The organism is Methanolobus bombayensis, assembly GCF_017873415.1.
GTDB classification, from domain to species: Archaea; Halobacteriota; Methanosarcinia; order Methanosarcinales; family Methanosarcinaceae; genus Methanolobus; species Methanolobus bombayensis.
Map to the genome: position 1 here is coordinate 57,672 of NZ_JAGGKD010000005.1, position 56,075 is coordinate 113,746.

Annotated in this window: 68 protein-coding genes and 4 tRNA genes; 60 read left to right on the forward strand and 12 right to left on the reverse strand. The window is 42.2% G+C overall.

Features of this window, described 5'->3' with window-relative positions:
* Positions 1–212 precede the first annotated feature (212 nt).
* From J2746_RS07330 to J2746_RS07365, 8 genes are all read left to right on the forward strand, one after another.
* Complete coding sequence (locus J2746_RS07330) at positions 213–680, forward strand: CBS domain-containing protein (RefSeq protein WP_209618509.1); 468 nt, start codon at positions 213–215, stop codon at positions 678–680.
* Positions 681–780: 100 nt separating this feature from the next.
* Positions 781–1,965 carry a bifunctional ornithine acetyltransferase/N-acetylglutamate synthase gene (gene argJ, locus J2746_RS07335; RefSeq protein WP_209618512.1) on the forward strand — a complete coding sequence of 395 codons (1,185 nt, stop codon included), beginning with the start codon at positions 781–783 and terminating at the stop codon, positions 1,963–1,965.
* A 74-nt stretch (positions 1,966–2,039) separates the two neighbouring features.
* Positions 2,040–2,981, forward strand: a complete 942-nt coding sequence (gene argC, locus J2746_RS07340; RefSeq protein WP_209618515.1) for an N-acetyl-gamma-glutamyl-phosphate reductase — start codon at positions 2,040–2,042, stop codon at positions 2,979–2,981.
* A 156-nt stretch (positions 2,982–3,137) separates the two neighbouring features.
* Positions 3,138–3,338: a hypothetical protein gene (locus J2746_RS07345; protein ID WP_209618518.1), complete on the forward strand. Its 201-nt coding sequence runs from the start codon at positions 3,138–3,140 to the stop codon at positions 3,336–3,338.
* Positions 3,339–3,361: 23 nt separating this feature from the next.
* Complete coding sequence (locus J2746_RS07350) at positions 3,362–3,694, forward strand: hypothetical protein (RefSeq protein WP_209618521.1); 333 nt, start codon at positions 3,362–3,364, stop codon at positions 3,692–3,694.
* A gap of 78 nt (positions 3,695–3,772) precedes the next feature.
* Positions 3,773–5,260 (forward strand): ADP-specific phosphofructokinase, encoded by a 1,488-nt coding sequence (gene pfkC, locus J2746_RS07355; RefSeq protein WP_209618524.1) that lies wholly within the window; start codon positions 3,773–3,775, stop codon positions 5,258–5,260.
* A gap of 3 nt (positions 5,261–5,263) precedes the next feature.
* Positions 5,264–6,673: an ADP-dependent glucokinase/phosphofructokinase gene (locus tag J2746_RS07360; protein ID WP_209618527.1), complete on the forward strand. Its 1,410-nt coding sequence runs from the start codon at positions 5,264–5,266 to the stop codon at positions 6,671–6,673.
* Positions 6,657–7,511, forward strand: coding sequence for a DNA-3-methyladenine glycosylase family protein (locus J2746_RS07365; protein ID WP_342451814.1), 855 nt, complete (start codon positions 6,657–6,659; stop codon positions 7,509–7,511). Before J2746_RS07360 ends, J2746_RS07365 begins: the two co-directional genes overlap by 17 nt.
* A 39-nt stretch (positions 7,512–7,550) precedes the next feature.
* Here the strand turns inward: J2746_RS07365 and cca are convergent, their stop codons facing one another.
* From cca to J2746_RS07380, 3 genes are all read right to left on the reverse strand, one after another.
* Complete coding sequence (gene cca, locus J2746_RS07370; protein ID WP_209618530.1) at positions 7,551–8,897, reverse strand: CCA tRNA nucleotidyltransferase; 1,347 nt, start codon at positions 8,895–8,897, stop codon at positions 7,551–7,553.
* 106 nt (positions 8,898–9,003) lie between these two features.
* On the reverse strand, positions 9,004–10,128 hold the full coding sequence (gene proB, locus J2746_RS07375) for a glutamate 5-kinase (protein ID WP_209618533.1): 1,125 nt from the start codon (positions 10,126–10,128) through the stop codon (positions 9,004–9,006).
* A gap of 36 nt (positions 10,129–10,164) precedes the next feature.
* Entirely contained in the window at positions 10,165–11,520 is a 1,356-nt protein-coding gene (locus J2746_RS07380; protein WP_209618536.1) for a glutamate-5-semialdehyde dehydrogenase, read from the reverse strand.
* A 229-nt stretch (positions 11,521–11,749) separates the two neighbouring features.
* On the opposite strand from J2746_RS07380, the gene iorA reads away from it, so the two are divergent.
* The 7 genes from iorA (at position 11,750) to J2746_RS07415 (ending at position 18,262) form a co-directional block, all read left to right on the forward strand.
* A complete protein-coding gene (gene iorA, locus J2746_RS07385; protein ID WP_209618538.1) occupies positions 11,750–13,579 on the forward strand; it encodes an indolepyruvate ferredoxin oxidoreductase subunit alpha in 1,830 nt (609 codons plus the stop codon).
* Positions 13,576–14,172 carry an indolepyruvate oxidoreductase subunit beta gene (locus tag J2746_RS07390; protein WP_209618541.1) on the forward strand — a complete coding sequence of 199 codons (597 nt, stop codon included), beginning with the start codon at positions 13,576–13,578 and terminating at the stop codon, positions 14,170–14,172. Before iorA ends, J2746_RS07390 begins: the two co-directional genes overlap by 4 nt.
* Before the next feature lie 337 nt (positions 14,173–14,509).
* Entirely contained in the window at positions 14,510–15,613 is a 1,104-nt protein-coding gene (locus J2746_RS07395) for a VWA domain-containing protein (protein WP_209618545.1), read from the forward strand.
* A 217-nt stretch (positions 15,614–15,830) separates the two neighbouring features.
* Positions 15,831–16,445, forward strand: coding sequence for a hypothetical protein (locus tag J2746_RS07400; RefSeq protein ID WP_209618548.1), 615 nt, complete (start codon positions 15,831–15,833; stop codon positions 16,443–16,445).
* 71 nt (positions 16,446–16,516) lie between these two features.
* Positions 16,517–16,924: a hypothetical protein gene (locus tag J2746_RS07405; protein WP_209618551.1), complete on the forward strand. Its 408-nt coding sequence runs from the start codon at positions 16,517–16,519 to the stop codon at positions 16,922–16,924.
* 16 nt (positions 16,925–16,940) lie between these two features.
* A complete protein-coding gene (locus tag J2746_RS07410; RefSeq protein WP_209618553.1) occupies positions 16,941–18,011 on the forward strand; it encodes a PASTA domain-containing protein in 1,071 nt (356 codons plus the stop codon).
* Positions 18,012–18,016: 5 nt separating this feature from the next.
* A complete protein-coding gene (locus tag J2746_RS07415; protein WP_209618556.1) occupies positions 18,017–18,262 on the forward strand; it encodes a hypothetical protein in 246 nt (81 codons plus the stop codon).
* Positions 18,263–18,303: 41 nt separating this feature from the next.
* On the opposite strand, the gene galU is transcribed toward J2746_RS07415, so the two are convergent.
* Positions 18,304–19,167: a UTP--glucose-1-phosphate uridylyltransferase GalU gene (galU, locus tag J2746_RS07420; protein ID WP_342451815.1), complete on the reverse strand. Its 864-nt coding sequence runs from the start codon at positions 19,165–19,167 to the stop codon at positions 18,304–18,306.
* A gap of 661 nt (positions 19,168–19,828) precedes the next feature.
* On the opposite strand from galU, the gene rpl3p reads away from it, so the two are divergent.
* The 36 genes from rpl3p to J2746_RS07600 all read left to right on the forward strand — a co-directional run bounded on the left by rpl3p (position 19,829) and on the right by J2746_RS07600 (position 39,069).
* Entirely contained in the window at positions 19,829–20,842 is a 1,014-nt protein-coding gene (rpl3p, locus tag J2746_RS07425; RefSeq protein WP_209618561.1) for a 50S ribosomal protein L3, read from the forward strand.
* Positions 20,843–20,847: 5 nt separating this feature from the next.
* Positions 20,848–21,609, forward strand: coding sequence for a 50S ribosomal protein L4 (gene rpl4p, locus J2746_RS07430; RefSeq protein WP_209618564.1), 762 nt, complete (start codon positions 20,848–20,850; stop codon positions 21,607–21,609).
* Entirely contained in the window at positions 21,606–21,854 is a 249-nt protein-coding gene (locus J2746_RS07435) for a 50S ribosomal protein L23 (protein ID WP_209618567.1), read from the forward strand. Before rpl4p ends, J2746_RS07435 begins: the two co-directional genes overlap by 4 nt.
* Before the next feature lie 11 nt (positions 21,855–21,865).
* Complete coding sequence (locus J2746_RS07440; RefSeq protein ID WP_209618570.1) at positions 21,866–22,579, forward strand: 50S ribosomal protein L2; 714 nt, start codon at positions 21,866–21,868, stop codon at positions 22,577–22,579.
* 14 nt (positions 22,580–22,593) lie between these two features.
* Entirely contained in the window at positions 22,594–23,007 is a 414-nt protein-coding gene (locus tag J2746_RS07445) for a 30S ribosomal protein S19 (RefSeq protein ID WP_209618573.1), read from the forward strand.
* Between the two features lie 10 nt (positions 23,008–23,017).
* Entirely contained in the window at positions 23,018–23,473 is a 456-nt protein-coding gene (locus tag J2746_RS07450; protein WP_209618576.1) for a 50S ribosomal protein L22, read from the forward strand.
* Positions 23,473–24,396 carry a 30S ribosomal protein S3 gene (locus J2746_RS07455; RefSeq protein ID WP_209618580.1) on the forward strand — a complete coding sequence of 308 codons (924 nt, stop codon included), beginning with the start codon at positions 23,473–23,475 and terminating at the stop codon, positions 24,394–24,396. The genes J2746_RS07450 and J2746_RS07455 overlap by 1 nt, the downstream gene beginning before the upstream one ends.
* Positions 24,396–24,599 carry a 50S ribosomal protein L29 gene (gene rpmC / locus J2746_RS07460; RefSeq protein ID WP_209618583.1) on the forward strand — a complete coding sequence of 68 codons (204 nt, stop codon included), beginning with the start codon at positions 24,396–24,398 and terminating at the stop codon, positions 24,597–24,599. The genes J2746_RS07455 and rpmC overlap by 1 nt, the downstream gene beginning before the upstream one ends.
* A gap of 1 nt (position 24,600) precedes the next feature.
* Positions 24,601–24,912: a ribonuclease P protein component 1 gene (rnp1, locus tag J2746_RS07465; protein ID WP_209618585.1), complete on the forward strand. Its 312-nt coding sequence runs from the start codon at positions 24,601–24,603 to the stop codon at positions 24,910–24,912.
* A gap of 5 nt (positions 24,913–24,917) precedes the next feature.
* Positions 24,918–25,247: a 30S ribosomal protein S17 gene (locus tag J2746_RS07470; protein WP_209618588.1), complete on the forward strand. Its 330-nt coding sequence runs from the start codon at positions 24,918–24,920 to the stop codon at positions 25,245–25,247.
* Positions 25,244–25,642: a 50S ribosomal protein L14 gene (locus J2746_RS07475; RefSeq protein ID WP_209618591.1), complete on the forward strand. Its 399-nt coding sequence runs from the start codon at positions 25,244–25,246 to the stop codon at positions 25,640–25,642. Before J2746_RS07470 ends, J2746_RS07475 begins: the two co-directional genes overlap by 4 nt.
* Positions 25,643–25,653: 11 nt before the next feature.
* Positions 25,654–26,007, forward strand: a complete 354-nt coding sequence (rplX, locus tag J2746_RS07480) for a 50S ribosomal protein L24 (protein WP_209618594.1) — start codon at positions 25,654–25,656, stop codon at positions 26,005–26,007.
* A gap of 4 nt (positions 26,008–26,011) precedes the next feature.
* Complete coding sequence (locus tag J2746_RS07485) at positions 26,012–26,722, forward strand: 30S ribosomal protein S4e (protein ID WP_209618597.1); 711 nt, start codon at positions 26,012–26,014, stop codon at positions 26,720–26,722.
* Positions 26,723–26,726: 4 nt separating this feature from the next.
* Complete coding sequence (locus tag J2746_RS07490; protein ID WP_209619057.1) at positions 26,727–27,224, forward strand: 50S ribosomal protein L5; 498 nt, start codon at positions 26,727–26,729, stop codon at positions 27,222–27,224.
* On the forward strand, positions 27,225–27,377 hold the full coding sequence (locus J2746_RS07495) for a 30S ribosomal protein S14 (protein ID WP_209618600.1): 153 nt from the start codon (positions 27,225–27,227) through the stop codon (positions 27,375–27,377). It abuts the gene before it with no gap.
* A gap of 10 nt (positions 27,378–27,387) precedes the next feature.
* A complete protein-coding gene (locus J2746_RS07500) occupies positions 27,388–27,780 on the forward strand; it encodes a 30S ribosomal protein S8 (RefSeq protein WP_209618604.1) in 393 nt (130 codons plus the stop codon).
* 15 nt (positions 27,781–27,795) lie between these two features.
* Positions 27,796–28,329 carry a 50S ribosomal protein L6 gene (locus J2746_RS07505; protein ID WP_209618607.1) on the forward strand — a complete coding sequence of 178 codons (534 nt, stop codon included), beginning with the start codon at positions 27,796–27,798 and terminating at the stop codon, positions 28,327–28,329.
* A gap of 9 nt (positions 28,330–28,338) precedes the next feature.
* Complete coding sequence (locus tag J2746_RS07510) at positions 28,339–28,737, forward strand: 50S ribosomal protein L32e (RefSeq protein WP_209618610.1); 399 nt, start codon at positions 28,339–28,341, stop codon at positions 28,735–28,737.
* Positions 28,730–29,188 (forward strand): 50S ribosomal protein L19e, encoded by a 459-nt coding sequence (locus J2746_RS07515; protein WP_209618614.1) that lies wholly within the window; start codon positions 28,730–28,732, stop codon positions 29,186–29,188. The genes J2746_RS07510 and J2746_RS07515 overlap by 8 nt, the downstream gene beginning before the upstream one ends.
* Before the next feature lie 2 nt (positions 29,189–29,190).
* On the forward strand, positions 29,191–29,712 hold the full coding sequence (locus J2746_RS07520; protein ID WP_209618616.1) for a 50S ribosomal protein L18: 522 nt from the start codon (positions 29,191–29,193) through the stop codon (positions 29,710–29,712).
* Between the two features lie 8 nt (positions 29,713–29,720).
* Entirely contained in the window at positions 29,721–30,356 is a 636-nt protein-coding gene (locus J2746_RS07525) for a 30S ribosomal protein S5 (protein WP_209618619.1), read from the forward strand.
* Between the two features lies 1 nt (position 30,357).
* The gene (locus J2746_RS07530) at positions 30,358–30,819 is read left to right on the forward strand and encodes a 50S ribosomal protein L30 (protein WP_209618623.1); all 462 of its coding nucleotides are present in this window, start codon (positions 30,358–30,360) and stop codon (positions 30,817–30,819) included.
* Between the two features lie 4 nt (positions 30,820–30,823).
* A complete protein-coding gene (locus J2746_RS07535; protein ID WP_209618626.1) occupies positions 30,824–31,267 on the forward strand; it encodes an uL15m family ribosomal protein in 444 nt (147 codons plus the stop codon).
* A gap of 131 nt (positions 31,268–31,398) precedes the next feature.
* The gene (secY, locus tag J2746_RS07540; RefSeq protein ID WP_209618629.1) at positions 31,399–32,880 is read left to right on the forward strand and encodes a preprotein translocase subunit SecY; all 1,482 of its coding nucleotides are present in this window, start codon (positions 31,399–31,401) and stop codon (positions 32,878–32,880) included.
* Positions 32,881–32,895: 15 nt separating this feature from the next.
* On the forward strand, positions 32,896–33,543 hold the full coding sequence (locus J2746_RS07545) for an adenylate kinase (RefSeq protein ID WP_209618632.1): 648 nt from the start codon (positions 32,896–32,898) through the stop codon (positions 33,541–33,543).
* Between the two features lie 22 nt (positions 33,544–33,565).
* Positions 33,566–34,186, forward strand: a complete 621-nt coding sequence (locus J2746_RS07550) for a DUF106 domain-containing protein (protein WP_209618635.1) — start codon at positions 33,566–33,568, stop codon at positions 34,184–34,186.
* A 1-nt stretch (position 34,187) separates the two neighbouring features.
* The gene (gene cmk, locus J2746_RS07555; protein WP_209618638.1) at positions 34,188–34,721 is read left to right on the forward strand and encodes a (d)CMP kinase; all 534 of its coding nucleotides are present in this window, start codon (positions 34,188–34,190) and stop codon (positions 34,719–34,721) included.
* A gap of 18 nt (positions 34,722–34,739) precedes the next feature.
* The gene (locus J2746_RS07560) at positions 34,740–35,750 is read left to right on the forward strand and encodes an RNA-guided pseudouridylation complex pseudouridine synthase subunit Cbf5 (RefSeq protein ID WP_209618640.1); all 1,011 of its coding nucleotides are present in this window, start codon (positions 34,740–34,742) and stop codon (positions 35,748–35,750) included.
* Between the two features lie 9 nt (positions 35,751–35,759).
* Positions 35,760–35,846: transfer RNA gene (locus J2746_RS07565), tRNA-Ser, on the forward strand.
* Between the two features lie 122 nt (positions 35,847–35,968).
* On the forward strand, positions 35,969–36,256 hold the full coding sequence (locus J2746_RS07570) for a hypothetical protein (RefSeq protein ID WP_209618644.1): 288 nt from the start codon (positions 35,969–35,971) through the stop codon (positions 36,254–36,256).
* 257 nt (positions 36,257–36,513) lie between these two features.
* Positions 36,514–36,960: a 30S ribosomal protein S13 gene (locus J2746_RS07575; protein WP_209618647.1), complete on the forward strand. Its 447-nt coding sequence runs from the start codon at positions 36,514–36,516 to the stop codon at positions 36,958–36,960.
* Between the two features lie 13 nt (positions 36,961–36,973).
* Positions 36,974–37,543 carry a 30S ribosomal protein S4 gene (locus J2746_RS07580; protein ID WP_209618649.1) on the forward strand — a complete coding sequence of 190 codons (570 nt, stop codon included), beginning with the start codon at positions 36,974–36,976 and terminating at the stop codon, positions 37,541–37,543.
* A 4-nt stretch (positions 37,544–37,547) separates the two neighbouring features.
* Positions 37,548–37,928, forward strand: coding sequence for a 30S ribosomal protein S11 (locus J2746_RS07585; protein WP_209618651.1), 381 nt, complete (start codon positions 37,548–37,550; stop codon positions 37,926–37,928).
* Positions 37,929–37,955: 27 nt separating this feature from the next.
* Positions 37,956–38,753: a DNA-directed RNA polymerase subunit D gene (locus J2746_RS07590; protein WP_209618653.1), complete on the forward strand. Its 798-nt coding sequence runs from the start codon at positions 37,956–37,958 to the stop codon at positions 38,751–38,753.
* Between the two features lie 62 nt (positions 38,754–38,815).
* Positions 38,816–38,903 (forward strand) — tRNA-Leu (locus J2746_RS07595).
* Positions 38,904–38,981: 78 nt separating this feature from the next.
* Positions 38,982–39,069: transfer RNA gene (locus J2746_RS07600), tRNA-Leu, on the forward strand.
* Positions 39,070–39,201: 132 nt separating this feature from the next.
* Here the strand turns inward: J2746_RS07600 and uppS are convergent.
* The 3 genes from uppS to J2746_RS07615 form a co-directional block, all read right to left on the reverse strand.
* Positions 39,202–40,083, reverse strand: a complete 882-nt coding sequence (gene uppS / locus J2746_RS07605; protein ID WP_342451816.1) for a polyprenyl diphosphate synthase — start codon at positions 40,081–40,083, stop codon at positions 39,202–39,204.
* A gap of 74 nt (positions 40,084–40,157) precedes the next feature.
* Positions 40,158–40,481, reverse strand: coding sequence for a DUF2551 domain-containing protein (locus tag J2746_RS07610; RefSeq protein ID WP_245250040.1), 324 nt, complete (start codon positions 40,479–40,481; stop codon positions 40,158–40,160).
* 107 nt (positions 40,482–40,588) lie between these two features.
* Complete coding sequence (locus J2746_RS07615) at positions 40,589–41,641, reverse strand: radical SAM protein (protein ID WP_209618656.1); 1,053 nt, start codon at positions 41,639–41,641, stop codon at positions 40,589–40,591.
* 87 nt (positions 41,642–41,728) lie between these two features.
* On the opposite strand from J2746_RS07615, the gene J2746_RS07620 reads away from it, so the two are divergent.
* Positions 41,729–41,914: a 4Fe-4S binding protein gene (locus tag J2746_RS07620; protein WP_209618658.1), complete on the forward strand. Its 186-nt coding sequence runs from the start codon at positions 41,729–41,731 to the stop codon at positions 41,912–41,914.
* Positions 41,915–41,950: 36 nt separating this feature from the next.
* Here J2746_RS07620 and J2746_RS07625 read toward each other — a convergent pair whose 3' ends face one another.
* From J2746_RS07625 to J2746_RS07635, 3 genes are all read right to left on the reverse strand, one after another.
* Positions 41,951–42,523 (reverse strand): flavin reductase family protein, encoded by a 573-nt coding sequence (locus J2746_RS07625; RefSeq protein ID WP_209618660.1) that lies wholly within the window; start codon positions 42,521–42,523, stop codon positions 41,951–41,953.
* 81 nt (positions 42,524–42,604) lie between these two features.
* Positions 42,605–44,470, reverse strand: coding sequence for a hypothetical protein (locus J2746_RS07630; protein ID WP_245250041.1), 1,866 nt, complete (start codon positions 44,468–44,470; stop codon positions 42,605–42,607).
* Between the two features lie 61 nt (positions 44,471–44,531).
* A complete protein-coding gene (locus J2746_RS07635; RefSeq protein ID WP_342451817.1) occupies positions 44,532–47,195 on the reverse strand; it encodes an ATPase, T2SS/T4P/T4SS family in 2,664 nt (887 codons plus the stop codon).
* Positions 47,196–47,416: 221 nt separating this feature from the next.
* On the opposite strand from J2746_RS07635, the gene xseA reads away from it, so the two are divergent.
* From xseA to J2746_RS07650, 3 genes are read left to right on the forward strand one after another with little or no spacing between them, the layout of a single operon-like run.
* The gene (gene xseA / locus J2746_RS07640) at positions 47,417–48,640 is read left to right on the forward strand and encodes an exodeoxyribonuclease VII large subunit (RefSeq protein WP_209618665.1); all 1,224 of its coding nucleotides are present in this window, start codon (positions 47,417–47,419) and stop codon (positions 48,638–48,640) included.
* Positions 48,641–48,645: 5 nt separating this feature from the next.
* Positions 48,646–48,951, forward strand: a complete 306-nt coding sequence (locus tag J2746_RS07645; protein WP_245250042.1) for an exodeoxyribonuclease VII small subunit — start codon at positions 48,646–48,648, stop codon at positions 48,949–48,951.
* Positions 48,952–48,978: 27 nt separating this feature from the next.
* A complete protein-coding gene (locus tag J2746_RS07650) occupies positions 48,979–49,758 on the forward strand; it encodes a methyltransferase domain-containing protein (RefSeq protein WP_209618669.1) in 780 nt (259 codons plus the stop codon).
* Positions 49,759–49,817: 59 nt separating this feature from the next.
* Here J2746_RS07650 and ccsA read toward each other — a convergent pair whose 3' ends face one another.
* Positions 49,818–50,879 (reverse strand): cytochrome c biogenesis protein CcsA, encoded by a 1,062-nt coding sequence (gene ccsA / locus J2746_RS07655; RefSeq protein ID WP_209618672.1) that lies wholly within the window; start codon positions 50,877–50,879, stop codon positions 49,818–49,820.
* A gap of 4 nt (positions 50,880–50,883) precedes the next feature.
* Positions 50,884–51,942: a cytochrome c-type biogenesis CcmF C-terminal domain-containing protein gene (locus J2746_RS07660; protein ID WP_209618675.1), complete on the reverse strand. Its 1,059-nt coding sequence runs from the start codon at positions 51,940–51,942 to the stop codon at positions 50,884–50,886.
* Positions 51,943–52,079: 137 nt separating this feature from the next.
* Between J2746_RS07660 and J2746_RS07665 the strand changes: the two genes are divergently transcribed.
* The 5 genes from J2746_RS07665 to J2746_RS07685 all read left to right on the forward strand — a co-directional run bounded on the left by J2746_RS07665 (position 52,080) and on the right by J2746_RS07685 (position 55,832).
* A complete protein-coding gene (locus tag J2746_RS07665; RefSeq protein ID WP_342451824.1) occupies positions 52,080–52,628 on the forward strand; it encodes a CDP-2,3-bis-(O-geranylgeranyl)-sn-glycerol synthase in 549 nt (182 codons plus the stop codon).
* Between the two features lie 58 nt (positions 52,629–52,686).
* On the forward strand, positions 52,687–53,220 hold the full coding sequence (gene pyrE / locus J2746_RS07670; protein WP_209618678.1) for an orotate phosphoribosyltransferase: 534 nt from the start codon (positions 52,687–52,689) through the stop codon (positions 53,218–53,220).
* A 199-nt stretch (positions 53,221–53,419) separates the two neighbouring features.
* Positions 53,420–54,724: a phosphoribosylamine--glycine ligase gene (purD, locus tag J2746_RS07675; protein WP_209618680.1), complete on the forward strand. Its 1,305-nt coding sequence runs from the start codon at positions 53,420–53,422 to the stop codon at positions 54,722–54,724.
* A 31-nt stretch (positions 54,725–54,755) separates the two neighbouring features.
* A complete protein-coding gene (gene argF, locus J2746_RS07680; protein WP_209618682.1) occupies positions 54,756–55,661 on the forward strand; it encodes an ornithine carbamoyltransferase in 906 nt (301 codons plus the stop codon).
* An 83-nt stretch (positions 55,662–55,744) separates the two neighbouring features.
* A tRNA-Leu gene (locus tag J2746_RS07685) sits at positions 55,745–55,832 on the forward strand.
* Positions 55,833–56,075 lie beyond the last annotated feature (243 nt).

The following is a 56,075-nucleotide window of genomic DNA, read 5'->3' on the forward strand; positions in this document are numbered from 1 at the left end:
ACATATGTAAAAACCTTAAATCTTCCTATAAATGACTTCCTTTATAATGGGAAATCTGAAAACACATATCCATTTTAATCTCAATAAAGCGCAACCATTATACCCCAACAACCACTTTTTCACCTTATATTCAAAAAAGCATGGACTATGTGGAACTCTGCACTCACTTGAGGTGCAAATCCTGAAATATCATAGTAAAGTAAGGTATAATCATGGACGTAAAAGATGTAATGAACACTGAAGTTGTTACCTGCTCCCCGGACACTCCTATCAGGCAGGTAGCACAACTCCTGAAGCAGGAAAAGGTCAGTGGTCTTCCGGTAGTGGATGACGGTAAGGTAGTTGGCATAGTTTCAGAGGGAGATATCCTCGCACTGCTTGAGGTTCCTGAACATGGCGGTCTATGGCTTCCAAGTCCTTTTGAGGTCATCGAAGTACCAATCCGCGAGTTACTCAACTGGGAAGAGACCAAGGATATGCTTGAGGACTTTGGTTCAAAACCCATCAGAGAAATAATGACCAAAGGTGTTTACGCAATAGGTCCGGATTCCTCGATCGAGGATGCTTCCACGATCCTTAGCAAACACAAAATAAACCGCCTTCCTGTGGTAAACGAGGACGGCACACTTGTGGGTATTGTAACACGTGGTGACATCATCGCCGGACTTGGACAATTATAAGTTCGCCCAAATCCAAAAATGAAATCTGAAACCAATCTTAAAATTAAACTCTGACAATTACAAAGTCAAAATCATATTCAAATCAAGTAGAAGGCATATCATGAAATTCATTGAAGGCGGTATCTGTGCTGTAAAAGGTGTGCGTGCCGGTGGAATCAAACATGGAAAGATGGGACTTGCAATCATCCGGGCAGAAGGCAACGCTGCCGGAGTCTACACCAGGAATAAGGTCATAGCAGCTCCTCTGGTAGTAACAAGAGAGCATATCTCAAAGACCGGAAGACTCTCAGGTGTAATCGTGAACAGCGGCAATGCCAATGCTTTCACAGGTGTGCAGGGTCTTGCTGATGCAAGGATCATGGCATCTGCCCTCGGATCAAAACTCGATGTCAGCGAAGAGCTTATCGGTGTGGCTTCCACAGGTGTTGTAGGCCACAAACTTGACACCGGCTGGATTACTGCCCATCTCGCTGAAGTTCTGGAATCACTTGGTGAAGACGCCGATGCAAGTATGAGTGCAGCACGCTCCATCATGACAACCGACACAGTCTCGAAGGAAATTGCAATCGAAATGGACTGTGGCATCCGCATAGCCGGCATTGCCAAGGGTTCAGGTATGATCGAGCCGAACATGGGTACAATGCTCGCTTTCGTTTACACCGATGCGGAAGTTCACCCTGATGTCTTACAGTCATGCCTGAAAGTTGCCGTTGACAAGAGTTTCAACATGATAGTAGTGGATGGTGACACAAGCACCAACGACATGGTTCTTGTAACAGCCACAGGTCAATCCGGTATCACTCCTGAGATAGACGACCTTCAGGCAGGTCTTGATCTAGTTCTCACTGAACTTGCAAAGATGATCGCTGTTGACGGAGAAGGTGCAACAAAAATCATTGAATCCAAGGTAACAGGTGCAGCAACAGAAGAGGATGCCCGTCTTGTAACCAAAGCAATTGTGCGCTCCCCACTTGTAAAATCCGCAATATTTGGTCAGGATCCTAACTGGGGACGTATCGTAGTAGCAGCAGGATATTCCGGTGCAGATATCATCCCTGAAAAGATCTCTCTTTCATTCTCAGCAGGAACTGATGTTGTGGAGCTTGTAAAGGATGGCGAGGTCGTCAAAAATGATGAGGAATCCCTTTCCAGATTAAAAAATATCATGGCAGAGGATGAGATCTACATCATCACCGATCTTGGTATGGGTGATAAGAGTGCAACAGCATGGGGCTGTGACCTGACGTATGATTATGTCAGGATCAATGCTGAGTACACAACCTGATAATTCGACCTGATTACCAATCCAAATATTAATTCCATTAATTCAACTGATAATTATTGATTTCGAGGAAAATAATGTACAAGATATATGTGGACGGTCAACACGGAACGACCGGCTTACTGGTAAACGAGCGTCTGGCAAAGCATCCTGAAGTAGAGATTCTTGAGATTCCATATGAAGAACGTCATAACAGGGAACTGAGAACAAAGCTGCTCAACGAGGCAGACCTGGTATTCCTGTGCCTGCCGGATGAAGCTGTAGCGGATACCGTAAGTCTGGTGACAAATCCTGAAACAAGGATCATTGATGCATCCACAGCCAACCGTACCAATGATTCATGGGCTTATGGATTACCCGAGCTCTCTACCAGACACAGGGAGAACGTAGCCGGAGCAAGCAGGGTTTCAAATCCCGGTTGTCATGCTTCAGCAGCTGTAGTTGCACTTTATCCTCTTGTGGAAGAAGGAATAGTTTCCAGAGAAACTGCTGTTCCGTTGTTCTCCATCACCGGATATACCGGTGGTGGAAAAAAAATGATCGAAACATACGAGACCACAGAAGAACGAGCTTACAAAGCCCCAAGACAGTATGCTCTTGGTCTGACTCACAAGCATGTTCCTGAGGTAAGGGTACGTTCCGGTCTGAATGTAAATCCTATTCTCATGCCTGTTGTTTCCAATTTCCCAAGGGGACTTGCAGTTACATTACCTCTGTCAGTTAAGGAACTGGAGAAAACAGTGACAAAACAGGATCTGTATGAGATCTACCAGAAGTATTTCGGTGATTCAATATTCATCCGTGTTCACGAAGTTGACGAGGCTGATGACCTTGTGGACAATGCTTTCGATGTTCAGGGAAGCAACGACACCAATTATTCTGACATCTATATCTACGGCAACGATGAACAGATACAGGTGATCTCACGTCTGGACAACCTTGGAAAAGGTGCATCTGGTGCAGCTATACAGAACATGAACATCATGCTTGGCATGGATGAAACGACCGGTCTCATTTGAGATTTTGTTGTTGAAATACTTATTCTAACTAGTTGGCAGTTCATCTGCTAACATTCTTTCTTTTTGAAGTCAATTCGAATTTTATCATAACAAAAGCAAAATTATATCTTTACCATCCTCTATTTTTGATATGTCAATGGGGTTGGTTTGGCTTACATGTCTAAAATAGAGAATATCATTTTGGTAATCGCACTCTTGTGGCTGTCATTTGGGATTATAGATCACTTTTATGCTGACACAGAAATAGACTACACATCCTATGATGGATTCATCAGTTCTACAGAAGATCTTGCAAGTTCCATTATTGAAAAAATGATCTTGAATATAGTTCATCTGACAAGATTCCTTATTGGATAAGTGGAGTTTCATCAAATGATAATGTGTGGATAAAAGTACCACCATTACCTGCATCCACAACATGCGAATTGTGGATTTTAAAGAATGATGGATATCATCCTGATCTTGATAAAGTAATGGGATATGATGATTCGTCTGCATATTCAAATGCTTATCTTGCTGAAGCTGAACTACGCAAGATGTTTCTATCAGACAGAATAACAGTTTCTGTTGAAGTTATTTGTATGGAGCTGGGTTCATACAGAGTTCATATTACAAACAATGGTGACAAGAAATTTACAGGTCATCAGGTGCCTATACCTGTAAGAGAATTGGATATCACTTACGTAGATGAAAGTCTGGTAGTTCTCGAATAAGGATATAATTTGGATTTATCTCACATCCATCGTTTATAAATACTCTCTAAACATAATTAATATCAATTGGGTGAAATAATGGAGATTGAGGAATGGGAGAAACGCTACGTTGAAGCCGTTTCCAACGTAAAGGGTGAGCTTGCGAACGTGCAAGGTGTCTTTGTGGCTTATAACAGCAATGTTGATGCCATGAAACATATTCGGGAAGAGAATATTAAAAGTCTGATCAGGATTGTAGGAATTGAAAAAATAAGGGAAAAAATACTTTCATATCCTCGTGAGATCAATGAACCGGCTGATTTTCTGGCAAGACTTATAATTGCAATGCGAGACGGTAAAGCCGCCGAGGTTCCTACTTATACATCTGACCTGCACGAATGGCTCATGGACAACATGGTCTTTGATTCAGCACGCATGGGAGGTCAGGCAGGAATTATTTCAAACTTACTTGCAAACCTTGGGGTGAAGAATGTAATCACATATGTTCCCTGGCTTTCAAAAGATCAGGCTGATTATTTTGTAGATTCTCCCAACCTGAAACATCCTTTAATAGAGAACGGTAAGCTGTATCTAAAACACCCAAAGGAAGCATACAATCCAGATCAAAAGTCCAAAATAAACTGGATACTTGAATTCTCCAAAGGTGTACGTTTCAGATGCTCAGGCGAAGAATTCATAGTTCCAAGGGACAATCGCCTTATCGTTTCATCAAGACCTAATTGGTTGCGCATCGACATGAGTCCTGAAATGTATGAGCAGCTTTCTGACATAAGGGAGGATATCGATGGAGCTATACTTTCAGGTTACCAGATGATCAAGGAAGAATATGATGACGGCACCACATACAAGGATTATGTGCAGCGTGCTGTCAATGTAATAGAACGCCTGAAGGGCTGTAATCCTCAGATGCGCCTTCACGTAGAATTCACATCCATACAGAACAAGGTAATTCGCAAAGCATTGCTCTCAGAGATCGTGAAAAAGCATGTTACATCCCTTGGTCTTGATACCGTGGAAGTTGCAAACGCTCTCAATGTTCTTGGTTATGAGGAACTTGCATATTCCGTTATCAACAAAGGTGAGAACAGCATTGTTTCTCTTTATGAAGGTGCTGTGATGTTACTCAAAGAACTGGAGCTTCAGAGAGTGCATATTCACTCACTTGGATTCTACATATGCGTGGTCTCAAAGAACCACCCTCTTGACGCGGATGCACATCGTCAGGCACTACTTTTCGCATCAGCCGTGGCGGCTACACAGGCAGCAACAGGAAATATTACAGGTATCGACGACATAGATATCGGTCTTGGGGTCCCGGTGTATGATCAGGGTTACATGGATCTGATTGAACTTGAAAAACACCTTGTCAGGAACAACATATGCTCTGCTGAAGATTTCGAGGATGGTTGCATAAGTGCGCTGGACCATAATTTAATTATCGTTCCTTCTAAGGTTGTAAAAGACCCGGTTGCAACAGTAGGAATTGGTGATGCTATCTCGGCAGGTGCTTTCGTTGCTTTACTGGCAAAAATGCCGAAAATAAATATATGCAAAATAACGGAGTAATAAATGAATATTCTCTGTGCCTACAATGCCAATATTGATTCTATTTACCATATTGGTGGCAGTGAATTATCTCAAATGCTCGAAGAACTAGAAGCTGAAGATCCTGCATTTGCAGACGAGTTCAATAAGAAAATAATCTCACCACCTGGTTCAATTTCTTCAAAATCTGATTTCCTGGCAGGACTTATCGCCTGTATGCGTGAAGGCACAGGTGCAGAGTGGCTGATCAGTGATTCAAGTGTATTGGACTGGATAAAGGAGACATTCATTGATGGTTCTTTTATGCGAATGGGCGGCAACATGGGAATAATGTCCAACGTCCTTTCAGAACTTGGAGCTTCAAAGGTTGTGCCCAATGTAGCAAGTTTATCAAAGTTGCAGCTTTCTTTTTTTTCTAATAAATCAATTTATCATCCATTTGAAGGAAGGCTCTATAAAAGCTCTGAACTGGAAAAAATACTTCCGGAACATGATAGCAATAATAAACCAGAACTCATACATTTTGTTTTTGATTTTAGAAAAGGCGATGTAGTATCTATTTCAGGACAGGAATTCACAGTTCCAAGAGAGAACAGGTTCATAGCAACCTATGATCCGCTAAATTTTGAACTTCATATGGATGCAGAATTCAGAAAATATTCAATGAATCATGTCTCGGAGATGGATGGAGCTATAATTTCCGGTTATCATATGCTTCAGGAGAATAAAAATGACTTGTCTCAGAATAATTCAGCCAATGCTTCTCCAGGGTATAAGGAAAAACTGGATACATCCTTGAAGCAACTTCAAAGCTGGAAAGATATCCGTAGGGACTTGCACATCCATGTTGAATTCGGTCACTTTTCATCTAATGATATTGCTTTGTACGCATTCTCTAAGCTTTCACCAATTGTGGATAGAATAGGGATGAACGAGGACGAACTTTCCATGCTTGCAAGTTTAAACGGCATTGACCCAAAGCCAATCCTTGAAATGGATTCATTCGCAATTGCAGATGCCGCAATTTCACTATGTAACGATTCAGGCCTTTGCAGGATGATCGTACATACCAGGGAATTTGTTGTTTCGGTATCATGCATGAAGAATGATGACCCTGAGGTCATAATCGAGGCAATGAACTTCGGAGCCGGGTGCGCTGCAGCTTTTGCATGTTCCGGTAAACTTGCTGACAGGGATGCATTGCTTGGAATTGCATCTGATATTCCGGAAAGTGAATTTGGTAAAAAGGAATGTTCAAGGCTCTCACAGCATATTGAGGATAAATGGAAATGCAGTACCGTATGCGGAATACATGACTCATATCAGGTAACCATTGTTCCGACACGTATATGTGATGATCCCATTTCAACCGTAGGACTTGGGGACACCATATCAGCCGCTATTTTTTTAAGGGAGCTTGAACTCACTTCCTGACATGTATACTCTTTTCTCAGAGAATTTCAATCTTGATTATACTCTTGATTGCGGTCAGGTCTTCCGCTGGGACCTGATAGATGGCTGGTGGACCGGGGTTGTGAATGGCCATGTTGCAAGGTTGCAGCAGGACAGGGAAAGTGGTGAGGTTCTGGTAGAATGCTCTCTGCCTAAAAGTTTCTTTGAGAATTACTTCCGTTTTGACGATGATCTGGATTCCATTCTTCAGGAAGTGAATAAGGATGAGTTCATGGATGAAGCCATAAACAAGTACATGGGACTCCGTCTTATCAGACAGGACCCCTGGGAGTGTCTGATATCCTACATGCTTGCAACAGCATGGAGTATCCCTAACATCAAGCGTGCGATTTCAATGATGTGCAAGAACTACGGAAAAGAGATTGAGGATGGTTACTACCGTTTTCCTGAACCTGATGAACTTGTTCATGCATGTGATGATGACCTGAGAGCATGCAAGCTTGGTTTCAGGGGTGGCCGTGTTATTAAGGCTGCAAGACATGTTGAAGATGGTACTCTGATTCTTGATGATATTTTCAAGGTGGATTATGAGGAAGCCAAGCAGAGATTGATGTTCCTTGAAGGCATCGGTGAGAAGGTCGCGGATTGTATTCTACTTTTTGCATTTGAGAAGATGGAAGCATTTCCTGTAGATACTCATGTTGAAAAGGTTGTGAAAACCGTATATGGGAATCATGAATATTTCAATGGGAATGCAACCAAAAGCAAAATCGGTAATTGGGGAAGAATGTATTTTGGGCACTACTGTGGCTATGCGCAGCAGTATTTCTTCTATCAAAAAAGACTTGAAGGACTTTGAGTCTTACAGGTGCGGGTCTGGCTGTAATACGATGGTTAGTTACTTTCCCTGTTCCCATTTTCTAAGGAATTTTCTGAAATCGGAATCATTTACCTTGGCGATGTCTGTGTTCTCAAGTATGGTAAAACCTGACTCTACTGTTTTACCAAGATGTTTTCCCAGAGAACAGTGTTGTATCCTCTCCTCAAGCAGTTCTTTTGCTGTGGTGAACTTGCGCCTGATATCAGCAATATAGAATCCATCCTCAATGTAGAGAGAGAAAAGCTCATCTGAACCTTTGTATTTGTCTTTGAAACCTTTTGCATGTTCACGTGACCAGACAGGTGGACCTCTATGTTTTTTGACAAATGGGAGCTGGGATGTGGTAAGCTCTATCAAAACTATCGCTTCTTCGTTTGCCCAGTATCCTGAATTGAGTACATGAAAATCGTACTTTTCAAAGAAGGCACAGATGGATTGTTCCATTTTGTCCAGTTGCGGATATAATATATCGTCAACAACGTCAGGAGTATTAAAAGAAATGGCAACAAAGGAGCTCCTTCTTGAGGTTATCATTTCGATGACCTCATCATCTGACATAGGTTCCCTGGGTTTTGGAAAAAAGAATTCTTCGGAAGGATTATCAGAATAAGCTCTGCATGCATCGATGAACTGGGCAAAGCGGTTCAGGGAAAGTGCTGCAGCTACATTCCTTTTAGGATCAGTAGGATCTACAACAACTAAGGGGTCTTCGTGTTTTACTGTCCCATGTTCCAGCATGTCTATTACAAGTCCCGGTTTCCAGTTGCAGGCATTGCGTATAAGGTTGCGGAATGATCCATAGTGGACTATAAGGAGTTCAGTGAGATAACCTGAAAAACCCTGGGTCCGAAGTTCAGAACCGTAGGTTCCGGTACCTTTCATGAATTGTTTCATGATGAGTACATCATCCTCTCTGCCGGGGATGCTCATTTTGATGAATTCATTGTGGAATGGTGTCCTGTCAACTGCGGATTTGATCTCAGATGCGGACTCAACAGCAAAGCAGGGTACAAGATCAACATCAAAACCTTTGTAATGCATGTTAAGGTAAGGATGTTCAGCATAGCGTTCCTCTACGTTAATTGCATTTCTTGCAACTTCTCTTGCTATAAGCAGGCCGTTTGTTTCCAGTTCTTCCCGACTAACACTTTCAGGAAATGAGATAAAGATATCAAGGTCATGTGTGCCTGATATCCATGTGTTTCTGGCTGCAGAGCCAACAAGTTTTGGCACTATGCCTTCTACTCCCTTTATTCTTGCAATAGTACTGACTTTGTTAAGTAGTTCAGAAGCAACTTCCTGCAACTTATCTTTTTCATCAGTACCTGGCTTGATCCTTTTAAGTACCTGTTCTTCGAGTGTCATTTTTGATCTTTGGATTTGAACCTTTATAAGGAGGGCCAGTTATAAAAAAGTAATGAAGGTATTTATAAAAAAGTCAGCCGGGGTGCTCGTGGCCGATGAAGTCAGTTTAACAAATTCCGATATTTTCTTTCTTGATTACATGATTATAATTCTTGTAACCAAGAATGTCAGCAATCATGTCGGTATGCTGTCCTTTGACCTGTTCCAGTTCTTCAGAGGTGTAGTCTGTTATTCCTTTTGCAAAGACCATACCTTCACAGATTACATCCACAATTTCTCCTCTGTCAAAAGCGCCACTCACTCCTGTGACTCCTGATGGAAGCAGGCTCATACTGTTAAGTATTGCTTCCCTTGCACCGGCATCAACTTCTATTGATCCACAGGATTTTGAAAGCAGTATCCAGCGGATCCTGTTCTTGTGTACGTCCTGATTGGCAAGGAACAGTGTACCAATATCTTCTCCTGAAAGCACTTTTGTAACCACATTCTCAGTTGCGCTGTTTGTAATGATCATATAGCAGCCTGACATGTAGCAAATCTTGGCAGCCTCGATCTTGGTTCTCATACCACCAACACCTTTCATGCTTGTAGGGTTACCCCCATAGCTTTCGATTTCAGGAGTAATTTCTTCAACAAGACTCAGGAGTTTAGCATTATGATTGCGTTTTGGGTTCTTATCGTAAAGGCCGTCAATATCTGAAAGAATTATGAGGAGATCGGCTTCCATTTTACTGGCAACCATTGCGGAAAGTTTGTCGTTGTCACCGAATGTTGCTTCTATCTCATTGACAGATGTGCTGTCATTCTCATTGATAATTGGTATTACACCATAGCTCAGAAGGGTGGAAATACTGTTCCTGAGATTGAGATATGTAAGTCTGTTTGAGAATGATTCGTATGTCAGGAGAATCTGGGCTACCTTCAGGTTGTGCTTTGAAAAGGATTCGCACCATTGTTGCATGAGTACGCCCTGGCCGACAGCGGCACATGCCTGTCTGACCGGTATTTCTTTTGGACGGGTGTCAAAATCAAGGATGTCAATACCAATACCGATGGCTCCTGAGCTTACCAGGATGACCTTTTTTCCCATTTCATGAAGTTCGGCAACCTGTGCAGCCATGTTTTCCATGAACTCTTTGTTGAGCTTTCCGTCTTCGGTATTGATGGATGATGTTCCAATTTTTACAACTATTCTGTTCACATCGTTGAAGAGCTCTTTCCTGTCGTACAAAAGTGATGCTCCTGCGTGTTTTAGTGTTGTTCCTTCTTACTTTCTGGAAACTGCATCACCGACTTTCTTGTTGAGCTTACGGTGAGTGAATTTCTTAGCTTCATCTCCGGTGTAGTCTGCAACTTTGTCTCCGTTGCCTACTAATATATATTTGTAGATGAGAAGTCCTTCCATTCCCACAGGACCACGTGCATGTATTTTGTTTGTGCTGATTCCGACTTCTGCTCCTTTTCCATAACGGAAGCCGTCTGCAAATCTGGTTGATGCGTTGAGCATTACGCTGGATGAATCAATAAGGTCTGTGAACTTCTTCTTCTTGAGTTCGTTCTCTGTAATGATGCCGTCTGTGTGGTGTGAACCGTAGTTATTGATGTGCTCAATGGCTTCATCCATAGACTCTACTATCTTTATGGAGAGTGTGAGGTCGTTGTACTCGGTTCTCCAGTCATCTTCAATGGCTCTGGCTATACTTTTAAGGAAATCTATCTGTCCGAGTATCTCAAAGGATGTTTCATCACAACGCATCTGGACGCCTGCGTCATCATACATCCTTGCCATCTTTGGCAGGAACTTGTCAGCGATCTCTGAGTTTACAAGCAGTGTCTCCATTGCGTTACATACAGCAGGGTACTGTACTTTTGAATCGAAACAGACTTCGTATGCTTTTGAAAGGTCTGCTTCATCGTCAACATAAACATGACAGATACCGTCTGCGTGTCCGAGTACCGGAATCTTGGTGTTGTCCTGCATGTATTTGACAAATGCATTTGAACCTCTTGGGATGAGCAGGTCGATGTATGCATCCATGCTGAGAATATCGTTGACCTCTTCCCTTGTTTCCATGAGCTGGAATGCGCCGGTTGGCATTCCTTTTACGGATTCTGCGGCTTCATTTAATAAGTCGAAAATTGTGCGGTTGGAGTTGAGTGCCTCGCTTCCACCTTTGAATATGGTTGCATTGCCGCTTTTAAGGCATAAGGACATGACCTGTGGAACTACATCTGGACGTGCTTCAAATATTACTCCGATAAGTCCGATCGGGCAGCTTACCTGATAGAGTTCAAGTCCCTGATCAAGTTCAAGTGCATCGATAGTTTCACCCACAGGGTCTTCAAGTTTAATCACATCACGGATGCCGTCTATCATTCCGCTGATCTTGCTGTCGCTGACCTTGAGCCTGTCTACAAGAGCCTGGGAAAGTTCTCCTTTCCTTTTGAGCTTCTCTGCCGCCTCAATGTCTTTCTGGTTTGCTTCGAGTATCTTATCGCGATTATCGTCAAGTGCCTGTGCCATTGCTTCAAGGGCAACATTTTTTGTGTTTGTGCTGACACTTGCAAGAATAATGGAAGCCTTTTTTGCCTCAATGACCTTTTCTTCAATTTCAAGAACCATGAATAAACCACCTTGGGTTTGTTAAAAGAGTGATGTCAGATTATATACTATAGAGGTATTGCACATAGTTCTTTGGTTTTATATTTGTCGATTATGTGATAGTTTGATTCTTGGATTTTCTATGTTTATATTTATTGCAAATCAACATGCTCTGACATATGCTAACACGCAACACTCTTCCAGATATCTTTATTAATAATCATTAAGTATGGGCTAACAGGAGATTAACATGAGCACACGCGAGTACATGCTGGGAAACGTTGCAATTGCACGCGGTATCGTGGAAGGAGGCGGACAGGTAATATCCGGTTATCCCGGAACACCTTCCTCTGAGGTCATCGGTACACTGGCAGGAATGAAGGAAAGAGACTTTTACGTAGAGTGGTCGGTCAATGAGAAAGTTGCCCTTGAAGTAGCAGCCGGAGCTGCAATGACTGGTGTGCGTTCAGTAGCAACCATGAAACACGTCGGTTTAAACGTAGCAGCAGACCCGTTACTCACACTTGCCTACACAGGTGTCAAAGGCAGCATGATAATAATCGTAGCAGACGACCCGTCATGTCACTCATCACAGAATGAGCAGGACACCCGCAGGTACTCACAATTCTCACTCATACCATGTCTTGACCCTTCCACACCACAGGAAGCCAAGGATATGATCCCCTACGCATTTGAATTTTCAAACAAGGTTCAGATGCCTATTATCTTCAGACCTACAACCCGTATCTCACATGGAAAATCCGACATAGAACTTGGACCGGTAGAAGAAACAAGACCTGCAGCAGAGTTTGTAAAGGAACTGGAACGCTGGGTCATGGTCCCAAAGAATGCAAGGATACAGCACCCTCACCTTCTTGAGATTCAGAAAACCATGCAGGAAGAACTTGAGAACTCACCATGGAACTCTCTTGAACTCGCAGATGGCGCAAAGGTCGGAGTCATAGCATCAGGCATTGCTTCAGTCTATGCAAAAGAAGCTGTCATCAAACAGGGAATCAATGCTTCATTCCTGAAGATCGGAACCTGTCCTCTTCCAGAAAATAAGATTCGCACCCTCATGGAGAATACAGAGAAGATAATCATCTTCGAGGAAATGGAGCCAGTAGTTGAGGAACAGGTAAGGATAATCGCACAGGAAACCGGCTCAAGCGTAGAAATAATCGGAAAGCTCCAGGGCCCGGTGCCAAGAATCTACGAACTGAACACCGATATCTGTGCAGATGTTCTTGCAGAGGTCCTTGAACTTGAAAGACCGGATGTCCCGGCAGAAGTTGCAGAGGACTTCGATTACGACAGATGCAGGATCGACCTTCCAATGCGTCCTCCTGTCATGTGTCCGGGATGTTCCCACAGGGCAAGTTTCCATGTCATGAAAAAGGTCTACGGCAAGGATGCTATCTTCCCAAGTGATATCGGTTGTTACACACTGGGTATCCAGAGCGGCACAGTTGACACAACACTCTGTATGGGTGGGAGCATAACCGTAGCAAGTGGAATGTATCAGGCAGGAGAGAAAAAACCTATCTGCTGCTCTATCGGGGATTCGACATTCTTCCATACGGGAGTAAATGGCCTGCTTAATTCTATCTATAATAATGCGGACATAACAGTAACTATAGTAGACAATCGCACAACAGCAATGACCGGTCACCAGCCAAATCCCGGAATGGGCAAGCTTGCAACAGGTGAGCCAACCGTTGAAGTTTCTCTTGAGGAGTTATGTAAGAGCATGGGTGCCGGCTTTGTTGAAACAGTTGATCCTTATGATCTTGAAAAGACAGAAGAGGTCTTTAAAAGGGCAAAGGAATATGAGGGAACATCGGTCGTTATCACGAGGCAGTTCTGCGTCATTGATGCAAAACGTTCCGGTATTCGCAGGAAACCATTTACAATCGATGCTGAGGAATGTGTAGGGTGCAAACTGTGTGTGAATCTTGGTTGTCCTGCAATTGAGTTTGACACTACTACAAAGAAAGCATCTATCAATGCAATGTGCACAGGCTGTGGAGTATGTGCAGCCCTGTGTAAGTTTGATGCCATCACGGAGGTGAAGAAATGAGTGCTGAAGGAATATCCAAATTTGATCTTGTAATCGCCGGTGTCGGTGGGCAGGGTACTATACTTGCATCTGACATAATCGGTAAGGCTGCTGTCAAAGAAAATATGTCCGTACGTGCAGCAGAAACACATGGAATGGCACAGCGTGGTGGATCAGTGGTCAACCATATCAGGATCGGCTGTGAACTTGGTTCTATGATCCCAATGAAAGGAGCTGACGTTCTGCTTGCACTCGAACCAAGTGAGGCGCTCAGGTATCTTGAATTCCTTTCTGATGATGGTACTATTATAGTAAATACCAAACCGATTCTTCCGGTAACTGTCACCTCGGGACTTTGTTCCTATCCGGATGTTGATGCAATTATTGCAAAGCTGGAAGAGACTCATAAGGTTAAGGCTTTTAATGCAACTGAACTTGCAAAAGAAGCAGGCCATCCACAGTCCATGAATGTTGTTATGGTGGGTGCGGTCTCGAACTACCTGCCAATATCAGTTGATACTCTGGTTGGATGTGTCAGAGATCTTGTCCCTCCGAAAACCATTGATATCAACGTAAAGGCTTTTGAGATGGGCATGTATGTTACACAGGGATGATTTTATCATCCTTTTGATTTTATTTATCAATTTCTTGCACTTTTTATATTTTTCTCGATGATTCTATTTTGTTCTAATCTATTATCTTTTATTATATATTTTTAAACGCTATCGGATGCGCAATCTATATACAGAATGATAATCAAAAATAGCTATATTAAGAAACTATGTTCAGAATCTATTGCATGATACTTGCATGTCGTGTTTGATCTGGTTTCATAAATGGTACGGTATAGTGGAGTAATGACCTATGATTAACAAAAGTAAATTGTATAAGCTATCGGCAGATATGTTCTTGGTAGCTATTTTATGTATAGTCACTATCTCAATGGTGGGGATGGTAAGCGCAAATGGTGTTATAGCAGAACCAACGGTTGAAAAAACAGCATCACCAACAAATATCAACGTTGCTGGTAGCGGTACTAATGATATTACCACCGTAACTATAGAAGTAACAGGTGCAGGCAGTGCCACTACAACATCTGTTCCTATGGATGTTATATTTGCTATAGACAGTTCTGGAAGTATGGGTTCAAACGATCCGGCTGAAGATCGTTTAACTGCAGCAAAAGAGTTTGTAGATAAGATGGACTCGACAAAGGATACAGCAGGTGTTGTTAGCTGGGACAGTAATATAGACTTTTTTGAGTCATTGAGTGATGATTTCTCTCATATCAAGGATAGGATAGATGATGTTGACAGTTCAGGTGGAACAAATCTCGATGTGGGTTTAACTAAATCAATAGAATTGTTAGATTCTAATCCAAGATCAGGAGCATCTGCAGAAGTTATTATTTTCCTTAGTGATGGACAAGGTACATATTATCATAGTACTGCACAAGATGCTGCTGACAAAGGATACACTATTTATAGCATAGGATTGGGAGGTTCCGCTCCTGATGCAGATTTAGTAGATATGGCTAATACTACTGGTGGGAAATTCTATTCATCACCAACTGCAGAAAACCTTGATGATATTTATCAGGACATCTATTCTGAAATAGCTGCTTCTACAATCCCTTATAATGTAGATGTTGTTGAAATAACTCAGGATTATATTATTGATGAAGGTTCATTTAACATTGTTCCAGATAATATAGTTGAAGACCCCGTCAATGGAACTACAATAATAACCTGGCTCAATATTGGTGCTATAAACGATGCTGATCCTGATATGTCTGCTGATGAAACAGTCACTCTGACTTTCGAAGCAAAATGTGATAGGACTGGAACCAGATTACCTGTTGATGTGGTTCCTGATGCTAAAGTATATTATGATGACAGTGAAGGAACTGATGCAGGATCTGTAAATATTCCACAGGCATACATTACAGTCGGTGAAAATATCCCTCCAAATGAGGAAATTCCTGAGTTTCCAACAGTCGCAATACCAATGATTGCAATTATTGGATTGGCATTTATATTCAGTAAGAGGGAGTAAAACTACTCTCATCTTTTTATTTTTTTATTTCTAAAATAGGATTATTCAATCTTATTTCAATGTATTAATGTTTATTTATTTTAATCTATTTATGATTTTTTCGTGATGTGCATACTTACTCAGATATCTTTTTTATATTTACTTTGTTATTTTTAGCAAAGTCTTTAAATTATATTGCCGTATATTATATTGCACCATAAATTTTGGAGGGTAAAATATGGTATCAGTTGGTCAAAAACTATTGGATGTTCCTTTTGGGGACATGATAAAAGAAATGGCATTTGCCATTGCAGAGGGACAAACAGCACTTGATATGAACTCTATCAATGTTGCACAGGCCCTTGCAGAAACAGAACTTGAGGCTGGAAGTGTAATTCTCTACATAGAAGAAACAGTGGATGAGGATGGTAACGTAACTGCAAGTAATGTAGTTACAAATGATCAACCAATGTCCCTGCTAACCTATGGTCTTGAGCCACGTTTTTATGAGTTTACTGAATCTATCATTGAAGTAAAAATGACAATCTCAATGAAGAGGGAATACTCAACTGAAAGAAAATATGGCAGAGAATTCAACTTTACCAATGAGTCCAAGATAAAGGGAAGCTATAAATCAGGTGGTCTTGCAGGCCTTCTTTTTGGAAAATCAAAGGTAAGTTATGAGAACACTACTAATGTTGCATACACTTCAACTTATGATGCAACATATAAGTCAAAGTTCACCTTCAATGAATCAGGAACAAGTCTTCTGAGGACCACCTTGAAGCCAGTACCTGCTCCGGAAAAAGCTGTTCCGACCGTCAGGGTCAAAGAGAGCGGCTCTTCAGAGTAAGGTAGATATTTTATATCAATGCAGAATTCCTGCATTGATCATTTATTTTTCAAAATAATCAGGAGGTATATATGCCATCCATTAGTAGCAAAAGTATAGAAGAGGTTCTTGTTAGTCCGCTCTCAACGATTCTTGCTGAAATGGGTAAATCAATTGCTCAGACCCAAAAAGCAATGGACCGTAACTCAATTGATACTCAGATCGAGTTATCCAGCGATGAAGCACTTAAAGATTACAATCTGGAAGCTACATGGTATCACATGCCTGAAGTGGACATTGAACTCAAGATGGCTCTTTCCATGTCATATGAAGAAGAAAAAGATTCAAAAGGTCGTGTTCGCGGATATAAACGTGTTCTTAAAGCAGCACCATTGAATGCATCTTATAAATCACTTAACTCCTATGATGTAGAAGGTTCAAGTGTTCTGAAAACTAAAATAGTATCTGTACCACCATCCTACAGATCAGTTGAAGAGTAATATCCGGGGAATTGTAATGGTTGATGTTAATGAATTAAAACAGAACCTGGAAAAGTTGAATAGAGCAACTACGGCTGCATCAAAAAGAAAAAGTTACCTTCTCGCTGAAAGAAGTGTCGAAGCCATTGAATCTGAATTTGATGTTATTAATAAAGAGCTTGTTTCAAAAACGGATGAACTTGTCCAGCTCAGAAAAGAAAATCTATCTTTAAAACAGGACTATAATATACTTGAGAGTCGTGTCAAAGATCTAATTAATGAAAAACTGGAAATTGAGAAGAAGCTTGAGGTACTCTCTCGTAGCAGATCCGAATTATCCTCGACAAATCTTGTAAAAGCATTCAGTGATTCTCTTGATGAAATGGAATCTTCTCTTAAAAGTGAATCTTCAAGAGTAGAGTACAGTGTCAGCTCCATGAATATTAAACTGAAGACCAACATTGCAATGGAAGGTAATGATCTACGTTTCCAGTTGCCTAAAGCTGATGATCTGATTCCGGCAAATAATCTGAGTGAGGTGCAATTCACTATCAGCTCCTCATCAAAAGAACCTGTATTATCAAGTCTTGTTGATGTGCCTGATGTAGTTGGCTTTGAACTTGATAATGCTCTTGCTGCTATTAAGGAAGCTGGTTTTAATCAGGGTGAAATCATAGAAAAGGAAAGCAAGTTTGTACAGGGTACTGTACTTTCACAGATTCCATCCGGCAGTTCTGTTGCAAAGTCCGGTGATGCTGTAGACCTTGTAATTTCAAAGATAACCTCTGTTGAAGTTCCGGATATGACTGGCAATACTCTTGCAGTTGCTAAAAAATCTCTTATTGATTCTGGTTTGTCTCTGGGTAAGGTAACTGAAGAGGCAAATTCTTTGAAAGCAGGTACTGTTGTAAGTCAGTCTGTTGAACCCGGTACATATGTGGATATAGGGGATGCTATAGATCTTGTTGTTGCAAGTTCGAAAACAGAGTTTGCTGCAGTTTCCGGTAGACCGTTAGCCAATGAAGACGTTTCCAGATTTGCTTCTAGGTCAGTCCTAAGGAATGTTCCAAGGATTAGTTCTACAAGAAAATCACTTTCAAGGAAGTAGTTGAAATGGCTGTTGAAACACATCTTGTAAGGATTGCAGATAATGCAACTCCTTCACAGGTCGAAGGTATCCTTAAAGCCCTTGTAGGAATTGGTGGTCGCGTTGATGTTGTTGCAAACAAGAGTATAATTGCCACATTTGATGGTGATTATTCTGAAGTTATAAAAAGCAAATCTGGTGTTCAACTTGTTGGCGGTGTGAATTTCAGGGGAAGGACTGTAAGGAAAGTTGTAAAAAAAGCTTCACAATAATTGGGATGTATTTATAATATGGATTTATAGAAAAAAACAATTCACAGGTCTATGCCTGTGATATGTTCTTTTATTTGTTCTTTCATATCTTCCTTATTGAGAGCGAAGTCAATTATTGCTTTAACATATTCCACTTTGTCACCGGTGTCATATCGTTTGCCTGTGAACTTGTATGCATAGACTTTCTGTTTCTCGTTTAACATCCTTATAGCATCAGTAAGCTGTATCTCGTTACCAACACCGACTGCTGTTTCTTTGATACAGTCAAGGATTTCAGGAGTGAAAACATATCTTCCGATCGCACCAACATTGGAAGGTGCATCTTCCGGAGAAGGTTTTTCCACAATATCTTCAAGAGAGTAGAGCGAATCATCCAGTGCCTGTCCTTTTATTATTCCGTAACTGCCGGTTTTTTCCATTGGAACTTCTTCAACTGCAATTGTAGAACGCCCGTATTTCCGGAAATTATCAATCAATTGTTTGGTACATGGTTTCTCGTTTACAATTATGTCGTCACCGAGCAGAACTGCAAATGGCTCTTCATTAATGTGCTTTTTTGCTGTGAGGATTGCATCTCCAAGTCCTCTTGGTTCTTTTTGCCTGATATAGTGGATATCAACCATGGATGAGATGTCCTTTACCAGTTTCAGCATTTTATCCTTATTTTTCATTTGAAGGTGACTTTCAAGTTCAGGAGAGTCATCAAAATAATCCTCTATGGATCTTTTACTTCTACCGGTAATGAATATTATGTCATCAATGCCTGAAGCAATGGCTTCTTCAACCACGTAATGTATAACTGGCTTGTCTATGACAGGTAACATTTCCTTTGGCATTGATTTTGTTGCCGGTAAGAATCTTGTTCCCATGCCTGCAACAGGGATCACAGCTTTTTTTATTTCCACTTTCTCACTCCATTTTTCTGTCATGTGATTTTGTGTACATAAATGTCACATTCTCTAAAAGTACCTAACGCATACTATCTATTTATTATCTATTTGTCCGGGACTTATTTTATTATCTTCAGGATTGTTTATGCAGTGTATTGAATTCTGGCAGGCACACTAATATAATTTGTCTGTACCGGTTATTCAAAATTAATTATATGTAGTTGATCAATTGCTGTTTTTTTATTTGTATTTGTACTTGCAAAGGGTTTATATACAATATATTCCTTTAATGGCGCAACGTTAGATTACATTTGAATATGTAATTCTGTGCGTATTAAGATTACAGTGCGAAAAAGTCGGATTTAACATGAAGTATGAATGGGCCTCTTCAAGAATGCCCGCTTACACAAAAATGTGTTAAAATACTGGGATGTTTAAATCTTTTCGAGATGAAGACCACTCAGTAATGTCTTATGGCATGAAAAGGGTCCGTTGACGACTGGAGTAATGTACAGGTTCGGCGTTGAATGCGTATCATGAGGATACGTGGAGTCCGCCGTATCATGTCACTTCATTCTTATAGCGGTTCCTGGCTGACTTTTCCCGCGTAAAATGGTCAATGCAAAATTGCATAGACCTGCCACAAGAAGAAAATGTGTAAATTAGGAGAATAATAATGGCAAAAGGACACAGACCAAGACGAGGATCACTCGCTTTCAGTCCACGCGTAAGAGCAAAAAGCCACATACCAAGGTTTAACTCATGGCCTGAAGCTGTCGGGGAACCAAAGCTCCAGGACTTTGCAGGCTATAAAGTAGGTATGACCCATGTGGTAATGATAGATGATACTAAGAACAGCCTCACAGAAGGCATGGAAGTATCTGTTCCTGTCACAGTAGTAGAAACTCCTGCAGTCCGTGTTGCTGCAATTCGTGCCTACACCAAGACAACAAATGGTGAGAAGGCACTTACAGATGCATGGGCAGCAGAACTTGACGAAAGCCTTGGAAAGACAATTCCTCTTCCGAAGGAGTCAAACACCGATGAAGCTCTTACAAAGATTGAAGGTATGGTTGATGAAGGCAATGTTTCAGACATCAAGCTCGTCACATACACCTTACCAAAGAAGCTCACTGGTGTTCCAAAGAAGAATGCTGACATCATGGAAACAGCAGTAAGTGGTTCTGACGTAAAGGCAAAGTTCGAGTATGCAAAATCTGTACTTGGTTCAGAGATCAAAATAACTGACGTATTCAACGAAGGCGCATTTGTTGACGTAGCAGCAATAACAACCGGTAAGGGTACCCAGGGACCTGTCAAGAGATGGGGCATCAACCTTGCAAAGAACAAGCACTCACGTCAGGGAAGTCTCAGGCAGATAGGTACGCTCGGTCCATGGCATCCAGCTATTGTAAGATGGACAGTTCCACAGATGGGACAGATGGGCTATCACCAGAGAACAGAGTACAACAAGCGTATCCTCAAGGTAGGCGAAGATGGAGAGGAAATCACTCCAGCAGGCGGTTTCCTCAATTACGGTCTTGTACGTGGAGAATATATCCTTATAAAGGGTAGCATTCCAGGACCTTCAAAGAGGCTTGTAAGACTCAGAGATCCAATGAGGTCAAAAGTACCTGCTATGGGTGAACCGGAAATTGTTCACGTAAGCACACAGTCCAAGCAGGGGTGAACTGAATGGTTACAACAAAAATTATTGATTTATCCGGAAATGCCAAGGGAGATATTGACCTTCCTGAGGTATTCGATGAAGTATACAGACCGGACCTTATCAAAAGGGCAGTTCTTTCAGCTCAGTCCGACAGGTACCAGCCATATGGTCCGAGGATGTACTCAGGTATGGACACATCAGCACATTCCTGGGGGTCAGGCAGAGGTGTCGCCCAGATTCCAAGACTTGCTAACGGAAGCCGTGCAGCAAGGGTACCACAGGCAGTAGGCGGTAGGAGAGCACATCCACCAAAGCCTGAAGCAGACAGGACTGAAAAGGTCAACAAAAAGGAAAGGCGCATGGCCATTCGCTCAGCAATTGCTGCAACATGTGATGCTGATCTTGTAACAGCACGTGGTCACAGGTTCGATGCAGAGCTTCCACTGGTGGCAGCAGATGATCTTGAAGGCGTCGAAAAGACAAAGGATGTTGTAAGCTTCCTGCAGAATGCAGGTCTTTATGACGACGTAATCCGTGCAAAGGAAGGAAAAAATATCCGTGCAGGAAAAGGTAAGATCAGAGGCAGGAGATTCAAGAATAAGAAGAGTCTTCTTATTGTTGCAACATGCGACAGTCCTCTAATGAAATCCGCAAGGAACCTCTCCGGTGTAGATGTAGTATCCGTAGATTCACTGAACGCTGAGCTCCTTGCACCGGGTACACAGGCAGGCAGATTAACAGTCTGGACAGAGTCTGCAATATCCGCACTTGGAGGGATGTTCGAATGAGCGTCATCAAATATCCGTTTATTACAGAAAAAGCAATGATGCTGCTGGATGACAACAAACTCCAGTTTATTGTTGATTCCCGCGCAAATAAAATGCAGATAAAGGCCGATGTAATGAAGATGTACGGATTCCCTGTTTCATCAGTCTGTACAATGAGCACAATGAAAGGTCTGAAGAAAGCTATTGTTACTTTCGAAGGCACAGAAGCAGCTCATGAGATAGCGACCAGAATAGGTCTGATGTGAGGTGAATTGACATGGGTAAAAGACTTATATCACAGAACAGGGGTGCTGGCAAACCAACATACAGGGCACCATCACACAAGTACAAAGCTGCACTTACACACCCACGTGTCGATGAAGAAGACACAATTTATGCTACAGTTATTGAAATTACACACGATCCGGCTCGTTCAGCACCAGTCGTTAAAGTCTCTTTTGAGAACGGTGAAGAACGCCTGATCCTTGCACCTGAAGGTATAGCAGTAGGTGACAGGATAGCCTGCGGAATTTCAGCTGAGATTAAACCTGGTAACATCCTGCCTCTTGCAGAGATTCCTGAAGGTAGTCCAGTCTGTAACATCGAGTCCAAGCCAAATGATGGCGGACATTTCGCACGCGCATCAGGGACCTATGCAACAGTTGTATCCCACGATCGTGGTAAGACAGTTGTTCAGATGCCATCAGGTGAGATGAAGTGGTTAAATCCTAAATGTCGTGCAACAATCGGTATCGTTGCAGGTGGCGGAAGGGTGGACAGGCCTTTCCTTAAGGCAGGTAAGAAGTACCACAAGATGAAGACAAGAGCTGCAAAGTATCCTCGTGTATCAGGAATTGCTATGAACGCCATTGACCACCCTTATGGTGGAGGTAACCGCAAACATCCTGGTAAGCCAACAACAGTTGGAAGGAACGCACCTCCTGGTCGTAAGGTAGGTCAGATAGCAGCACGCAGGACCGGAAAGCGTTAACCGGAGGTTAATACATGGCAAGAAAATCATCATCAAGATTACCAAAACGAAAAGGTGAATTTACCTACCGTGGAAAGACGGTAGCAGAACTCGTGGCTCTGGACGAAGATGAGTTCATCAGTATGCTCCCTGCACGTGAACGCCGCACTCTTAAGAGGGGCTACACGGATGGGAGGAAGAATGTTGTTCAGCAGCTCAAAGACGGTAAAGACAATTTGAGGACCCACTACAGGGACATTATTATTTTCCCTGATATGGTCGGCAAAACTGTAGAAGTATACAACGGCAAGTCATTTGTGGCATTTGAGATTCAGCCTGAAATGATAGGACACAGGTTCGGAGAATTCGCACCAACACGCGCAAGAGTGACCCACGGAAGCGCTGGTGTGGGAGCAACCCGTTCAAGCAAGTTCGTACCACTTAAGTAAGGTGAGATAAATGGCAAGAATTGAATATTCAATTGAAATGGACCCTGCTTCAAGTTCGAAGGCTATGGGTGCTGAGCTTCACATCTCTCCGAAAAAGTCACGTGAACTTTGCAAAGCTATCAAAGGCATGCGTACCAGTGTAGCCCAGAAATACCTTGAAGATGTAATGATCATGAAACAAGCAGTACCTTTCAAGAGGCACAGCGAAGGTTCAGGACACAGAAAAGGTCCAATGGCAAACGGCAGGTATCCTGTAAAGGTTGCCGAGGCTTTCCTCAAGATTCTGGAAAATGCAAGGAGCAATGCTGAATACAAAGGACTTGATCCTGAGCACATGTATATTGCACATGCTGCTGCAAAACGCGGACGTGTGATCCACGGCATGAGGCCAAGAGCACGCGGACGTGGCAGTCCAAGTAACACAGAGACTGTGAACGTTGAGATTATTTTGAATGAGGTGCGCTAATGGCAATAGAGAAGAAATTCGTTCAGGAAGGATATGTAAAAGCTTCAATGAACGAATATTTCACAAAACAGCTCAGCAGAGCAGGTTATGGCGGTATGGAAATTAACCGTACTCCAATGGGTACCCAGATAACTGTGTATGCTGAAAAGCCGGGTATGGTCATTGGTAAGGCCGGTAAGGTCATCCGCAAGCTGACCCGTGACATCGACAGGATGTATGATATTGACAATCCTCAGATAGATGCACAGGAAGTCAAAAAGCCGGAACTTAATGCTCAGATGATGGCAAGCCGCCTTGCTTCTTCCATTGAAAGAGGCTGGTATTTCAGAAAAGCTGGTCATAATACCCTCAGGGCTATTATGAACTCCGGTGCATTGGGCTGTGAAATAGTTATTTCAGGTAAATTGACAGGTGCAAGGTCAAGGGTTGAGAAACTTGTTGACGGATACATAAAGCACGCTGGAAAACCTGTTGATGATATAGTAGACGAGGGTTTCGCAACAGCTGTAAAGAAGCTGGGAACCCTTGGATGTAAAGTAAGGATCATCCCTCCGGATGCAGTATTACCTGACGCTTTTGATATTAAAAAGGTCGTAGAGGATGAAGAGGTCGAGGCAGCAGAAGCTGCAAAGGCTGATATCACAGAACTCGTAGACAAGGAATCAGAGGGTGAGGTTGCTGACGAAGAGGAAACAGTAGAGGTTGCCGAAGAAACTGCAGAAGCAGAAGTTACTGAAGAAACTCCAGCTGAAGAAGTTGAAGAGGAAACAAGTGAGGAAAAGGCAACAGAAACCGATGATTCAGTTCCGGTCGAGGAAAGCGAAGATGAGCAGAGAAGACTGGTTGACGGTGTATGGCAGCACAAGCATGAAGGCTATGACTACTGGCATCCGGTTGCACGCGTCCACAAGGAGGATAAGTAATGGCAATTCTTCGAATGAACGAGATCAGGGACATGTCCCCGGAAGAAAGAATGGATGAACTTGAAAAGATGAGAGATGAGCTCATTCGTGAGCGTGCTCTGTCATCTGCCGGTGGTGCTCCTGACAATCCTGGAAGGATTGGGGAACTCAGGAGGACCATTGCAAGGATCAAGACCGTCCAGAGGGAAATGAAGGAGATCTGACTTGGAGATTACTCCTTCTAATCTGGTATTCCATGAACTGATCGGATTACAGGTACAAATAGCAGAGTCTACTAACACTGCGTTAAAAACCATAAGTGGAAAAGTGGTCGACGAAACCAGGAATATGCTGATTATCCAGACAAAGGAAAGAACTGAGAAAAAAGTTCAAAAAAACGGTACAACCTTTGTGTTTCAGATACCTGGTCACCTGTCCGGCAAGCATGCTGAGAGGTATGTTAAAGTGAATGGAAACCTTCTGCTCTCACAACCCGAGAACAGAACAAAGAACATAAGAAAAATACACATGAGGTAATAATCATGGTTAAAGATATTGGATTGGATGTCCCGACTCCTGAAGAGGAGTGCGATGATGTCAATTGTCCTTTCCACGGAGAACTTCCGGTTCGCGGGCAGGTCCTTGTAGGGACTGTTGTCAGCGATAAAATGGGCAAGACAGTGGTCATCCAGCGCAGGCATGAGATGCTAATTAAGAAATATCAGAGATATGAAAAGAGGCAGTCCAAGATTCACGCACACAATCCACCCTGCATTGATGCAAAGGTAGGGGACGTTGTAACCGTGGCCGAATGCAGACCTCTTAGCAAGACAAAATCCTATGTAGTCATTAAGGCGGAGGCACAGGAATGAGGGGAGTAAGATCCACAGTTCCACGTGCACTTAACGCTGGTGCTAAGATCGACTGCGTGGACAATACAGGTGCACGTGTAGTTGAGATTATATCCGTAAAGGGCTACAGAGGTGTGAAGAACAGACACCCAAGAGCAGGTGTAGGTGACATGTGCGTTGTTTCCGTGAAGAAAGGAACTCCGGAGATGCGCAAACAGATTCTTCTTGCAGTGGTTGTACGACAGAAGCAGGAAATGCGCCGTGCAGACGGCCTCAGGGTTTCCTTCGAAGACAATGCAGTTGTTATTGTTGATAAGGACGGGGTTCCAAAGGGAACTGACTTTAAAGGTCCTATTGCAAGGGAAGCAGCAGAAAGGTATCCAAAGATCGGTACCACTGCATCTATGGTAATGTGAGGTGTGAATTTATGGTATCAAATCAACCAAGAAAACAGAGAAAGGCAAGGTTTACTGCTCCTCTGCACATCAAACAGAAGTACATGGGTGCACCTCTTTCAAAGGATCTCCGTGAAAAGTATGGATGCCGCAGTGCCAGTGTTGTCATTGGTGACACAGTAAAACTGATGCGTGGCGATCATGCAGGGACAAGTGGCAAGGTTGAAGCAATTTCTCTCAAACATGGAACCATTGTCGTTGAAGGTATAACAGTTTCAAAGGCAGACGGAACTGAGGTTGCAAGACCGGTATATCCTTCAAATGTGATGATCACAACCCTTGAATTGAAGGATGAACGCAGAGAAAAAGTAATCAATAACAGGTGATTTTGTGGGCAAACATCAGAAGAGAATATCTGTTCCAAATAGCTGGCAGATATCAAAGAAATCCAACAAATGGATCACATCAACAAGACCAGGTCCACATCACAAGCAACAGAGTGTTCCTCTGGGCGTAGTTCTCAGGGATATGCTGGGTATCGTAGATACTCGTGCAGAAGCAAAGCGCGTTCTTTCAGAAGGTAAAGTGCTTGTTGATGGTGTTATGAGAAAGGATCTCAGATTCCCTGTAGGTCTTTTGGATGTAATTACAATTCCTCTTGAGGACGTAGCATACCGTATGCTACTGGACCGCAAGGGAAGGCTTGAAGTTCATAAACTTGAAGATATGAATGCAAACAAGCTTTGCAAGATAAATGGTAAGACTATATTAAAAGGCGGGGCTGTACAGCTAAACCTTAATGACGGCTCAAACCTTATAGGTTCTAACGACTACAAGACAAAGGATTCACTGATCCTCTCTATGCCTGACAAGGAAATTGTCAAACACATCAAATACGAGGAAGGTAATCTTGCTATGATCGTCGGTGGAAGACACACCGGTGAAATAGGAACCATCAAGCAGATCAACACAGTAAGAAGTTCCAGGCACAACACAGTTGCCATATCCGGCGACTATGAGTTCGAGACAATCGAGGATTTCGTAGTTGTTATCGGTGAGAAGGAACCTGAGATCAAACTAGGTGGTGAGGTAGTTGAGTAATCCAATGAGAACACCTGTAGTTGAAAAGGTAGTTGTTCACATGGGTGTCGGCGAAAGTGGTCAGCACCTTGTTGATGCTGAGGGCATTCTCAGTGAGATTACCGGCCAGTCCGTTGTAAGGACATATTCAAAGAGAACTCTGCCGGCATTTGGTATTAAGAAGAATGAACCAATCGGATGTAAGGTCACATTAAGATCTGACCGTGCAGAAGAGTTCCTTAAGACAGCACTTAATATTGTAGAGAGCAAGCTCAGATCATCCCAGTTCGATAAATACGGGAATGTTGCCTTTGGTATTGAAGAACACACAGACTTTCCGGGAATGAAATATGATCCTAACATCGGTATCTTTGGAATGGATGTCAATGTTGTTGTAAACCGTCCAGGTTACAGGATAAGCAAAAGAAGGATAGTCAAGAGGAAGATTCCAACATCTCACAGAATAACAAAAGAGGATACGATTGCTTTCTTCAAAGACAAATACTCCGTGGAGGTAATATAAATGGTACAAACCACAAAGAGCTTTGGAAGAGGAGCAAATGAATGTAAGAGATGTGGAAGAAAACAAGGTCTCATAAGGAAATATGGTATTTACCTTTGCAGACACTGCTTCCGTGAAGTTGCCCACGATATGGGATTTGAGAAATATACGTGAGGTGAAAGATATGGTATTATTAGATCCTCTTGCTGATGCTCTGTCTACAATTAAGAACGCAGAGGCAATTGGTAAAGATTCCTGTATTATAAAACCCGCATCAAAACTCATTGGTACTGTACTCAAGGTCATGCAGGACCGAGGATATGTCGGTGAATTCGAGTTTGTTGAAGATGGTAAGGCGGGAGTTTACAAGGTCGAACTTATTGGTAGGATCAACAAGTGTGGTGCTATCAAACCACGTTATTCAGTAGGTGCTGCTGATTTTGAAAGATGGGAAAAGCAGTTCCTTCCTGCAAAGAACTTCGGAACACTTATACTGACCACATCAAACGGTGTGATATCCCAGTACGAAGCCCGTGAGAATAACGTAGGTGGACAGTTACTTGCATATGTGTACTGATGGATGTGATGTCACATGGCAAAAGAAATTAAGAAAATAATCGAGATCCCTGAAGGTGTGACCGTTACAATGCAGGGTCAGGTTCTGTCTGTAACAGGCCCAAAAGGTATGACCGAAAGGAACTTCTGGTATCCTGGTGTCAAGATAGAGATTGAAGGCTCAGAGGTCATTGTGGATTCAACAGTCATAAAAAAGACTCAGAAAGCAATGGTCGGTACCTTTGCATCCCATATAACCAATATGATCAAGGGCGTTACAGAGGGATTCGAATATCGGATGAAGGTCGTTTACTCTCACTTCCCTATGCAGCTTAAGGTTGAAGGGGACAGGTTGATGATCAGCAATTTCCTTGGAGAGAAAAAGGCAAGGAATGCTAAGATTCTCGGAGAGACCAAAGTAAAGGCTTCAGGTGATGAGGTTGTTGTCACAGGTAACAACAAGGAAGATGTTGGACAGACAGCTGCCAATATCGAGCAGACAACAAGAATCAAGAGATTCGACCCTCGTGTATTCCAGGACGGAATATACACTGTGGAGAAGATAGTGTAGGTGATTTGAATGGATGATAACATTAAACGCCTTTTTAAGGTAAGGAAAGTCCAGAAGCACAAAAAACCTCAGTTCAAGAGAACAGAAAGCCACAAATACAAGCGTCTGGACGACAACTGGAGACGTCCAAGAGGTCTTCAGGGTAAACAGCGCAAGGGCATCAAGGCAAAGGGTGCTGTCGCACAGGTAGGCTATGGAAGTCCTGCCGCTGTAAAGGGGTTACACCCATCCGGATATGCGGAAGTTCTAGTTTGCACGCTCTCACAGCTTGACAATGTCAATGCAGAGACAGAGGCAATCAGGGTCGCTGCAAAAGTTGGTGGCAGAAAAAAAGCACTCATTGAGGCAAAGGCTGCAGAACTTTCAATAAAAGTACTCAACCCAACAAGAGGTGAACAGAATGACTGATCTTACAAACCAGAAAAGGATCGCTTCTGAAGTACTTGGTTGTGGTCTTAAAAGGGTATGGCTTGACCCGGAAGCAGCAGAAGATATTGCAGTGGCAATCACAAGAGCTGACATCCGTGAGCTCATTGAAGCTGGCAATATAAAGCTTATTCCTGTAAAGGGTGTAAGCCGTGGTCGTGCAAGAGTAAGGGATGCTCAGCGTAAGTATGGACACCGTAAAGGACACGGTAAGAGGAAAGGTAAGAAGGGCGCACGCAATCCTCGCAAGGAGCAGTGGATGAAAAAGATCCGTGCTCTGAGAAAGGAACTCAAACAGATGCGTGAAGATGGCTCATTGGACAGGGCAACCTACTGTAAGGTTTACCGCAAGGCAAAGGGTGGAGAATACCGTAGTGTAGCTCACCTTAAAGCACACCTTGAGTCAGAGAAGCTCATTAAGCACGAGGAATAATCATGGCAACAGGACCCAAATATAAAGTCGCATTCAGGCGACGAAGAGAAGGGCGTACTGATTACCACCAGAGACTCAGGTTACTCCTTTCAAAGGAAGACCGTGTGGTAGTACGCAAGAGTTCAAGGCACATGCAGGTCCAGCTTATAGCTCCAAAACCTGAAGGAGACGTAACTCTTTCAGCTGCAATTTCAACAGAACTTAAGAAATACGGATACGATGCTCCAACAGGAAACACAACAGCAGCGTATCTTACAGGTCTGTTATTCGGTTACAGAGCACTGAGCGAGGGATATGATTACGGCGTTCTTGATATAGGACTCCAGGCATCAACATCCGGATCACGTGTATATGCAACCTTGAAGGGCATCGTAGATGCAGGATTCGAAATTCCTCATGACTCATCTGTTCTTCCTTCAGATGAGAGGGTAAGAGGAGAACACGTAGCAGAGTACATGGAAGACTCAAATCTGCCTGAACTGTTTGATGCAGTTAAGGAAAAGATCTCTGCAGAGTTCAACTAGGTGATTACATGGCATATGAATATGAAGACGAATGGGTTCCACAGACAAGACTTGGAAAACTCGTTCAAGAAGGGCAGATCACTTCCATGGACGAAGTTATAGAATCAGGTCTTCCAATAAGGGAATCCAAGATTATCGATATCCTTTTACCTGATCTTGAGGATGAGGTTCTCGATATCAACATGGTCCAGAGAATGACTGACTCCGGTCGTCGTGTTAAGTTCAGAGCAACTGTTATTGTTGGTAATGGCAATGGTTTTGTTGGTCTTGGACAGGCAAAGGACGTTCAGGTAGGACCAGCTATCAGAAAAGCTATCAGCAACGCAAAGATCAACATTATAAGAGTAAAACGCGGATGCGGTTCATGGGAATGCGCATGTGGTCTTGAGCACACAGTACCTTCACAGGTACGTGGAAAGGCAGGCAGTGTACTCGTTGAGCTTAAACCGGCACCAAGGGGACTTGGTCTTGCTGCAGGAGATACTGCAAGGAAAGTACTTGAGAAAGCAGGTATAAAAGATGTCTGGACAAGGACTGAAGGTACCACAAGGACGACCCTGAACTTCGCAAAGGCTACATTTGAGGCATTAGAGAACACAGGTATTGTAAGGATGCCTGCAAACCTGGAGACTAAGGAGGCTTAAAATGTACGCTTTGGTCAGAGTACGTGGAGACGTAAATGTAAGAGGAACCATCAAGGATACCCTTCAGATGATTCGTCTGCACAAAGTAAACCATTGTGTTCTCCTTGCTGACAATCCTAACAATGCAGGAATGATCCAGAAGGTAAAGGACTATGTGGCATACGGTATCATTGATGCTGACACACTTGCAGAAATGCTTACAAATCGTGGAAGACTTGAAGGTGGAGACAGACTCACCGAAGAGTATGTAGCTGAAAACACAGACTATGACTCTATCAAAGCTCTTGCACAGGCTATCTGTGAAGGTAACGCAACCCTAAAAGATGTTCCAAAGCTCAAGCCGGTATTCAGGCTTCACCCACCAAGGAAAGGCCATTCCGGTATGAAGAGAACAGTTCAGCAGGGCGGTGTACTGGGTAACCATGGTGAAGATATCAACAAATTGTTGAAGAAAATGAGGTAATCCCATGACATCAAAGAAAAGCAACACAAAGAAGTTCAGAGGTTCACGCACATGTGGTGGCGGAACAACCAAGAATAGACGTGGTGCAGGTAACCGTGGTGGTAGGGGTAGGTCTGGTGAAAACAAGCACCATTTTACCCGTGCAATAGAACTCGGATACCGCCGTGGGCACCAGAGAGGATTTACCCGTCCACTGAAGGTCTTAAATGACACTTCTATTGTAAACGTAGGTGAACTTGATGAACTTGCAGATCAGCTCGTTGAAGATGGTTTTGCAGAACTTCAGGATGATACCTTTGTAATCGATCTGTCAGTTCTTGACATTGACAAGGTACTTGGATCCGGAAAGGTGTCAAAGAAACTTTCAATAACAGCAGCTGAATTCTCTGCAAGTGCGAAAGAAAAGATTGAAAGTGCAGGTGGATCTTGCACTGAAATAGAAGAGTAATGCCATTTGGCATTACCTATTTTATTTTTATATTATGCAATTTAAAGGGTGTATATTTATTAATGTGTAAATCCATTAAGGTGTACTTTACCTAAAATTGCATGGATTTTTCCATTCAAAGGGTGGAATTAATGAGTCTTAAGGATAGTTTGGAACCAATATTTAATAAATTACCTGCGGTATCAAGCCCGGAAGGGCATGTCCATTTTAAAAATAAATTAATGTGGACTCTTGGAATTCTTGTGCTCTATTTTGCACTTGCTAATGTACCGCTGTTTGGATTGTCAGCGGATTCGATAGATCTTTTCGAGTCCTATAGAGCATTTTTTGCCGGAGCTTCGGGTTCTCTGATGCTTCTGGGTATAGGTCCTATTGTTACCGCATCAATTGTCCTTCAACTCTTGGTTGGTGCAGATGTCATCAAACTTGACATGTCCAATCCATCAGATCAGGCTTTCTTCCAGGGAGCACAAAAATTCATGGTTTTTGTGATGATAGTACTGGAAGCCCTGCCACAGATAGTTGGTGGTTACATCCAACCTGATGCGGCTCTTGCAGCTACACTGGGTGTAGGTCTTGATGTAATTACATTTATCATCTTTATACAGATATGCATTGGTGGCACATTGGTACTCTTCATGGATGAGGTAGTTTCCAAATGGGGTATTGGTTCCGGTGTAGGTCTTTTCATTGTTGCTGGTGTTTCCCAGCAGATTGTAACAGGTCTCTTCAACTGGACAACAGATTCGTCAGGTCTCCCTACAGGTTTCTTCCCTAAATGGATATACCTGCTGCAAAGTGGGGAATTAACGGGTCTTATAACCAGTGCTAATGGTATTCTAACCATTCTGGTAACTGGCGGTATCCTTGCACTTGTGAGTACAGTGGTAATATTCCTGCTTGTCGTATATGTTGAAAGTACTCGTATTGAGATTCCTCTGGCACACAGTGCAGTAAGAGGTGCAAGGGGTAAGTTCCCTGTAAAACTTATTTATGCTTCAGTCCTGCCAATGATTCTTGTAAGGGCATTGCAGGCAAATATACAGATGGTAGGTCTTCTTCTCAGCAGCAAGGGCATCACTTTCCTTGGTGAGTTCAGCGGATCAACACCTATCAATGGTATCATGTATTACCTTGCTCCTATCCACAGTCCTTATGACTGGATACCTTCTCTTGTAAGGGAATCATTTACTGGTTATGGCGCTCCTGTTCCTGCTCTCTGGCAGATAGGTCTCCATGTGCTAATTGATGCTGTGTTCCTTATTGTAGGAGGTATTATCTTTGCTCTGTTCTGGATCGAAACAACAGGAATGGGTGCAAAACCAACAGCCAGGAAGATATTTAACTCAGGTATGCAGATTCCGGGTTTCAGAAGGAACATTGGCAGCATTGAAAAAGTTATGATCAGGTATATACCAAAAGTGACCGTTATTGGTGGTGCTTTTATTGGTTTCCTGACACTTGTTGCAAGTATGCTTGGTACCCTTGGAGGCGCAGGTGGTACAGGTCTTCTGCTTGCGGTGAGTATTGTATACCGTTTGTATGAGGATATAGCATCCGAGCAGATGATGGAAATGCATCCGATGGTAAGGTCCTTCTTCGGACAGGAATAAAAAACAGGTGTAAATATGAATATTGCATTATTTGGCCCACCGGGTGCCGGCAAAGGCACCCAGGCAAAGGAATTATCTAAATATTATAACATTCCACATATCTCCACAGGGGATATATTGAGAGCTAATGTCCGTGATGGTACTGAACTTGGTTTAAAAGCAAAACAGTACATGGACAAAGGTGAACTGGTACCTGATGAGGTTCTTATCGGACTTATCAGGAATAGATTAAGTGAGAGTGACTGTGATACTGGTTACTTGCTTGATGGGTATCCACGTACAATTCCTCAGGCAGACGCCCTCACTGATATTCTTAACGAGATCAACAAACCTCTCGATGCGGTTATTAATATCGAGGTAAGTGATAATGAACTTGTGAAAAGACTCAGTGGACGTCGCAGCTGTGCATGTGGTGAGAGTTACCATGTTATGTTCAATCCTCCTGAGAAGGAAGGAATTTGTAATGCATGCGGTGCTGGACTTTATCAGAGAGATGATGACAAGGAAGAAGTAATTCGTCAGAGGCTTGCTGTTTATAATGATAAGACAAAGCCACTAATTGACTACTATGATGATGCTGAACTTCTTGTTAATATAGATGGTTCTGGCGCTGTGGATGTTGTTTTGAATGACATTTGCAACATAATGGATAAATTTAAATAAAATAATTTAGAGAGGCTATCTTTTGGTTACAGAACAATTCAAGAAAAAGCTGGATCAATTCCTGCTGGCTTTTGGTATTTCTCTTATGGTCGGTATCATGATACTTGGCGAGGACTTCAGGGACTCTCTCGGAAGGTCAATGAGTCTCATCATGGACCCGGTAGTGACTATTCTCGGGGCAAGCAATTTTCATATTGTCCTTTTTATAATGGCCTCTATTACTGCTCTTTACGCATCGCTCATCCAAAAATATACTATTGATTGGGATTTGATGCGTAATACTCAGGAAAAGATGAAAGTATTTCAGAAGGAATACAGGGAAGCCCAACTCTCAAACAATACTGCTCTTATGAAGAAGATGGATGAAGAGCGTAAGGAAATGATGGGGGACCAGATGGAGATGTCAAAACAGCAGTTCAAGCCAATGGCATATATAAGTGTAATTTCTCTTCCATTGTTCATGTGGGCTTATTATTATATCAAGGGTCATGAAGCTGCATCTCTTGTTTTCCCTTTCTGGGGAGAACAAATATTGACTGACCCCATTCTAGGTCCTTTCCAGCATTGGATATTCTGGTATTTTATTGCTTCACTTGCTGTCAGTCAGTTGATAAGAAAGGCTCTTGATGTCGGTGGAGTCTGAAGTGTTACTCACTATAAGCGGTCTTCCGGGAAGTGGTACCACTACCGTATCCCGTTTAATTTCTGAAAAATACAATCTTGAAATGATATCTGCCGGAGAGGTTTTTCGTTCCCTTGCTAAAGAGTATGGTATGACTCTGGCGGAATTTGGTGCACTGGCTGAATCAGATGAAAGTATAGATATCAAAATCGATGAACGCCAGAAAGAGATTTCTAATACCCGTGATGACATTATTCTTGAAGGCAGGCTCGCCGGACACATGGCAGAAAAGGCACTTAAGGTCTGGATAAAAGCTTCTGTTGATGTCCGGGTTCAGAGAATTGTCAGCCGTGAAGGAAGTTCTTTTAAAGATAAGCTTGATGAAACCATTGAGCGTGAAGCTTCCGAGGCTGTCAGGTATAGGACTATCTATGGAATCGACATTAGTGACTTTTCTATTTATGATCTTGTTGTAGATTCTGAAAATTGGAATCAGTTCCAGATAGCAAATATTATTTCCTGTGCAATTGATAATTGTTCATATTCTAATGTCTGAAAAAATCTGGCGGTTTTTATGAAATCAGGAATTTTACCTTCTGAGCAGGAAAGGAAATTAGTACATAAGGCAGAAGCGAAGACAAATTCTCTTCATGGCTGTAATCCTGAGCAGCGTTCTATAAGACAGTATATTGAAATGGGAGTTGTCAATCTTGACAAACCCGCAGGTCCCACCAGTCATGAGGTTACTGCCTGGGTAAAGGATATACTTGAAATTAACAGGGCAGGACATTCCGGATCACTGGACCCCGTGGTTACAGGCGTACTTCCAATCATGCTTGGCAGGGCTACAAAGACTGTTGCAGCACTTCGCCTTTCGGGTAAGGAGTATATCTGTCTGATGACTTTGCACGAGGATGTTCCTGAGAAGAAGGTCCGTAAGGTATGCAAGGAATTCACAGGTTCTATTTTCCAAATGCCTCCTATTATTTCAGCGGTAAAGCGCGCAGTGCGTGTCAGGAAAATCTACTACCTTGAAGTTCTTGATGTGAAGGGTAAGTCAGTCCTTATGCGTGTTGGCTGCGAGGCAGGAACTTATATGCGAAAACTCTGTCATGACATTGGTGTTGCTCTGGGCTGTGGTGCTCATATGCAAGAACTCCGCAGAACTAAAACAGGACCTTTCAGAGAAGATACTCTTGTGACACTGCAGGATCTTAAGGATGCTTATGTTTTGTGGAAAGAGGACGGAGATGAACGTTTTTTACGTGAGTTTGTAAGGCCCATGGAGGAAGGTCTATCACATCTTCCAAGGATAATAATTCGTGACAGTGCAGTGGATGCAGTGTGCCGTGGTGCGGCAATTGCAGTGCCCGGAATACTAAGCATTGATGCCGATATTAAAAAAGATGATTCCATCTGCATCTTCACTTTAAAAGGAGAAGGTGTGGCACTTTGTACAGCTGTCATGAATGCTGAGGAAATTCTTGAAAATACTCATGGAATTGTAGCAACGACCGAAAGAGTAATAATGGATGCTGGCACTTATCCGCAAGGCTGGCACAGCAAGCCAGAAAAAACACAATGAAACACGCGTGCCGAGATAGTCTAGCGGTAGGGCGCAAGCCTGGAAAGCTTGTGGGGCATCAGCCCCTCGGGAGTTCGAATCCCCCTCTCGGCGCCATTCTTTTCTAATTATTATTATTATTATTTTTTCAGGTTTAAATTTTGGTTATAATGATTAAGAGGCGTATGCTCTAATTGAATTGCATAATTACTGGAACTTAAAATGAAGGTTGGGTAATAATGTCTGAAGTAAACGTATTTCGCATAAAAGAAAACATGGATATCGATGACGATGGCAGTACAGTTGTGGCCTGTCCGGAATGTGAGGCAGAAATTAAAGTTTTATATTCAAATATAGCAGATGACAGTATGGCGCTTGTTGAGTTTATGGAATGTCCTGTTTGCCACATTAATCTTGGGCAGGTTCATCCGTCTGAAGCGTTGAATAAGAAAATAGCTGACCATGTGGCAAAAGAGTTATTAAATGGCCTTGAACTTGATTTGAGTAATGCGCTTTCAAAACGCTGATTAAAACTTTTGGTTTTAATACTTTTAAAACAGTTATCTTCGATTTACAGGAAAGTATTTATGCAATTACCTTATACTAGGTGCTCACCTGTTTCACTATTTTCTGCGACATGAATAATATTAAATAAGAACAATGGTATAAACAGGCGAGTTATTCTATTAATCTTTAGAATTGCCTGCCCCAGTAATATTCGGGGTGTGTCGAAACTTACGTTTCGGGGCTACCGGGCGCTTGCGTCCCTAAGGAGGAAGAAATAATGGCAGACGAAGAAATAAGACACTTAGTCCGTATCATGAATACTGACCTACAGGGAAGTCAGCCTGTAATCTATGCGCTGACAGGTATTCGTGGTATTGGTCTTAGAACATCAAGAATTTTAGTTGACAGCACGGGTGTTGACCCGGATGAGCTTATTGGTTATCTTTCCGATGAGGATGTTTCAAAACTCGATGATGCAATAGCAAATTTTGAGACGAATGTCCCAACCTGGATGCTTAACAGATGTGAAGATCCAATGACAGGTGATGACAAGCACCTTCTTGGCCAGGATATCATTATGACCCTCAGAGAAGATCTAAACAATCTCAAGAAGGTAAGGGCATACCGTGGTATGAGGCACGAGAAAGGCCTTAAGGTCAGAGGTCAGAGAACAAAGTCCACAGGAAGGCGTGGCTCAACCATCGGCGTAAGCAAGAAGAAGTAAACAAGGTGATCTTATGGGATATCCAGGTAAGAAAAGAAAGAGTTACGATACTCCAAAGCATCCTTGGCAGGCAGCCAGGATGGCCACTGAAGTAGAGCTCATCAAGAAGTACGGTCTCCGTAACAAGAAAGAACTCTGGAAGGCAGTCAGTATCCTGAGGAGGTACAGAGCGGATGCACGTAGGATACTTGCAGAGTCAGCTGAATTTGTCGACAGCGAACTAACAGGACATCTTAAGACCGAATCTACTGAGATCCTTGAAAGATTGAGAAAATATTCAATCCTTCCTTCTGATGCAAATATCGATGATATTCTTGCTCTTCAGACAGAAGCAATTCTTGAGCGCAGGTTACAGACGCAGGTATACAGACTTGGTCTTGCAAGAACTCCAAAGCAGGCAAGGCAGTTTATCACACATGGCCACATTTCTATCAATGGACAGAAGGTCACGGTTCCAAGTGTACTTGTCTCAAAGGAAGATGAGATGAACATTGATTATTATGGTAATTCGCCATTAACTGGTGAATCTCATCCAGAAAGGCCGGCACAGATAGCTTCATCAATAGCAGGAGAGGAGGAGTAATACTATGGCAGATGGAATTTGGGGTGTAGCACACATTAAATGCTCATTCAACAATACTATCATCACTGTAACTGATATTACAGGTGCTGAGACTATTGCCAAGTCATCCGGTGGAATGGTTGTAAAAGCGGCTCGTGATGAAAGTTCACCATATACTGCTATGCAAATGGCAAGCCAGCTTGCAGATACTCTTAAGGATAAGGGAATCGAGGGAGTTCACATCAAGGTGCGTGCACCTGGTGGAAACAAACAGAGGAGTCCGGGTCCGGGAGCACAGGCTGCGATCAGGGCTTTCGCCAGGGCAGGTATCAAGATCGGAAGGATACAGGATGTAACTCCTGTGCCACACGACGGTACACGTCCAAGAGGCGGTAGAAGAGCATAAATAATATAAATAAACGGATATGAACTCATGACAATGGAAGTAGACATACTTGAACTGTCAGAGAGGTCTGCAAAGTTCATATTATCCGATGCAAGTGCAGCATTTGCGAATGGTATCAGGAGAGCAGCGCTCTCTGATGTACCAACTCTTGCAATTGATGATGTGAATATCTACAATAATACCTCAGTCCTCTTTGATGAACAGTTAGCGTTAAGACTTGGTCTTATCCCCTTAACAACGGACATTGAGGAGTTTGTACCAGTAGAAGAGTGCACCTGTGGCGGTGCTGAATGCCCAGCATGTAAAATATCCCTTACACTTAGTGCGGAAGGTCCGAGAATGGTATATTCAGGTGATCTTGTGTCATCTGATGAAAGGGTACAAGCAGCCGACCAGAACATTCCTATTATTGATCTCAAAGAAGGTCAGAAAGTAGTGCTTGAAGCTGTTGCTCATATGAATTATGGGTATAAACATGCTAAATGGCAGGCTGGTGTGGCATGCGGCTACAAGAATATGCCTATAGTCACGTTCGAAAACTGTGACGAATGTGGTGCATGTGTGAACGAATGTCCAAAGAACATTATTCACATTGGTCCGAACGGTGCAGAAATAGCCGGTGACGATATCCTTAAATGTATTCTTTGCAAACTCTGTGCATCTGTCTGTGAGATCGATGCAATTACTGTATCTGAAGATGAAAAATCTTTCATTTTCACTATGGAATCCGATGGTTCTTATACGGTTCAACAGTTAATTATAAATGCAGGAACAACTATTAAGGAGAAAGCCAGCCGGTTGGGACAAATTTTAGAGTCCCTCTGATGTGGTTTAGGAGATTTACTCTCCTAATAATTTATAATTTGAATCTAGGAAAACTGTCTTGTGCGGGGGTTGCCCAGCCAGGCCAAAGGCGCTAGGTTGAGGGCCTAGTCTCGTAGGAGTTCGTGAGTTCGAATCTCACCTCCCGCACCAATTTCCCTTTCAACGGGAAGTTGGATTTAAAGACACAATATTTCCTGTAATAATCGCCAATTCTACTGCATATCTTGTGCGGGGGTTGCCCAGCCAGGCCAAAGGCGCTAGGTTGAGGGCCTAGTCTCGTAGGAGTTCGTGAGTTCGAATCTCACCTCCCGCACCAAACTCATTTTTTAATACTACAATTTATTTGATTTACTACTGCTTTGTTTCTTTTCAAGCAGGATTTTTCGCTATTTATGAAAAATAGTAATCTAAAATGGATATATAGGTAATAATAGATTTGAATATGATTTTAATTATTATCTATGGAATGGTGTCTCACTTCATCGATTTCTGCTTTTCCAAGAGCCGTTAAAAAGTGAGCTGCACGTATGGTTGTATGTTGTTTTCTTTCCTTCATACGGGTCTGATACACACGAATAGAACGAAGGAAGTCGATCTTACGAAACTCTGGCCAGAAAGGTGCACAGAAATAAGCGGCACATTCACTTCCATTGGCCTGCCAGGGAAGGAAATTAGATACTCTCTCATCTCCACCTGTACGAATGATGAGATCAACGTCCGGCAGTGCTGCACTACCAGATGGATATAAGTGGCTTGATATTGTTTCTTCAGTAATGTCTTCCGGGCTGAGCTTGCCTGCTTCAACCTTTTCAGCAATTTCTCTTACAGCCTGGATAATTTCCTGCCTTCCACCATAAGCAACTGCAACTATTAGATTAAAGTTATTATATGAAGATGTTACAAGTTCAACATTCTTTATTGATTCCTTTAACATGTCAGGTAATTTTTCAATATCTCCGATTGCATGGACTCGCATTTTTCTTTCATGGGTCCTTTCATCTACAACAATCTCATCGAATTTTACTCTTATAAGATCAAAAAGTTTGTCTTTTTCATCATTTGCTCTATTAAAATTCTCAGTTGAAAAAGCATAAATTGTAAGATACTCCACACCGATATCACATGCCCATTCCATTACATTTTCTGTGACATCGGCTCCTTTGCTATGGCCAAATGATGTTATTTGTCCCAGTTTTCGTGCATACCTACGGTTCCCATCCATAATAATGGCTACATGCCGTGGTACTTCCTCACTTTTCACTTCCTGGGTAAGCAGGCGTTCGTATCCTTTGTAAACTATTCCTGGTATGTTTTTTAGTATACTTAACACTCCAGCGCATTAAATAAAAACAAGTTCAATACAGTTTAATTGGTATTTGAACTTATCCTGATTAAAAAAGTGGGTTAATAGTTTTCAAGCACGTCTCTTACAATTTCTCTGTAATCCTCTTTCAAAAGATAGATATTATGATCGCCGGTCACATCAATACTCAATATCCCAAGCCTGGTATTCATAAGACCTACCATTGCTGAAACGCCTCTGTAACTTACATCAAAATCAGTATTATGAAGATGCTCGTACACGTCTCCCGTAGTGAACTTATCACCATTAAGGAACAATTTCAGTACTACTTTGCGTATACCAGTATCATCGCGACTAAGATATTTAATAAGCCTTTCTCTTACTCGCTCTTCAATCGTTTCCAGTACAAACACCTCTTTCTTCAATATGTTATTTTATCTTATAAAACTATTTATTTCCGATAGCTTCAAAACCTGCATTGTATATGGAAATTGTACCATCTATATCATTCTCACATATATAATTTAGCCTTTTAAAGAGGTATTTTTTCAACAATTAGTCCTTCTTCAAAAGGATATCTTTCTATAATGCACAATTTTCGATCAGGTTTTCTGATATATTCTGCAATATCCTCTAGTATCCACCAGGAAATATCTATTCCATTTGACGTCATTTCCATCATATCCACAGGAACTTCAATTTTTTTGAGTTCTTCATAAACTGCTTCCTGATCATTATTCACACATTCAATATGTCCGTAATAAATCGTTCCTTCCTCTCCAATTTCATCAAACGATCTTGCAGTATTCTCTGCAATACGTAGCAGTCGTTTTCGGAGCTGTACAGCATCCTTGTAACTTGAAGAACAAAAATGGATTCTATCACACTTATTTACAGCCTCAAGTGCATATTCCTTTGAACCAGCCACTGCATTTGACATATCATCAGCAAGACCGTATCCTAGTTTTTTCATGGCATCCGAATTTGTATCTGAAAATTCCAGCTCATTTAAGTTCAGAAAACACCCTAAATTATTTGCAAAAATCCCTATCACTTCTGCACCTTTTACAGATGGTATCTCTATGCCTGTTTTCATTCCCAGATCATTTGCATGCCTGATAGAATTGGCATAACCTGTTTCCTCCAGTTTATCCCAGATATTTACCGGTGGATGGAATCTGATTTCGTCAAGTCCTGCCTCTGCCAGTTCTTGTAAAGTATCTCTATCAGGTGTCATTGATGTGTACAAATGGATATGGTGTTGTGATCCAAACCTTTCCTTAAGTAGTCTTATGTAATGGACTACCTTTTCTTTTCTGATAAGTGGCTCTCCACCGGTAATTCCTGTTCCAAGTGCATCCATCTGCAGTGCTTCATCCAGAACATCCCGGTCACAAATTACCTTTCTTTCATTAGCATAAGTGATATCTGCGCGTCTCTCATCGGATACAGGGCAATAAAAACAATCCTTTGGACAGATGCCTGTTATAAAAAGAACCATCTTTGAACCCTCCTGACAGAGTTTGCAACCTTCTGAAAGAAAAGAATGGAAAGAATCCGCTTCTCCACTTATGATCTTACTCATTATGCCATTCTATAACCTGCAGGTATTTAAGGGTATTTTATACCGGATGTCAAAACTTATGTAAGATTCATACATAAAATTACTTAGATGGAAGAACGTGAAGGTTTTATTGTATCTATCGGTTGCCGCAAATGTGGTAAATGCGAGAATATCTGTCCTAACGGAGCTCTTTACAGGATTAACGGTTTTGTTAATATTGATCACGAAAAATGTGATCTTTGCATGAAATGCGTAAACGTATGTCCAAATAAGGCCTTGGTATACATGGAATAAGTCATTGTATTTCAGGCCAGAACCTCATTAACCATACTATTTCTCGACTCCTTCCATACCAATTGAAAATGCTTTCCCAAGGAATTCACCAAGTCCGTAATAACTTCTTTCAGGTGAATAGATGATCGGACGGATTTTCTTAATTTCCGGATTGTTCTTCTCATCCAGTATGGATTCATCTGCTTTGATATCTACAATTTCTCCAATGAATTGGGTATGAAGTCCCAGTTCAAAACTCTGTATCAGCTTGCATTCAAGAACAATAGGAAATTCTTCCACATAAGGTGCATACACAAGATCACTTTTTACAGGTGTAAGCCCCATTTTCTCGAATTTGTTCACATCTTTTCCGCTTGCAATTCCAAAGTAATCCGTTTCTTTCACATAATCTTCGGTTGGGATGCTTATGGTAAAAGCTTCTTTTTCCATGATGTTGGCATAACTATATGTTGCCTTGCGGAGGGATACTGCAATGCACGGTGGATCAGAGCAACATATTCCTCCCCAGGCCGCAGTCATTGCATTTGCATTTCCAAACATATCATAGGTTCCCACAAGCCATACAGGCGTCGGATATGCCAGTGATTTTGCTCCGATTGATTTTTTCATAAAAGCACCTCTATAAAAAAGGTGTTAAAGGAGCTTTAATCTTGCGGCAGATTCCATTAGTTCAAATCTGAAAAATCAAATTCACATCATTCCTCTGAAAATGATTCTTGAGAATATGGTTGATACAGTAAAGACGATTATTGTTATGGGAAGTATTTGCCCTATCTCATATCTTAAATGTGTCTTATCACCACCATATTCAATTGTACCTGAGAATCGTATCAATATCACAGTGATAAGTATGATGTAGATCCCTATTGCAAACATAAAATGATCTGAAGGAATGGACTGGTTCAGATTTTCAGGTGTAATTTGTGTAGGTCCCGGGATGGAATTATCAGGAAGTCTTCTGATGCTTTCGGATATATTCTGGAGGATCTTTGCTATTACTTCTGAAAGGGCAATGGTAACACCTGCAATGAGTGGTGCAAATACTGCTGCAGTGGAACGCATAGTAGATGTCATATCATACAATGATTGTTTAATGTTGAGTTCCACATCCTGAAGCTCTTTCAAATGGTCTGCAAGCTTAACAATTGCAACACCTGCAATCTCATGACTTTTGTGGGTACTTTCCACCAGCAGTTTCATTGTTGTCTTTATCCTTTCTGAGTAAATATCCTTGAAAGCTCCGAAATCCTCATCAAATATTGCAGAATAGACATCAGTTCTCATATTCATCAGGTTCAGTGATATTCTTTCAAATGCTCTGGAAATATCAGACCCTTCCATGGTGGATGCTGTGTGTATGAATGCCTCTTCTGCGGACCTACCTTCAGATATTCTTCTTCCCAGAATGAAAAGGGCATCTGAGAACTCATTCTCCATTTTCCGTATTTCATCTCTAATTTTCTTATAAGGGGCATAAGTAATGTTCAGGTAAATTGCAACAGCAAAAACAATTCCCCATATCACAAAAAGCGTGGGCGGAATTATTCCTTCCAGTGTTTCAGTGGACACAATATTCCATGGATTTCCTTTGAGAATTAATATGTATCCAAGAGAAGAAATCACAAGACCTATGATCGAGGACAATATCAATGCCTCATGTTTTCTTTTCCTTATACCTTCAAGCTCAGGATGGTTTTCGGGAATGTCCTGTGGTATGAATGCGGCCGGACGCTGCATAAGTATGTATTCTGCATAGGCGAATGTGAAAAGTGGCAGAATCACGTCGTAAACGATGACAAGTGTTCCGATTCCAAATCTTATGCCCACTACTGTGATTGCAGGCATGAGTGCCACAAGTGCCAGAGGTATCAGAATAAAAACCGAATAAAGCACGTATGTAGGTGTTTTAAGCTTTGATGCAAAGCTGTCCATGAGATTCTTCGTACTTTCGAGAACAAGGTCAAGTGATCTATTAAGTGTGATTATCCTCTGTGCTTCGTCAGGTTCACTGGTTGAGCTTTTGATTAGATGTAGTGCCCTTTTGAAATACTCGCTGTCTTTCCCCCACATATTTGAAAATTCAAGGATAGCATCGTCAATTCCGCGATATTCCCTTACATGCAGGTTCCATATCATTTTTTTCAGGTCCTTTGCAAGAGGTCTCCCTGAATTCTCCGCAGCAAACCTGATGGCTATTTCCATATTTGGCACGAGTTTCATTGACATAACCAGGTAGCTGACTATCTCTGGCATGTCCCCAAGTGAGCTCACCTTCATCCACTTTGCGTGGAGTTTGATGTATTCACTTGTGTAAAGCAGTACACCCAAAGGGAAAAGTAGACTCATAACTATGACTGCCTGCAGTGTCGAGGTTTCAAAACTTGTTATCCTGAAAAGGAAAAAATCAAATAGCAGTATGCTTACAAGTGCACAGGCAGAAGCCACATAGGAAAACAGAACTGTTTCATATGGCTCGAGCCCCATTCCCGTATAGACCATTGCATTGTTGTATTCCTCGCTGGTCGAATCAGTAGCTTTTCTCCTAAATGTTTCCATATCTTTAATTAGCCAGTTGAAATTTGCAGATGTGAACTTGCAACCCTGATAGTACCAGTTCTTACTGTACAGCCTGACCACCTTCCATGAAGTAATCTTCGTTTGTGATCAGGTCATAAGATTCCTCGGGCATTTTATCATCAACAGAAAGTACAGCCTTTTTTTCCGAAAAAGTTTTGACACCACTTTCGCTATCATTCTCACTGAGTTCGTCCGAAACTACTGCTTTTTCATTGATCCTTCCGGCAAACGAACTGAACCATTCAAACCACCTGTCATAGACTCTCTGATAATTGCTACCATCAGTTTCAGTGACTTCTTTGTCCATGAGCATCCAGAACATATTGTTAGCAATTGCCACATTCCTGGCCTCAAGCAGATGAGGCTGCCTCAATCCGAACTTCGCAATCTTTCCTTTAATTTCAGCTCTCATGCGGATATTAAGGGCAGCCTCATCCATTGAAATTCCCCATTTGTCTGCGATTTTTCCGATTAGCACGGATTGTCCTTTGTCCATGATATCAGATGACACCAGTTTGTCAGTTGAAGCATCGTAACTCAGTATATCAGAGAACACCTTTCCTGAATTCTCATCCCATTTTTCGTTGACTTCCGCAACCTGCATGACACGTCGTTTCATTGTCATACTGCCTGAAAGTCTGGTATTTGCACAAACAATAACAGCATCAGTAGCTTTGAACGATGCAGGAGGGACTTCCAGCGTATTTACTATTCTCTCATAAACAGCATCAGTTGAAGAGCCATGTATTGTACCGATTACTGAATTCCCTGCCGCACCAACCTGCATAGCTTCGTAAAGCACCGCTACTTCCGGTCCCCTGACCTCGCCCATAATAAGTGATGAACTACCAAGCCTCAGAGAAGCACGCAACGCAACAGATGGCTCGATCTCCACACCGTATTTCATAATTGCTGATTGTGAATTAAGACCCTGCACTTTCCATCCCATTTCCTGAAGCTCTTCAATGGGTATCTCGGGAGTGTCTTCTATTGTTATCATCCGGTACTTCTGTGGCATTTCCAGCAACAATGCAGACATAAGTGAAGTTTTCCCGGCTCCAACACCACCGGCAACCAGTACCGATGCCTGTCCATCCATAATAAAACTCAGAAGACCTGCTGTAAGTGGTGATATTGAACCTTTGTTGATGAGCTTTGGCAAGGTCCATGGGTCTTTTGCATGTTTCCTGAAAGCATAGGCAATTCCCTTTGCACTTAGCGGGTCACCAATTACTGAGACTCTCACTCCATACTCTCTCAGAAACATTTCAAGCACCGGAGTAGCTTCGCCGAAAGGTCTTCCACTTATCGAACGCAGCCTTGATACCATAGATTCCATATCTTCCTGCGAAAGATAGATATTGGAAACACATTCCTCGCCGCCAAGTACCACATGAACAGGATTCTGGTCGGCAGGTGCATTCACATAGACATCGGTTACGCGTTCATCAGATAGGATGTCTTCAAGAATTCCAAGTCCAGTTGTATATTTTGTGAGAAGGTCACAGTAGAGTTTTATCTTTGCAGGGTCTGATGTAATCTCTTCTGCATTATTTTCTTCAAACAGGAACTTCTTGCTGAGTCTTTGAAAATAATCTCTGGAATTTCCGGAATCTGCAAACTGGAGGTCTGCAGGTCTGTGAGCTATCATCTTCTTCCTGATCCTCTCTATAAGTTTCAGCTCTTTTTCTTCAAGAGAATATTCTATCGGGTTGATGATGTACATCTTCTCAGGGCGGTCTGTCAACTGGTAGATGTTGACGGGCAGGTGTCTTTCATCCTGATAACTGATTTCGTAACATTCAAGAAATAGTGTATTGTCAGGAGGTTCTGCATATATTCTGGAAGTTGAAAATGGTGGTCTTACATAGGAGCGCAACTGTCTTTCATACTCTGCTGCATATTCCTGATCACATCTGCTAACAGAATCTGTATAGTGGCATGTACCCGTTCTGTTTCCTATACAACTGGTGATTCTTTCAGATATTGTCTTCATTTCAAGCAAGGTGTTGAGAAATCTCTGTCTGCAGTGAGAACACTCATCCCTGATATCAAAGTGTTTTTCCTTTTTTTCGTTGTATTCTATCAGTTTTTTAACATCATAACAGGATTTTAATGGATCATTTCCGGCACCAGAAACAATAAGATCCATGATTTTTGTATGTTCTTTCTTACAAAGACCGGAATTCTCGCAGTTGTCAGTTATGAAGCTGATATTTTTGTACGGAATAAATTTGTCCTGCAAGCCTGCCATCAGGTATATTGCGTTCAGTGACCTGCCTTCGTAATCTCTTTCATAGAGTTTTGCAAGAGTCAATCTATCAACAGCAGGCTCTTTCTTCAATATCTCAAAAATGTTCTTTCTACAATGCTCACTCTCCAGGCTGGATTCATGTTCACATTCATTGCAATCTATTGTAATGGTCCTGCTACTTCTGGAAACCTTTGATTTGTAAGAGCAGAGTTCATCCTGTTCCTCTTTCTCCCTGTTCAGAAGGCTGAATTTCGAAATTAGTTTGTGCACAATTTTTTTTGTTTTACTGTTCTTCTGATCATTTTCAAGGGGAATGCCTAAAAGTACCATTTCTTCTTCAGCCATTATCATTTGCATCTGCGAATGGTGCACGAGTTCTGCGATCGAATCAGAATTATTGTCTCTGACACTATTCGTTATGCAGGTCGTTTTTGTTTTTCTCAATACCACGTTTTTACCACCCATGAAGTTTTTTCAAATGAAAAACCAATCTATTAAAAGATTTCTATATTTAATTTCAAGTATTTACTTATTTTAGAACTTATTTTTTAGATGAATCGACTACATAAGAAAAATATCAACAACAAGAGTTAATACAATACTTTCACATCACTTACTACTGGGTTTTATACTCCCGAAACATATTCCCTTATTAAAGGCCAGAGGTTCACATGGGTATATACACCGTATCACAGCTAAATGAGCACATAAAACAGGTTCTTACAAGCGACCCCCAATTATCGCATGTATGGGTGCGCGGTGAGATATCGAACCTGACCAAACATAGCTCCGGCCATTATTATTTCACGTTGAAGGATGGAAATGCCCAAATTAGCTGTGTGAGCTTCAGGATGACCAACAGGACCCTGAAATTCGAACCTGAATCATCAATGAAAGTTTTGGTTTTCGGAACTGTTGATGTTTACACTGTCCGGGGACAGTATCAACTAAGAGTTCTTGACATGCGCCCTGATGGTATCGGCGAGCTTTACAAAGCATACGAGCAGCTCAGGAACAGGTTACAGGAAGAAGGCCTTTTCGATGTGATATATAAGAAAAAGATTCCACAATATCCTTCAAAGATCGGCGTGGTCACATCACCCACGGGTGCAGCAATTCACGATATTCTCCACGTTCTTAAGCGCAGGTTCCCCGTGGACGTCCTGCTAAGTCCGGCAATAGTCCAGGGTGAAAAATCCGCAGATAGCATCATAAAGGCTCTTGAATATCTAAACCAGGCCTGTGTAGATGTGATTATTCTGGGAAGGGGCGGCGGTTCTCTTGAAGACCTTTGGTCATTTAATGAAGAGGTTGTTGCAAGGGCTATATTTGGTTCAGAGATTCCCGTGATCTCAGCAGTGGGGCATGAAACTGATTATACTATTTCTGATTTTGTGGCGGATGTGCGGGCTCCAACACCATCAGCTGCAGCCGAAATCGCTGTTCCTGAAAAGACCGGTCTCAAAAAACATGTAGAATCTATGTCATCGCGTATGGAGCAGGCTGCAATTCATCTTATTGCTGACAGGCGGCATCATATTGAGTTTCTTTATTCACGCATAGAACCGGAAAGATTTGCTGAGTTCATACGGCATGATATGCAGAGGGTCGACGAGCTGAGTTCTCGTATGGAGATGGTTTTCGGAAGAACAATGGAATCCAGACATGCTTTACTTGGTGGACTTGCAGGGAGATTGAATGCTGTAAGCCCTTTGAACACTCTCGAACGAGGATATAGTATTGTTCTGAAAAGTGAGAATCATTCTGTGATCAGAAGCGTTAATGAAGTGGAAATCGACGAGCTGATTGATGTCAGGTTAATAGATGGTACTCTTGAGTGCAAAGTAACGGGTGCAAAGTCTGAGAAGAAAAATAAAGTTGAAAGGAGGAGCTGAGTTTAATGGCAGGAACTAGAGAAAGTTCTGACGAAAACGCAGATGTTGGTAAGCGCCAGATGAGTGATCTTATGAATAATTCAGAAGATTCAGAAAATGTGAGTTTTGAAGAATCCCTTGAAGAACTTGAATCTCTGGTTGAGATGCTTGAAAGAGGGCAATTGACCCTTGATGAGAGTCTTGAACTATTTGAGCGTGGCATGAAACTTGCCAGGATATGCAACCAGAAACTTTCAAAAGCTGAAAGGAAGATTGAAATACTGATCGAAGAGAATGGCAATCTAAAGACTGAAACTTTTATTGAAGAATAAAATCATCCCGGACCGAGGTGCAGTTCTGTGAAAAAGGGATTCGACGGTGAGAAGTACGAAAAGTTCTCAGCACCACAACAGGAATGGGGCAGCAAAGTAATAGATGAGCTTGGCCTGAATGATAATGACAACATTCTTGACCTTGGTTGTGGCAATGGTCTTCTAAGTGCAAAACTTGCAGAAAAAGTCCCGCATGGCAAGATAATAGGTGTTGATAGTTCTTCTTCCATGATTGAACAGGCAGAGAAGCACAAAAAAAACAACATGGAGTTTTTGCTTTGTGATATTACTAAGCTGAATTTCGAAGAAGCATTTGATGTTGTGTTTTCCAACGCTGCTCTTCACTGGGTGAAAGATCATTCTCTGGCTCTGAGACAAGTCTACAGATCAATGAAAAGTAATGCTATCATGAGAATACAGTTTGCAGGCGAAGGTAACTGTCTGAATCTTGCTTCGGTTCTTCAGGATGCAATGTTCTCTCCGGAATTCAAAGATGATTTCACTTCATTTGAGTGGCCGTGGTATATGCCAGGTGTTGGAGAATATAATAAATTGCTTATTGAGTCTGGTTTTCAGGATTTCCGTGTGTGGATCGAGAACGCTGACTGCAACTTCCCTGATGAGGAATCCTATATAGGGTGGATAGACCAGCCATGCCTTGTTCCTTTTATTTCTCATCTCCCGGGAGACAGGGCGCTGTTTTTCAGAGATTATGTTATCAGGGAAGCAAAAAAGATCGCTGCACAGGAAGATGGAGCCTATTTTGAGTACTTCAGGCGTCTGAATGTATATGCAATAAAAAAATAGAATGGCAAATGCCGTGATAACATTGTCCGAATTTATTTTTTGTTTTCGATTTTCCTCTTTTAGTTCTCTTCCAGGTATCTCTTACCCAGAAGGAATACGCTGCTTCCTGTAAGAATTACAAGGAAAATGGCTATGATCAGTCCTTCAGTTGTGAAATCCTGCCATGAGTGCACAGAAGCCCAGATACCACTTCTTGTGACAAAGGTTGCAAATATAACAAGTATGAAAGATGCAACTGCAAGTAATGGTGCCAGAAATTCATATTCTCCATATCTTGAGCGCGATTGTGCATGAAGATATGCTGTGGCAGTTATCCATGGTATAAGAGAAGATGTTTCCACAGGGTCCCATGTCCAGTACCATGCTCCCCATCCAAGTACTTCATATGCCCAGAAACCCCCAAGACCTATTCCAAGCGTGAGGAATAGCCATGCAATTCTCATCCAGTCTCTTGATATCAGTGTCCAACGGCTGTCTTTTGTGATAAGGTTGGATATGGCAGCAGCAAATGGAATGGTGAATGCTGCATATCCCAGAAAAAGCATTGGCGGATGGACAGCCATCCATGGGTTTCTCAGGAGAGGGTTCATTCCCTGGCCGTAGGGTACATCATAGAGTGTAGCAAATGGGTTCCAGTTTGTTGGTTCAATGGATCCTGAGGGAAGGATCCTGAATGCTGAAAACGGGTTGTCAATTACAAGTAATATCAGGAATACAGATACAATTGCCATAGTTACCATTGTGGTAATGTTCATCAACTTTGATTCGGCAAATTGCTTTGTGTGCCCTGTGTAACGCACGAACATAAGTATTGCAAGTATTGCCCATGCCCATAGCAGGAGTGAACCCTGCTGGCCTGCCCAGAATGCAGATATGCGGTAGAACCATGAGAGGTCGGTGCTTGAGTGATTATACACATATTCATAGGATGCGTTAACACTCAGCAGATGTATTATGAGGATAATGGACGAGAGAGTGACAGCAAGTGTGCAGAGAATTTCCAGCTTTTTTGTCAGTAGTCCTGACCTCTGATCAGAACCGATATAATATCGAATTGAAGCAAATATCGTTCCCAATCCGCAGATGAAGGCTATCCATATAAGTATCATTCCAAAATTCAAAATATCACCTCTTTCCCTTCATCCTTTTTGATTTACGCTTCTCTATTTCCTGCTGAAGCATACGGTTGTATTTTTCTTCATTTTCCGTGGTAGCTGGATTTATTCTTTCTGATGCGACAATGTTAGGATAAATTGCTTTTTCTTTGTTCCTGCGGTCAGTCACAAGCAGGGCAACGATACCTATTATCATAAGGTAGATACCTCCCCATAGACTGTTTATGTATGGAACGGTTCTCATGTAAAGATCGATTTCACCGGCAGATTCATCAATTGCTCTTGGAGCTATGAAAAGCTCCTCTGTGAGCCCGCGGTTTATGTAAGTGGTTGTGTAGGTCTGTCCCCATTTGAAATCGGTTATGTAGTCCACCTTCCCACTCTTGAAATAGCTGCCATCTTTGTAAATGTCAAAAATAACTTCTGTGGTGTATGATGATGCTGGATAGTTCCTGAAAGCCTCTCCGCTGTAGTATGAGTTCATACTAGTAACTTTAAGCTGATAATGTTGTCCAGCAAAGCTTATGATTTCTCCGGACTCTGAGCTGAGTACTCCGGAACTTTCCATTTTCATGTTGGAGCTGAGTACAATTCCAAGCAGGATCATCAGTATCCCTAAATGGATTACATGTGCGCTGATCTTACGGATCTTTTCTTTAGTTGCAGCATTCTGTTTACCTGATACCATTTTGTATATGCGGTAAAAGGTTGCCATAAGGGCTACTATTAGTATTGGTAGGGAAATATCGATAGGAGTGTTTCCAAATGGTGATAGCACTGCAAAAATAATGGAAAGCAAAGCTGAAGCTGTTACTACAGGAATGATATATTTCTTATCTGCATAGCCTGTGAGCATGCATGTGCTTAGAAGCAGGACCAGTGCAGCAACAGGGATTGCAGACCTGTTGTTAAAATATGCCGGTTCAAGACTGAGGTCCACTCCGTTTGCGAGCTTTGCGATCAGGGGAGTTAGCATTCCCATTGTGATTATAGTTGCCAGTAAGAGAAAAGTGACAACGGCTGCAAGCATGTTATTACTTGTTGTCAGGTTTGGTATTTTGTTTTTCATCTTGCGGGAAATTTTATGTGTACAACGTATTTATAGTTAGAGCTATTTTATCCGTTGTACTTCGATATATTAAATAAGTTATTGCAAACGGAAATTGCAAAAAAAGAGTTTTCAACGAGGGTTGTTACTTGATAGAGATAATCATCACTGCTGTCTGGCTCATGCTTCCTGCTTATCTTCCAAACTCCATGGCTGCTGTTTTTGGCGGTGGCCGTCCTATAGATGGTGGCATAACTATGTCTGATGGACGTCGCATGCTTGGGGATGGAAAGACATACCGAGGTCTTATTGCAGGAACGGCTTGCGGAATGTTGGTGGGCTTGTTGCAGATGTATTATCTTAGCAGGAGCAACAGTATATTTGGTGTTGAATTACCATCCTTTGGAGATGGTGCAGGTGCCCTGATTGTGATATTCACCCTTGCATTCGGTTCGCTTATGGGTGATATGTCCATGAGTTTTGTAAAACGCAGGATCGGATATAAGAGAGGAGCTCCTCTTCCTGGTGTTGACCAGCTTGATTTTGTCATGGGTGCATGGCTTCTGACATTTCTTGCTTCACCTGCCTGGTTTCTGAGCAACTTCACTTTCAGTATTGTCCTTACTGTGCTCATTGTAACACCCTTGCTGCATTTTGTGACGAACGTTATTGGTTACTTCATCGGGGTAAAGAACGAACCCTGGTAACTAAAAGAATTTAACATTTATCAAACAAATAATCTATTTAGCAATAATCGGTGATCTTATGTCTGAAGGGAATGGCAAACTTAAATTAATTGATGCGTTAAAGGAATGTGGTGCGGTAAAATTCGGAGATTTCACACTTGCTTCCGGTAAGAAGAGCAGTTATTATATTGATATCAAGAAGGCAAGTACTGATCCTAAGACCTTGAAGGTTATAGCAAAGGAAGCAGGAAGGCTCATAAAGGGCATGGATCTCTCTGCTGTTGGCGGCGTTGTTCTTGGTGGTGTGCCACTTGCAACGGCAGTTTCAATGGAGACGGATCTTCCTCTGATCCTCATTCGTAAGTCTGAGAAAGAGTATGGTACCGGTGGACGCTTTGTTGGAGATTTCCAGGAAGGTTCAAAGATATTGCTTCTTGAGGATGTGACTACCAGCGGTGGTTCTGTAAAGGATGCCATTGTGGCAATTCGTGAAGCAGGAGCTGTTGTTGACAGGGTTATCACTGTTGTTGACCGCGAGTCCGGAGCAGAAAAGAGCCTGAGTGATATTGGTGTTAAACTTGTGCCTCTTGTAAGGGCAAGTGATCTCATCTGAGGTGTTATTTGAAATATCATCAGAATGTGATCAGCACATTCGGACAAAAGACAAGTTATTTATTTCAGGAATTAGAACTCTCTGGTATTCTAATTCCTACTTATAACAAAAAAATATCTCGAATCAATCGAATACCAATGTATTACATTGACAATCTGATAAGATTTTTCTGACAAATTTTGATAATGAGGTTTAATATATGAATATACTAGTAGTTGGTGGCGGCGGAAGAGAGCATGCTATTGTGGCAGCAATTGAACGTAGCAGGCAAGACCCGTCCATCTATGCGGTGATGTCAAAAAAGAACCCTGGCATTGCTGCTCTTTGTGAGGATTTCCTCCTTGAGAAAGAGACAAACGTTGAGAAAGTTGTCGAATATGCTGTTTCTAAGAATATCGAACTTGTTGTAGTTGGTCCGGAAGCACCTCTTTCAGTGGGTCTTGCAGATGCCCTTGAAGCAGAAGGTATCAGTGTTGCAAGTCCTAAGCAGAAGGTTGCACAGCTTGAATTCGATAAGGCATGGGCACGTAACTTCATGAGGAAAAACAATATTGCAGGTTGTCCGATTTTTGATGTGTTCACAGACAAGGATGCAATGGATGCTTTTATCGATGAGCTTGGAAATGTTGCTATCAAGCCTGCCGGTCTTACAGGTGGTAAGGGTGTCAAGGTAATGGGTGACCAGTTACCTAACCTAAAGGCTGCAAAAAAGTATGCTGCAAGTCTGCTTGATATGGGAAGCGTTGTTGTTGAGGAAAACCTCGTTGGCGAGGAGTTCACACTCCAGGCTTTTGTTGACGGAAAGAATCTTGCATTTATGCCGACGGTCCAGGATCACAAGAGGGCATTTGAGAATGACCTGGGACCAAACACCGGTGGAATGGGCTCATATAATGCAGCAGGTGAGATCCTTCCATTCCTGACTGCTGAGGATGTTGAAAGTTCAAAGCAGATAATGAACGACACTATCAAAGCACTTTACAAGGAGACAGGCCAGGAGTATAAAGGTACGCTCTACGGTCAGTTCATGATCACAAAGGACGGTCCGAAGGTCATTGAGTTCAATGCACGTTTCGGTGACCCTGAGGCGATGAATGTACTGCCTCTGCTTGAGTCTGACTATGTTGATGTGCTGGCTGCAATGGCAAGCGGTACACTTGATAAGATCGATGTGAAGTTCAGCAGCAAGGCAACAGTGTGCAAGTATGCTGTTCCTGCAGGTTACCCTGATGATCCTACAAAGGACAGGGAAGTTACTGTAGGTGACATTGGTGATGCAATTCTTTTCTATTCAAGCGTTTACGAAAAAGATGGAAAAGTGTACACCACAGGTTCAAGGGCTGTTGCTGTTGTGGGCGTTGCTGATTCAATCGAAGAAGCAGAAGAGATAGCCCAGAATGCTCTGGAAAATATTTCCGGTGATCTTCATTACAGAAGTGATATCGGTAAGTCATTCCTTATCCAGAGGCGTATTGACCATATGAATAAAATACGCGGGCAGTAGTATTAATTAGTTATATAGTGAGGGTTTAAGTATGAAGCACCTGATTTCAATGGCAGACCTGACTCATGATGAGATTGTTGAGATACTCGACATGGCGGAGGACCTTAAGGAGAAACGCCTGAGGGGAAAGGTCACGGACCTGCTGAAGAATAAGAGTCTCGGTATGATCTTCGAAAAGTCATCTACACGTACCCGTGTGTCTTTTGAGGTTGCTATGTGCGACCTTGGAGGGCATGCTCTTTATCTTAACGCCAGGGATATGCAGCTTGGCAGAGGTGAGACGGTTGGTGACACTTCCGAGGTTCTTTCCAGATACCTCTATGGCATCATTGCAAGGGTCTACAGCCATGAAACGGTGAAACAACTGGCAGAGAATTCCTCTATTCCGGTTATCAATGCACTTTCGGATAAGGAGCATCCATGTCAGATACTTGCTGACCTGCTCACTATCCGCGAGTATAAGAACAGGCTCGCAGGCCTTAAATATACATGGGTTGGCGACGGAAACAATGTTTGTAATTCAGCTATTATCGGCTGCGCACTCATGGATATGGAGATGGCAGTTGCATGTCCTCCCGGATATGAGCCGGATGAGGATGTTGTTGAGCTTGCAAGGCAACTTGGAGGAGATATCACAATCACCAATGATCCGTCTGAAGCTGCAAAGGATGCAGATATTCTTTATGCCGACGTATGGGTTTCAATGGGCGATGAGGATGAGCGCGAGAAGCGTTTGAAGGACCTCGCACCATACCAGATCAATGATGAACTGGTGGAACAGGCTAAACCTGATGTCATCGTAATGCACTGTCTCCCTGCACACCGCGGTGAAGAGATCAGCGCAGAGGTTATGGATGGTCCCCATTCAGTTGTATTCGACCAGGCAGAGAACCGCCTGCACGCCCAGAAAGCTCTTCTTATGAAAATGATGGCATAATGCCACCGTTTTCACCAAACCTTTTTTAACTTTCCAAACACAAAGTTTAACTAGAAAAAGCGCTACTAACCAACGTTCACATTGCGGGAGTTGCCCAGCCTGGCCAAAGGCGCTAGGTTCAGAGCCTAGTCTCGTAGGAGTTCATGCGTTCGAATCGCATCTCCCGCACCAGATTAGTTTTAGTTGTTTCAATGTAATGTTTTTCTGTTTTCCCATACTTTTTAGTAAATACTTTATATTGATTTTACATTTAACACTATAATATAGATTTGTATGTTCATACGCGTCTCTAAGGTATATTAGCAAGACTAACTAAAATTTGGGTTGAAATCAGCAAATTTTATGTTTTGTAGATATAAATCTGGTAAATCTTCAATACCTTAATTTGAGGTTAGATTACAAAAAAGATATTCG

Coding starts and splice junctions, on each gene's coding strand:
- J2746_RS07510 (WP_209618610.1), top strand. CDS start 28,339: ATGGATGATAACATTAAACGCCTTTTTAAGGTAAGGAAAGTCCAGAAG.
- J2746_RS07660 (WP_209618675.1), bottom strand. CDS start 51,942: ATGAAAAACAAAATACCAAACCTGACAACAAGTAATAACATGCTTGCA.
- J2746_RS07435 (WP_209618567.1), top strand. CDS start 21,606: ATGAGCGTCATCAAATATCCGTTTATTACAGAAAAAGCAATGATGCTG.
- J2746_RS07520 (WP_209618616.1), top strand. CDS start 29,191: ATGGCAACAGGACCCAAATATAAAGTCGCATTCAGGCGACGAAGAGAA.
- J2746_RS07590 (WP_209618653.1), top strand. CDS start 37,956: ATGACAATGGAAGTAGACATACTTGAACTGTCAGAGAGGTCTGCAAAG.
- xseA (WP_209618665.1), top strand. CDS start 47,417: ATGGGTATATACACCGTATCACAGCTAAATGAGCACATAAAACAGGTT.
- J2746_RS07475 (WP_209618591.1), top strand. CDS start 25,244: ATGAGGGGAGTAAGATCCACAGTTCCACGTGCACTTAACGCTGGTGCT.
- iorA (WP_209618538.1), top strand. CDS start 11,750: ATGAGCACACGCGAGTACATGCTGGGAAACGTTGCAATTGCACGCGGT.
- J2746_RS07645 (WP_245250042.1), top strand. CDS start 48,646: ATGGCAGGAACTAGAGAAAGTTCTGACGAAAACGCAGATGTTGGTAAG.
- purD (WP_209618680.1), top strand. CDS start 53,420: ATGAATATACTAGTAGTTGGTGGCGGCGGAAGAGAGCATGCTATTGTG.
- J2746_RS07620 (WP_209618658.1), top strand. CDS start 41,729: ATGGAAGAACGTGAAGGTTTTATTGTATCTATCGGTTGCCGCAAATGT.
- secY (WP_209618629.1), top strand. CDS start 31,399: ATGAGTCTTAAGGATAGTTTGGAACCAATATTTAATAAATTACCTGCG.
- rpl3p (WP_209618561.1), top strand. CDS start 19,829: ATGGCAAAAGGACACAGACCAAGACGAGGATCACTCGCTTTCAGTCCA.
- J2746_RS07495 (WP_209618600.1), top strand. CDS start 27,225: ATGGTACAAACCACAAAGAGCTTTGGAAGAGGAGCAAATGAATGTAAG.
- J2746_RS07630 (WP_245250041.1), bottom strand. CDS start 44,470: ATGGAAACATTTAGGAGAAAAGCTACTGATTCGACCAGCGAGGAATAC.
- J2746_RS07405 (WP_209618551.1), top strand. CDS start 16,517: ATGCCATCCATTAGTAGCAAAAGTATAGAAGAGGTTCTTGTTAGTCCG.
- J2746_RS07470 (WP_209618588.1), top strand. CDS start 24,918: ATGGTTAAAGATATTGGATTGGATGTCCCGACTCCTGAAGAGGAGTGC.
- J2746_RS07575 (WP_209618647.1), top strand. CDS start 36,514: ATGGCAGACGAAGAAATAAGACACTTAGTCCGTATCATGAATACTGAC.
- rpl4p (WP_209618564.1), top strand. CDS start 20,848: ATGGTTACAACAAAAATTATTGATTTATCCGGAAATGCCAAGGGAGAT.
- J2746_RS07515 (WP_209618614.1), top strand. CDS start 28,730: ATGACTGATCTTACAAACCAGAAAAGGATCGCTTCTGAAGTACTTGGT.
- J2746_RS07415 (WP_209618556.1), top strand. CDS start 18,017: ATGGCTGTTGAAACACATCTTGTAAGGATTGCAGATAATGCAACTCCT.
- J2746_RS07490 (WP_209619057.1), top strand. CDS start 26,727: ATGAGAACACCTGTAGTTGAAAAGGTAGTTGTTCACATGGGTGTCGGC.
- J2746_RS07345 (WP_209618518.1), top strand. CDS start 3,138: ATGTCTAAAATAGAGAATATCATTTTGGTAATCGCACTCTTGTGGCTG.
- J2746_RS07530 (WP_209618623.1), top strand. CDS start 30,358: ATGTACGCTTTGGTCAGAGTACGTGGAGACGTAAATGTAAGAGGAACC.
- cca (WP_209618530.1), bottom strand. CDS start 8,897: ATGACACTCGAAGAACAGGTACTTAAAAGGATCAAGCCAGGTACTGAT.
- J2746_RS07570 (WP_209618644.1), top strand. CDS start 35,969: ATGTCTGAAGTAAACGTATTTCGCATAAAAGAAAACATGGATATCGAT.
- J2746_RS07535 (WP_209618626.1), top strand. CDS start 30,824: ATGACATCAAAGAAAAGCAACACAAAGAAGTTCAGAGGTTCACGCACA.
- J2746_RS07580 (WP_209618649.1), top strand. CDS start 36,974: ATGGGATATCCAGGTAAGAAAAGAAAGAGTTACGATACTCCAAAGCAT.
- J2746_RS07625 (WP_209618660.1), bottom strand. CDS start 42,523: ATGAAAAAATCAATCGGAGCAAAATCACTGGCATATCCGACGCCTGTA.
- J2746_RS07505 (WP_209618607.1), top strand. CDS start 27,796: ATGGCAAAAGAAATTAAGAAAATAATCGAGATCCCTGAAGGTGTGACC.
- J2746_RS07380 (WP_209618536.1), bottom strand. CDS start 11,520: ATGGTTCTTGAAATTGAAGAAAAGGTCATTGAGGCAAAAAAGGCTTCC.
- rpmC (WP_209618583.1), top strand. CDS start 24,396: ATGGCAATTCTTCGAATGAACGAGATCAGGGACATGTCCCCGGAAGAA.
- J2746_RS07450 (WP_209618576.1), top strand. CDS start 23,018: ATGGCAAGAATTGAATATTCAATTGAAATGGACCCTGCTTCAAGTTCG.
- rplX (WP_209618594.1), top strand. CDS start 25,654: ATGGTATCAAATCAACCAAGAAAACAGAGAAAGGCAAGGTTTACTGCT.
- J2746_RS07545 (WP_209618632.1), top strand. CDS start 32,896: ATGAATATTGCATTATTTGGCCCACCGGGTGCCGGCAAAGGCACCCAG.
- pyrE (WP_209618678.1), top strand. CDS start 52,687: ATGTCTGAAGGGAATGGCAAACTTAAATTAATTGATGCGTTAAAGGAA.
- argJ (WP_209618512.1), top strand. CDS start 781: ATGAAATTCATTGAAGGCGGTATCTGTGCTGTAAAAGGTGTGCGTGCC.
- J2746_RS07360 (WP_209618527.1), top strand. CDS start 5,264: ATGAATATTCTCTGTGCCTACAATGCCAATATTGATTCTATTTACCAT.
- J2746_RS07410 (WP_209618553.1), top strand. CDS start 16,941: ATGGTTGATGTTAATGAATTAAAACAGAACCTGGAAAAGTTGAATAGA.
- J2746_RS07455 (WP_209618580.1), top strand. CDS start 23,473: ATGGCAATAGAGAAGAAATTCGTTCAGGAAGGATATGTAAAAGCTTCA.
- pfkC (WP_209618524.1), top strand. CDS start 3,773: ATGGAGATTGAGGAATGGGAGAAACGCTACGTTGAAGCCGTTTCCAAC.
- J2746_RS07525 (WP_209618619.1), top strand. CDS start 29,721: ATGGCATATGAATATGAAGACGAATGGGTTCCACAGACAAGACTTGGA.
- J2746_RS07330 (WP_209618509.1), top strand. CDS start 213: ATGGACGTAAAAGATGTAATGAACACTGAAGTTGTTACCTGCTCCCCG.
- J2746_RS07390 (WP_209618541.1), top strand. CDS start 13,576: ATGAGTGCTGAAGGAATATCCAAATTTGATCTTGTAATCGCCGGTGTC.
- argF (WP_209618682.1), top strand. CDS start 54,756: ATGAAGCACCTGATTTCAATGGCAGACCTGACTCATGATGAGATTGTT.
- J2746_RS07395 (WP_209618545.1), top strand. CDS start 14,510: ATGGTAAGCGCAAATGGTGTTATAGCAGAACCAACGGTTGAAAAAACA.
- J2746_RS07400 (WP_209618548.1), top strand. CDS start 15,831: ATGGTATCAGTTGGTCAAAAACTATTGGATGTTCCTTTTGGGGACATG.
- argC (WP_209618515.1), top strand. CDS start 2,040: ATGTACAAGATATATGTGGACGGTCAACACGGAACGACCGGCTTACTG.
- J2746_RS07585 (WP_209618651.1), top strand. CDS start 37,548: ATGGCAGATGGAATTTGGGGTGTAGCACACATTAAATGCTCATTCAAC.
- J2746_RS07500 (WP_209618604.1), top strand. CDS start 27,388: ATGGTATTATTAGATCCTCTTGCTGATGCTCTGTCTACAATTAAGAAC.
- J2746_RS07560 (WP_209618640.1), top strand. CDS start 34,740: ATGAAATCAGGAATTTTACCTTCTGAGCAGGAAAGGAAATTAGTACAT.
- J2746_RS07445 (WP_209618573.1), top strand. CDS start 22,594: ATGGCAAGAAAATCATCATCAAGATTACCAAAACGAAAAGGTGAATTT.
- J2746_RS07440 (WP_209618570.1), top strand. CDS start 21,866: ATGGGTAAAAGACTTATATCACAGAACAGGGGTGCTGGCAAACCAACA.
- J2746_RS07615 (WP_209618656.1), bottom strand. CDS start 41,641: ATGAGTAAGATCATAAGTGGAGAAGCGGATTCTTTCCATTCTTTTCTT.